Annotated in this window: 52 protein-coding genes (2 of these 52 running past the window's edge); 27 read left to right on the top strand and 25 right to left on the bottom strand. The window is 57.8% G+C overall.

Going from position 1 to position 57,671, the window contains the following annotated elements:
* Positions 1-44, bottom strand: the 5' end (the start) of a protein-coding gene (locus AC13QE_RS05045; RefSeq protein WP_488482834.1) for a nucleoside 2-deoxyribosyltransferase. It extends 541 nt beyond the left edge of the window; only the first 44 of its 585 coding nucleotides appear in the window; its start codon is at positions 42-44; its stop codon lies off the left edge, out of view.
* A gap of 222 nt (positions 45-266) precedes the next feature.
* Between AC13QE_RS05045 and AC13QE_RS05040 the strand changes: the two genes are divergently transcribed.
* The 4 genes from AC13QE_RS05040 (at position 267) to AC13QE_RS05025 (ending at position 4,803) form a co-directional block, all read left to right on the top strand.
* Positions 267-1,529 (top strand): adenylate/guanylate cyclase domain-containing protein, encoded by a 1,263-nt coding sequence (locus AC13QE_RS05040; RefSeq protein WP_132718540.1) that lies wholly within the window; start codon positions 267-269, stop codon positions 1,527-1,529.
* 237 nt (positions 1,530-1,766) lie between these two features.
* Positions 1,767-2,291, top strand: a complete 525-nt coding sequence (locus tag AC13QE_RS05035) for a DUF992 domain-containing protein (protein WP_488482833.1) — start codon at positions 1,767-1,769, stop codon at positions 2,289-2,291.
* Positions 2,292-2,475: 184 nt separating this feature from the next.
* Complete coding sequence (gene pepT, locus AC13QE_RS05030) at positions 2,476-3,708, top strand: peptidase T (RefSeq protein WP_488482832.1); 1,233 nt, start codon at positions 2,476-2,478, stop codon at positions 3,706-3,708.
* A gap of 273 nt (positions 3,709-3,981) precedes the next feature.
* Positions 3,982-4,803, top strand: coding sequence for a hypothetical protein (locus AC13QE_RS05025; RefSeq protein WP_488482831.1), 822 nt, complete (start codon positions 3,982-3,984; stop codon positions 4,801-4,803).
* Between the two features lie 100 nt (positions 4,804-4,903).
* Here AC13QE_RS05025 and AC13QE_RS05020 read toward each other — a convergent pair whose 3' ends face one another.
* A complete protein-coding gene (locus AC13QE_RS05020) occupies positions 4,904-5,671 on the bottom strand; it encodes a hypothetical protein (RefSeq protein ID WP_488482830.1) in 768 nt (255 codons plus the stop codon).
* Between the two features lie 228 nt (positions 5,672-5,899).
* Between AC13QE_RS05020 and AC13QE_RS05015 the strand changes: the two genes are divergently transcribed.
* Genes AC13QE_RS05015 through AC13QE_RS05000 form a run of 4 tightly spaced genes read left to right on the top strand, consistent with a single transcriptional unit; the run spans position 5,900 to position 10,499 of the window.
* Positions 5,900-6,397 carry a Csu type fimbrial protein gene (locus AC13QE_RS05015; protein WP_112603580.1) on the top strand — a complete coding sequence of 166 codons (498 nt, stop codon included), beginning with the start codon at positions 5,900-5,902 and terminating at the stop codon, positions 6,395-6,397.
* 25 nt (positions 6,398-6,422) lie between these two features.
* Positions 6,423-7,142 carry a fimbrial biogenesis chaperone gene (locus tag AC13QE_RS05010; RefSeq protein WP_488482829.1) on the top strand — a complete coding sequence of 240 codons (720 nt, stop codon included), beginning with the start codon at positions 6,423-6,425 and terminating at the stop codon, positions 7,140-7,142.
* 22 nt (positions 7,143-7,164) lie between these two features.
* Complete coding sequence (locus tag AC13QE_RS05005; RefSeq protein WP_488482828.1) at positions 7,165-9,525, top strand: fimbria/pilus outer membrane usher protein; 2,361 nt, start codon at positions 7,165-7,167, stop codon at positions 9,523-9,525.
* 14 nt (positions 9,526-9,539) lie between these two features.
* Complete coding sequence (locus AC13QE_RS05000; protein WP_488482827.1) at positions 9,540-10,499, top strand: Csu type fimbrial protein; 960 nt, start codon at positions 9,540-9,542, stop codon at positions 10,497-10,499.
* A 92-nt stretch (positions 10,500-10,591) separates the two neighbouring features.
* Here the strand turns inward: AC13QE_RS05000 and AC13QE_RS04995 are convergent, their stop codons facing one another.
* Entirely contained in the window at positions 10,592-10,894 is a 303-nt protein-coding gene (locus tag AC13QE_RS04995) for a hypothetical protein (RefSeq protein ID WP_488482826.1), read from the bottom strand.
* Positions 10,895-11,242: 348 nt separating this feature from the next.
* Here AC13QE_RS04995 and AC13QE_RS04990 point away from each other — a divergent pair, with 348 nt between their 5' ends.
* On the top strand, positions 11,243-12,202 hold the full coding sequence (locus tag AC13QE_RS04990) for an acetylxylan esterase (RefSeq protein ID WP_488482825.1): 960 nt from the start codon (positions 11,243-11,245) through the stop codon (positions 12,200-12,202).
* A gap of 122 nt (positions 12,203-12,324) precedes the next feature.
* On the opposite strand, the gene AC13QE_RS04985 is transcribed toward AC13QE_RS04990, so the two are convergent.
* Complete coding sequence (locus AC13QE_RS04985; protein ID WP_112603592.1) at positions 12,325-12,513, bottom strand: hypothetical protein; 189 nt, start codon at positions 12,511-12,513, stop codon at positions 12,325-12,327.
* A gap of 359 nt (positions 12,514-12,872) precedes the next feature.
* Between AC13QE_RS04985 and AC13QE_RS04980 the strand changes: the two genes are divergently transcribed.
* Positions 12,873-15,209: a glucose/quinate/shikimate family membrane-bound PQQ-dependent dehydrogenase gene (locus AC13QE_RS04980; protein ID WP_488482824.1), complete on the top strand. Its 2,337-nt coding sequence runs from the start codon at positions 12,873-12,875 to the stop codon at positions 15,207-15,209.
* 47 nt (positions 15,210-15,256) lie between these two features.
* Here AC13QE_RS04980 and AC13QE_RS04975 read toward each other — a convergent pair whose 3' ends face one another.
* From AC13QE_RS04975 to AC13QE_RS04950, 6 genes are all read right to left on the bottom strand, one after another.
* Positions 15,257-16,543: a DUF763 domain-containing protein gene (locus AC13QE_RS04975; RefSeq protein ID WP_488482823.1), complete on the bottom strand. Its 1,287-nt coding sequence runs from the start codon at positions 16,541-16,543 to the stop codon at positions 15,257-15,259.
* 108 nt (positions 16,544-16,651) lie between these two features.
* Positions 16,652-17,395, bottom strand: a complete 744-nt coding sequence (locus tag AC13QE_RS04970) for an aspartate/glutamate racemase family protein (RefSeq protein WP_488482822.1) — start codon at positions 17,393-17,395, stop codon at positions 16,652-16,654.
* A gap of 4 nt (positions 17,396-17,399) precedes the next feature.
* Positions 17,400-18,221 (bottom strand): ABC transporter permease, encoded by an 822-nt coding sequence (locus AC13QE_RS04965; protein WP_488482821.1) that lies wholly within the window; start codon positions 18,219-18,221, stop codon positions 17,400-17,402.
* Between the two features lies 1 nt (position 18,222).
* Entirely contained in the window at positions 18,223-19,134 is a 912-nt protein-coding gene (locus tag AC13QE_RS04960) for an ABC transporter permease (protein ID WP_112400364.1), read from the bottom strand.
* Between the two features lie 69 nt (positions 19,135-19,203).
* The gene (locus AC13QE_RS04955) at positions 19,204-20,502 is read right to left on the bottom strand and encodes an ABC transporter substrate-binding protein (protein ID WP_112603600.1); all 1,299 of its coding nucleotides are present in this window, start codon (positions 20,500-20,502) and stop codon (positions 19,204-19,206) included.
* A 29-nt stretch (positions 20,503-20,531) separates the two neighbouring features.
* Entirely contained in the window at positions 20,532-21,620 is a 1,089-nt protein-coding gene (locus AC13QE_RS04950) for an ABC transporter ATP-binding protein (RefSeq protein ID WP_488482820.1), read from the bottom strand.
* 266 nt (positions 21,621-21,886) lie between these two features.
* Between AC13QE_RS04950 and AC13QE_RS04945 the strand changes: the two genes are divergently transcribed.
* Together AC13QE_RS04945 and AC13QE_RS04940 are read left to right on the top strand one after the other, a co-directional pair.
* Positions 21,887-22,600: a GntR family transcriptional regulator gene (locus AC13QE_RS04945; RefSeq protein WP_488482819.1), complete on the top strand. Its 714-nt coding sequence runs from the start codon at positions 21,887-21,889 to the stop codon at positions 22,598-22,600.
* Positions 22,601-22,660: 60 nt separating this feature from the next.
* Entirely contained in the window at positions 22,661-23,863 is a 1,203-nt protein-coding gene (locus tag AC13QE_RS04940; protein ID WP_488482818.1) for an amidohydrolase family protein, read from the top strand.
* Positions 23,864-23,896: 33 nt separating this feature from the next.
* Here the strand turns inward: AC13QE_RS04940 and AC13QE_RS04935 are convergent, their stop codons facing one another.
* Both AC13QE_RS04935 and AC13QE_RS04930 read right to left on the bottom strand, forming a co-directional pair.
* Positions 23,897-24,031, bottom strand: a complete 135-nt coding sequence (locus tag AC13QE_RS04935; protein ID WP_274538728.1) for a hypothetical protein — start codon at positions 24,029-24,031, stop codon at positions 23,897-23,899.
* A gap of 373 nt (positions 24,032-24,404) precedes the next feature.
* Positions 24,405-24,659 (bottom strand): hypothetical protein, encoded by a 255-nt coding sequence (locus tag AC13QE_RS04930; RefSeq protein WP_112339266.1) that lies wholly within the window; start codon positions 24,657-24,659, stop codon positions 24,405-24,407.
* Between the two features lie 193 nt (positions 24,660-24,852).
* Here AC13QE_RS04930 and AC13QE_RS04925 point away from each other — a divergent pair, with 193 nt between their 5' ends.
* The 6 genes from AC13QE_RS04925 to AC13QE_RS04900 all read left to right on the top strand — a co-directional run bounded on the left by AC13QE_RS04925 (position 24,853) and on the right by AC13QE_RS04900 (position 30,935).
* Entirely contained in the window at positions 24,853-25,548 is a 696-nt protein-coding gene (locus AC13QE_RS04925) for a FadR/GntR family transcriptional regulator (RefSeq protein WP_015343035.1), read from the top strand.
* The gene (locus AC13QE_RS04920) at positions 25,545-26,711 is read left to right on the top strand and encodes a PLP-dependent transferase (RefSeq protein WP_488482817.1); all 1,167 of its coding nucleotides are present in this window, start codon (positions 25,545-25,547) and stop codon (positions 26,709-26,711) included. The genes AC13QE_RS04925 and AC13QE_RS04920 overlap by 4 nt, the downstream gene beginning before the upstream one ends.
* A gap of 41 nt (positions 26,712-26,752) precedes the next feature.
* On the top strand, positions 26,753-28,012 hold the full coding sequence (locus AC13QE_RS04915) for an ABC transporter substrate-binding protein (RefSeq protein ID WP_095436492.1): 1,260 nt from the start codon (positions 26,753-26,755) through the stop codon (positions 28,010-28,012).
* Between the two features lie 90 nt (positions 28,013-28,102).
* Positions 28,103-29,038 (top strand): carbohydrate ABC transporter permease, encoded by a 936-nt coding sequence (locus tag AC13QE_RS04910; protein WP_488482816.1) that lies wholly within the window; start codon positions 28,103-28,105, stop codon positions 29,036-29,038.
* A 3-nt stretch (positions 29,039-29,041) separates the two neighbouring features.
* The gene (locus tag AC13QE_RS04905) at positions 29,042-29,872 is read left to right on the top strand and encodes a carbohydrate ABC transporter permease (protein WP_488482815.1); all 831 of its coding nucleotides are present in this window, start codon (positions 29,042-29,044) and stop codon (positions 29,870-29,872) included.
* Between the two features lie 4 nt (positions 29,873-29,876).
* On the top strand, positions 29,877-30,935 hold the full coding sequence (locus tag AC13QE_RS04900) for an ABC transporter ATP-binding protein (protein WP_488482814.1): 1,059 nt from the start codon (positions 29,877-29,879) through the stop codon (positions 30,933-30,935).
* A gap of 21 nt (positions 30,936-30,956) precedes the next feature.
* Here AC13QE_RS04900 and AC13QE_RS04895 read toward each other — a convergent pair whose 3' ends face one another.
* Entirely contained in the window at positions 30,957-32,102 is a 1,146-nt protein-coding gene (locus AC13QE_RS04895) for a M24 family metallopeptidase (protein ID WP_488482813.1), read from the bottom strand.
* A 221-nt stretch (positions 32,103-32,323) separates the two neighbouring features.
* Between AC13QE_RS04895 and AC13QE_RS04890 the strand changes: the two genes are divergently transcribed.
* The 3 genes from AC13QE_RS04890 to AC13QE_RS04880 all read left to right on the top strand — a co-directional run bounded on the left by AC13QE_RS04890 (position 32,324) and on the right by AC13QE_RS04880 (position 33,717).
* On the top strand, positions 32,324-32,551 hold the full coding sequence (locus tag AC13QE_RS04890; protein WP_488482812.1) for a DUF1127 domain-containing protein: 228 nt from the start codon (positions 32,324-32,326) through the stop codon (positions 32,549-32,551).
* A 70-nt stretch (positions 32,552-32,621) separates the two neighbouring features.
* Complete coding sequence (locus tag AC13QE_RS04885) at positions 32,622-33,473, top strand: helix-turn-helix transcriptional regulator (protein WP_488482811.1); 852 nt, start codon at positions 32,622-32,624, stop codon at positions 33,471-33,473.
* An 82-nt stretch (positions 33,474-33,555) separates the two neighbouring features.
* The gene (locus tag AC13QE_RS04880; protein WP_165915251.1) at positions 33,556-33,717 is read left to right on the top strand and encodes a hypothetical protein; all 162 of its coding nucleotides are present in this window, start codon (positions 33,556-33,558) and stop codon (positions 33,715-33,717) included.
* Between the two features lie 73 nt (positions 33,718-33,790).
* On the opposite strand, the gene AC13QE_RS04875 is transcribed toward AC13QE_RS04880, so the two are convergent.
* From AC13QE_RS04875 to AC13QE_RS04835, 9 genes are all read right to left on the bottom strand, one after another.
* A complete protein-coding gene (locus AC13QE_RS04875) occupies positions 33,791-37,024 on the bottom strand; it encodes an autotransporter domain-containing protein (protein ID WP_488482810.1) in 3,234 nt (1,077 codons plus the stop codon).
* Positions 37,025-37,245: 221 nt separating this feature from the next.
* The gene (locus AC13QE_RS04870) at positions 37,246-38,295 is read right to left on the bottom strand and encodes a hypothetical protein (protein ID WP_488482809.1); all 1,050 of its coding nucleotides are present in this window, start codon (positions 38,293-38,295) and stop codon (positions 37,246-37,248) included.
* 18 nt (positions 38,296-38,313) lie between these two features.
* Positions 38,314-39,639: a glycosyltransferase family 4 protein gene (locus AC13QE_RS04865; RefSeq protein WP_488482808.1), complete on the bottom strand. Its 1,326-nt coding sequence runs from the start codon at positions 39,637-39,639 to the stop codon at positions 38,314-38,316.
* 43 nt (positions 39,640-39,682) lie between these two features.
* Positions 39,683-40,546, bottom strand: a complete 864-nt coding sequence (locus AC13QE_RS04860; RefSeq protein WP_488482807.1) for an FkbM family methyltransferase — start codon at positions 40,544-40,546, stop codon at positions 39,683-39,685.
* Between the two features lie 122 nt (positions 40,547-40,668).
* Positions 40,669-41,841, bottom strand: coding sequence for a polysaccharide biosynthesis/export family protein (locus tag AC13QE_RS04855; RefSeq protein WP_488482806.1), 1,173 nt, complete (start codon positions 41,839-41,841; stop codon positions 40,669-40,671).
* 57 nt (positions 41,842-41,898) lie between these two features.
* Positions 41,899-42,912: a helix-turn-helix domain-containing protein gene (locus AC13QE_RS04850; RefSeq protein ID WP_132718458.1), complete on the bottom strand. Its 1,014-nt coding sequence runs from the start codon at positions 42,910-42,912 to the stop codon at positions 41,899-41,901.
* A gap of 651 nt (positions 42,913-43,563) precedes the next feature.
* Positions 43,564-44,298 (bottom strand): ATP-binding cassette domain-containing protein, encoded by a 735-nt coding sequence (locus AC13QE_RS04845; protein WP_132718455.1) that lies wholly within the window; start codon positions 44,296-44,298, stop codon positions 43,564-43,566.
* Positions 44,295-45,362, bottom strand: a complete 1,068-nt coding sequence (locus AC13QE_RS04840) for a KpsE/RkpR family capsule polysaccharide export protein (RefSeq protein ID WP_488482805.1) — start codon at positions 45,360-45,362, stop codon at positions 44,295-44,297. The genes AC13QE_RS04845 and AC13QE_RS04840 overlap by 4 nt, the downstream gene beginning before the upstream one ends.
* Positions 45,363-45,750: 388 nt before the next feature.
* On the bottom strand, positions 45,751-46,020 hold the full coding sequence (locus tag AC13QE_RS04835) for a hypothetical protein (RefSeq protein ID WP_488482804.1): 270 nt from the start codon (positions 46,018-46,020) through the stop codon (positions 45,751-45,753).
* A 118-nt stretch (positions 46,021-46,138) separates the two neighbouring features.
* Between AC13QE_RS04835 and AC13QE_RS04830 the strand changes: the two genes are divergently transcribed.
* The 4 genes from AC13QE_RS04830 to AC13QE_RS04815 all read left to right on the top strand — a co-directional run bounded on the left by AC13QE_RS04830 (position 46,139) and on the right by AC13QE_RS04815 (position 51,915).
* Positions 46,139-48,259, top strand: coding sequence for a capsule polysaccharide biogenesis protein (locus AC13QE_RS04830; protein ID WP_488482803.1), 2,121 nt, complete (start codon positions 46,139-46,141; stop codon positions 48,257-48,259).
* Positions 48,256-49,623 (top strand): glycosyltransferase family 4 protein, encoded by a 1,368-nt coding sequence (locus tag AC13QE_RS04825; RefSeq protein WP_488482802.1) that lies wholly within the window; start codon positions 48,256-48,258, stop codon positions 49,621-49,623. Before AC13QE_RS04830 ends, AC13QE_RS04825 begins: the two co-directional genes overlap by 4 nt.
* A 61-nt stretch (positions 49,624-49,684) precedes the next feature.
* Positions 49,685-50,773 carry an FkbM family methyltransferase gene (locus AC13QE_RS04820; RefSeq protein ID WP_488482801.1) on the top strand — a complete coding sequence of 363 codons (1,089 nt, stop codon included), beginning with the start codon at positions 49,685-49,687 and terminating at the stop codon, positions 50,771-50,773.
* Between the two features lie 47 nt (positions 50,774-50,820).
* Positions 50,821-51,915 (top strand): DUF6270 domain-containing protein, encoded by a 1,095-nt coding sequence (locus AC13QE_RS04815; protein WP_488482800.1) that lies wholly within the window; start codon positions 50,821-50,823, stop codon positions 51,913-51,915.
* Positions 51,916-51,931: 16 nt separating this feature from the next.
* Here AC13QE_RS04815 and AC13QE_RS04810 read toward each other — a convergent pair whose 3' ends face one another.
* Positions 51,932-52,741, bottom strand: coding sequence for an ABC transporter permease (locus AC13QE_RS04810; protein WP_488482799.1), 810 nt, complete (start codon positions 52,739-52,741; stop codon positions 51,932-51,934).
* A 164-nt stretch (positions 52,742-52,905) separates the two neighbouring features.
* Here AC13QE_RS04810 and AC13QE_RS04805 point away from each other — a divergent pair, with 164 nt between their 5' ends.
* Both AC13QE_RS04805 and AC13QE_RS04800 read left to right on the top strand, forming a co-directional pair.
* Positions 52,906-54,117, top strand: coding sequence for a KpsE/RkpR family capsule polysaccharide export protein (locus AC13QE_RS04805; protein ID WP_488482798.1), 1,212 nt, complete (start codon positions 52,906-52,908; stop codon positions 54,115-54,117).
* The gene (locus AC13QE_RS04800) at positions 54,104-54,574 is read left to right on the top strand and encodes a hypothetical protein (protein WP_488482797.1); all 471 of its coding nucleotides are present in this window, start codon (positions 54,104-54,106) and stop codon (positions 54,572-54,574) included. Before AC13QE_RS04805 ends, AC13QE_RS04800 begins: the two co-directional genes overlap by 14 nt.
* On the opposite strand, the gene AC13QE_RS04795 is transcribed toward AC13QE_RS04800, so the two are convergent.
* Together AC13QE_RS04795 and AC13QE_RS04790 are read right to left on the bottom strand one after the other, a co-directional pair.
* Positions 54,552-56,510, bottom strand: coding sequence for an HAD-IIIC family phosphatase (locus AC13QE_RS04795; RefSeq protein ID WP_488482796.1), 1,959 nt, complete (start codon positions 56,508-56,510; stop codon positions 54,552-54,554). The two genes, AC13QE_RS04800 and AC13QE_RS04795, sit on opposite strands and share 23 nt — an antisense overlap.
* 66 nt (positions 56,511-56,576) lie before the next feature.
* Positions 56,577-57,671, bottom strand: partial view of a hypothetical protein gene (locus tag AC13QE_RS04790; RefSeq protein ID WP_488482795.1) — the 3' portion only. 834 nt of this gene lie beyond the right edge of the window; the window shows 1,095 of its 1,929 coding nt (coding positions 835-1,929); its start codon lies beyond the right edge, outside the window — the gene reads right to left on this strand; its stop codon occupies positions 56,577-56,579.

Genomic DNA, 57,671 nt, shown 5'->3' with positions numbered 1-57,671 from the left:
GCGTTCGGAAGGAAAACTTCCGGCCCTGCCAGATATGCTCTCAATGCTTTGCCTCTTTGACCGAATATTGCAACGCGGGAGTCGCGGAACCATATGAAGCCTATGGCCGATTCAGGGCTCTTCTGCCATACCCGGCACATAATTTACGAAGTCGCGAATTAAAAGTGATTGCCGTTCCAGGTCACTGGGGAGACGCGTATAGTTCTATTCGGATCGAATAGCGCTCACGATCCAGGACGGATGACGGAACCTGTGGGGTATAGAAAATGCAATCTTCCATTGAGGCCGTTGCCGCCTCGACCCAGGACGACCAGGGCAGCTGGCCGACAAAACAAAGCAAGATCCTCGACTGGCTTATGAATGATGTCCGCGACCAGCGGTTCATCGACAATATCCTCGTGGAACTTTGTGAGAAAATGCAGGCAATCGGAGTTCCGGTCGCAAGAGCGACGATGCACTTCCGAACGCTGCATCCGCAATGGCTAGGGGCGAGAATTCTTTGGCGTACCGGCATGAAGGAGGCCGATATTGCGACCTTCAGCTATGGGGTCGAGAATACGCCGCAATTTCTGGCAAGCCCGATCAATGAGATATTCAACGGCGCGACCGAAGTCCGGAAAAATCTCGAGGTCTGCGAGAAGGCAGAACTGAACTATCCGCTTTATAAGGAAATGTACGCGGAAGGACTGACCGACTATATCGCCTGGCCAATTTATCACACGCTCGGCAAGCGCCACATCGTGACCTTTGCCTCGGACGCGCCTGGCGGCTTCACCGATGAGCATATCACCTTCCTGAAAGACCTGCTGCCCGCTTTGACGATGGTGACCGAAATCCGTTTGAAGAACATCATGGCCCGCACGCTACTGCGGACCTATGTCGGGCCGCATGCCAGCGAGAAGATCCTGGCCGGCGCCACAACGCGCGGCAGCGGCACCACCGTCGGTGCAGCGATCCTCATTTGCGATTTGCGCGACTTCACCACCATCTCCGACATGTGGCCGCGCGACGATGTCATCGAATTGCTGAACAGTTATTTCGACGCGATGGTCGAACCCATCGAAAAACATGGCGGTGAGATCCTCAAATTCATGGGCGATGGACTGTTGGCCATTTTCCCGTTGAGTGATCCGAATGCCTGCCACAATCTTCTCGTTGCCATCACCGAGGCGCAGGCGGCCGTTGCAACGCTCAATGAGGAAAACCGCGCGCAGGGACGTGAAGTGCTGCGCTATGGCGTCGGGGTGCATGTCGGCGACGTGATGTATGGTAACATTGGCTCGCGGACCCGCCTTGACTTCACGGTCATCGGCCCGGCTGTCAATATCGCCTCACGGCTTGAATCGCTAACAAAAGAAGTAAAGCGGCCTGTGCTCCTTTCCAAGGCTTTTGTCGACATGGCTGGTTGCCAACGCGATATGGAAAGCCTGGGCTCCTTTCCTCTGAAAGGTCTCGGCGAACCCGTCGACGTCTTTGCTTTCGCCGCAAAAGACAAACTGCCGCAGAAAGCGGAGCCAACAGTCGGGTGAGGATTAGGTCCGACGGGGCGTAAATTCGGTACGGCGCGATTCAGTCGGTAGTAAAACGTGAAATGGCAAAGGGGTGTCCCGATATATAGATCTCCCTATATTGTGAGGTGGATCATGACGGTAGCTGCCTTAATTTTGGGATCGTTCTGCGCGTAGGAACATTAACTAAGGGTTGATTCTATCGGCTCGATCACGAGGGTGCCAGTCACCCATAATACTCTGACAAGGAGAAAACAGATGAGAAAAATCCTGACCCTGGCGTTTTCAGCGGCGTCGTTGATCGTTGCGGGCACCGCTGCGGCACGCGCGGCCGACATGCCGGCGACCTACAGCGAGGAGCCGGATGACCGTAACGGCGTGAAAATCGGCTATCTCGAATGCGATATCGGCGGCGGCGTCGGCTATGTCCTTGGTTCCGCCAAGGAAATGGATTGCACCTTCCATTCGACAGTCGGGCATTCGCGTCGTGTCGACCATTATACCGGCGCGATCCGGAAGATGGGCGTCGATCTCGGCTTTACGACCCGCAGCCGGCTCATTTGGCTCGTCTTCGCGCCGACAGCCGGCTACCATCGTGGTTCTCTGAGCGGCCTCTACCAGGGCGCTACCGTTGAAGCCACTGTCGGTGCCGGCGTGGGCACGAACATCCTTGTCGGTGGCACCGCCGGCTCCATCCATCTGCAGACCGTGAGCGTTACGGGTCAACTCGGCTTGAACGTTGCGGCTACCGGTACGTCGGTCACGCTGACGTCGGTCGATTGAGTATTCGGTTAAAGTCTTGACCATTGAATATGGCCGCTCCTGCCTGGCGCTGGAGCGGCCTTTTCTGTCGGGGCGGCGACAGCCAGCTTCGCAGACCGGTGCTTTCCGCGCGAAATCGGTTTATCCATGCACCCTCGCGGCGCTATAGCTATGTAAACCCTAGCGATTCTTCGGAGCCAGAATCATGACCGATACCGTCACCGATCGTTTTCTTCGTTATGTTGTCGTTGATACGCAATCGGATCCGTCTTCGGTTACGCAGCCTTCCACTGCGAAGCAGAAGAATCTGGGGCGCATCCTGGTTGGGGAATTGCTGGCGATCGGGCTTGCCGATGCCCATCTGGACGAGCACGGCTATGTCTATGCCACCATTCCATCGAATGTCGACAAGCCGGTCCCTGTCATCTGCTTCTGCTCGCATATGGACACAGCGCCTGATTTCACCGGAACGAACGTCAAGCCGCAAATCCTGCGGAACTACGCCGGCGGCGATATCCGCCTTAGCGGCGATCCGCAGCAGGTCATTCGGGTTGACGAACATCCAGCCCTGCGAGACCAGATCGGCAACGACATCATCACGTCGGATGGCACGACACTCCTTGGTGCCGACGACAAGGCCGGTCTCGCCGAAATTGTCGCAGCCGCCCAATATCTCGTCGACAATCCCGATATCCGCCACGGCACCATCAAGCTGCTGTTCACGACGGACGAAGAGATCGGGCGTGGGGTCGACAAGGTCGATCTGAAGAAGTTGGGAGCACAATTCGCCTATACGGTCGATGGCGAAACGGCGGGTCATATAGAAGACGAGACTTTCTCCGCCGATAGCGTCGAGATCGTCATCCAGGGCGTCGCCATTCATCCGGGCTTCGCCAAAGGCAAAATGGAAAACGCCATCAAGATAGCCGGCGCGATCATCGACAGGCTGCCGAAGGACATGGCGCCGGAAACGACGGACGGACGCGACGGCTTTATCCATCCCACCGGGATCAGCGGCTTGATGGAAAAGGCTTCGCTCGGTTTCATCATCCGCGATTTCGAGGAAGCCGGCCTTGCTGACAAGGAGGCTATGCTGGAAGCGATCGTCAAGGACGTCATGGCCGCCTATCCCGGCTCCTCGCATAGGTTTACCGTCAGACATCAGTACCGCAACATGAAGGTGATCCTCGATCACCATCCGGAAATCGTTGAAAACGCTGTCGAGGCTATCCGTCGTGCCGGCATGGCGCCGGTGCGAGGCAGTATTCGCGGCGGGACGGATGGTTCCAGGCTCTCTTTTATGGGCCTGCCTTGCGCCAATATCTTTGCCGGCGGTCATGCCTTTCATTCACCACTGGAATGGGTGAGCCGACAGGACATGGAAAAAGCCGTCAAGACGCTCGTAGAGTTGGCGAAGGTCTGGGAAGAACGTTCCTGAATTCTTGCCAGAATAGGCCTCGCTTCCTCTATGGAAATCAGCAACTCCGTCGTGAAATAGCGCATTTTCTCCCGCACGAAATTAATCTCGTTGTCATTATGCAAGTCATCCGTGAATTTTTATATTGAAGCATTACTAAATTAGATTATTCTATAATTTAGTCTTGGGAGGAAAGGAGAATAGGTAAGCCCCTTCATTCCAACTCTACGGTGCGCGCGCTCCGGCAATCAGAAACAGACTGTCACAAAGTCTAAGCTGAAACGGAGTTTAGTCATGAGAATACAATCTTCACGGATGGCAATTGCTGCATCCGCACTTCTTTTATTGGCCTCGACGAGCTATGCGGAACCCGGTGGCGGAACGGATCACGGCGGCAGCCAGTCCGGAAGCGGCGGACTGGGCGCTGGCGTCGGCGTATCGGTCGGAGGCATCAATGCCGGCTTGGGTGCCGGCCTCGGCGCTTCGATAGGCGGAAAGAACGGCGTCAATGCTGGGGCGGGTACTTCGGTATCCGGAACAAGTGGCGTTAACACAGGTGTCGGGGCTTCCGTTGGCGGCTCCAATGGCATCAATGCCGGAGCGGGTGCTTCCGTATCCGGAACGAGCGGCGTTAATGCCGGTGCTGGCGCCTCCGTTGGCGGCTCGAATGGCGTCAATGCCGGCTTGGGAGCGTCGGTTAACGGTTCCGGGGTCAATGCTGGCCTTGGCGCTTCGGTTGGCGGCTCGGGCGGCATTAATGCCGGTGCGGGCGTTTCCCTCGGAGGATCCGGGGCGGGTGTCGGCGTTGGCGTAGGCATTGGCGGATCTGGAGGCACAGGTTCCGGCGGCAGTGGCACCAGCAGCGGGTCCGTAGGCAAGGGCTCTGGCGGCATTGGCACGACAATCGGCGGTCTGGGCGGTACTGGACTTGGGTCGGGACGTTCCGGCACAGGATCGAGCACCCGCACACTTGCCGCCTTCCGGACCATGTCGAGTGCCGAGCAGAAACGTATGCTGATTGCCTGTCGTCAGGTGACGGCATCCGGCAATTTCGATGCGGGCCTTGTCAGCCTTTGCCGGCTGCTGCGCAGCACAGCTAGCGCCGGCGGCCTGTAGGTGGCCGGCGTCAAGGGGGCTTGACGTCCCTTTTTCGCTTCACTTCAAAGGTCCGCGCCCTGGCCGCCATATTGCCAATGGGCGCGGACGCCTGTCCAGCCTACCAATCCGCGCGGGCCACATTGTCGATCACCTGGCGGCTGCGGCGCAGCATCATGCCTGGCGCATCCACCGCTTTGCTCAAAAGGTTTCGTGCGTCTGCAAGGGGACGAAATCCGACCCTTTCTTCCGCCACGGGAGACGGAGCATCATCTGCAACAGGCAGAGCAGCCTCTGTATAGTCCGGATTGCTTGTTATCAGCGGATCCCGCGTTTCACATTGCGGCAGGCAGCGGTCGAAATGCTCCACCTCCGCGGATGACGCGACCTTCGTATTCCCCGTATCGGCGCGAACAACACGCTTTGCCGGCGCGCTGCTCTTGATCATGGCTACAAGCGGCGAAGGCTGCGGAACTGGCACCGACATCAGCGATCTTGTAGGGCTTGCGTCGACTGCCAACTGTAATCTGTTCATCGCGAATTGTTGTGCGGATGCCGCGCCATTGATCGCGATGCGGCCGCCCTCGTCGATGAACCGGATCGACTGGTCGGCAGGGCCGGTTTGGACGATCAAATAGAAGGCCCCGACAACAGTGCCGCAAACCGCGAGCCCGGAACCCAGCCTGCGAGTCGTTTCGCTTTGACCATTCCACCATCTCACGGGCTGCGTATCCATCGACCGTTCCTTTGGGAAATCTCGAATAGCCATTCTCATGAAAACTGTGGCGCCGCTTTTACCGAAACGTGGCCAATTCCAGGCTTTTCGCAAAGAAATGTTGATGAATGCGTTTCGGCGTCCTTCATATACGCCTCGCCCCGATCCGATCATGTGTCCCGATGAGTAAATCAATCCTGAAAGATAATATTAACCATGTTTCTCAAAAGTCCCGCTCATCCATAAGTATTCACTAAATAAATTGAAATTCTACTTTGGAGGTATTCTGTCGAGACTATTGCCGCCGCCGCCGCGGTTCCGACCTGCATTGCCAGCGAATCATATATGTGCTTATTTTATTATATTCTGATATTTTTGGGGCTTATGCGAAGGGGAATGTGAATGCTGAGAATGCTCCGCGGCGCCAGCCTTATCGGTATCGCAATGACCGTAGCAGCGCCATCCGCAATGGCTGCCACCACAAGCGCCAACATGACGGTTACCATTACTATCCAGGCGCAATGCACGATCCAGAGTGCCAATAATCTCAACTTCGGCACCAACGGCGTCATCACCAGCAATATCGATCAAGCAACCACCATCGGTGTGCAATGCACATCCGGGCAGACCTATAATGTCGGCCTGAGCGCCGGCGCTGGAGCAGGTGCGACAACGGCCGTCCGTGTCATGACAGGACCGGCAAGTGCGACGATCAATTATGCGATCTATACCGACTCCAATCGAACGCAGACCTGGGGCACGACCATAGGCACGGACACCGTCTCGGGAACAGGAAACGGCGCGGTCCAGAACATAAATGTTTATGGCCGGGTACCTCCGCAAACCACACCGGCTGCGGGCGTCTACACCGATACCGTAGCGGTTACCGTCACCTACTGAAAACTCACAGATCCGGGAGGCCGTCATGCAACGCATGTTGCCATGCATTGCCGCGACTATGCTTTTGCTGTTCAGTGCTTACGAGATAAACGCAGCATCTCTGCGGGTAGCACCCACAAGTCTGGAGCTTGTAGCACCGGCTGCTGCCACGGTCTTGAATCTGGCCAATGACGGAGACCATCCAATCAACGTCCAGATACGTGTCTTCAAGTGGAGCCAGGCGGGCGGGATAGAGACCTTGGAACCGACCAGGGATGTCGTTGCCAGTCCTCCCGCGACGCGGATGAATCCGAATGCACAGTATGTGGTCAGAGTGGTTCGTACGAGTAAGGCGCCCGTCAAGGCGGAGGAAACCTATCGTGTCATAGTTGATGAACTCCCCGACCCTGCCCGTGCGCGCGCCGGCACGGTCACGCTCATCATGCGCCAGTCCATTCCTGTCTTTTTCAAGCGGCCGGACATAAAGCCCGCCGATATTGTCTGGAGCCTCAAGCAGCAGGGCAACAGCCTTGCTCTTATAGCCAAGAACAATGGCGGCAGCCGCTTCCGTTTGTCGAACTTGACCCTCGCGCAGGGTGCTGCGAAGGTCGGCAGCCGCAACGGCCTGGTCGGATACGTGCTTGCCGGCGCGACGATGCAGTGGTCTGTCGGAACAGCAAAACCCCTCTCGGGTGGCGTCGTGACACTCCGTGGCCAGAGTGATCTTGGGCCGTTCGATGCCAAAGTCGCCGTTAATCAACGGTAGTGCCGGCACCGTTTTCATATGCATGCTTTTCTCAGTACCGGTACTGCGTGCTCAGGAAGTGCCCGATCTGCCGGCGAATGCGACCACGGCAGAGCAACCGGCCGCCGCGATGGACGTCTACCTCGAAGTATTCATCAACAACGCGTCGATGAAGATGATCGGCAATTTCAAACAGCGCCCGAATGGCTCGCTCGCGGCAACCGCGCAAGAATTACGCGAGGTGGGCATAAAGCCACCAGCCGGCGCTGACGATAGGCTGGTCGAACTCAGCACCTTGCCCGGCCTGTCATATCAGGTCGACATAGAGACGCAGCGTCTTTACGTGCAGACGACCGACGAAGGGCGCGCAGCTCGCGTCATCAATGTCAGGCAGCAGCAGGACAATGCAGTCCCTGCACCCCAGTCCGGCTATGGCGCCGTCCTCAACTATTCCCTCTACGCAAGTTCCAACGGTCTCTTTCAAGGCAATTCGAACATGTTCCAGGGAATATCCGGATCTTTCGATGCACGTCTCTTCAGCCCCTATGGCACGCTCAGCCAGTCCTTCCTCGCCGGATATTCCGAAGGCAGCCTTGACGGCATAACTCGCCTCAACACGACCTGGAGCTACTCCGATCCGAAGAACCTTGTTACCTATCGCGTGGGTGACCTGACCACCGGCGGCCTGTCATGGACTCGGCCAGTCTATTTCGGCGGTATTCAGTTTCAGCGCAATTTTGCGCTGCGCTCGGATCTGGTGACCGAACCGCTGCCCTCATTTACTGGGACGGCCGCCGTTCCTTCGACGCTCGATATCTATACGCAGAACGTGCGCACCTATTCGAGCGACGTCCCCGCCGGGCCTTTCCAGGTGACCAACCTTCCTGTCTTTTCCGGAGGTGGGCAAGCGACCATCGTGCTTCGCGACAGCCTCGGGCGCGAAACCACGCAGACCTTGCCGTTCTATTCCTCCAATTGGCTCCTGCGTCAGGGCCTTTTGGACTTTTCCGCCGAACTCGGCACTCCGCGCCTGAATTTCGGAACGGATTCCAGTGATTATGACGGTCGTATCATGGGCGCCGCCACTGCAAGGTATGGCCTAACCGATTGGCTGACACTGGAAGGCCACTTCGAGGGCGGCGCCGATCTTTTGAATGGCGGCGCTGGGACCGCTTTTCCGGTCGGCTCATTCGGCGTTGCTTCCATAGCGGGCGCAGCAAGCAAAAGCGGGTCGCGTTCCGGCGCGCTGATGAACGCCGCATTCGAGCTCAGCTATGACAGATGGGCCCTCTATGCTCGGGTGCAACGGACCTTTGGCGATTATGACGACATAGCCTCGGTTTCCGCGCGGCCCACAACCAGCATTGCCGGAGATGTAAGCATTCTCAGCGCCGGTGTGCCGCGCGCCATCGATCAGGTTACGCTCAGCGTACCGACGCCCCTCGATCTTTCCAGTCTCAACCTGTCTTACACGAACCTCGAAAGCGCAGACGGCACCAGGAGCAAGATCGCGGGTCTTTCCTACAGTCAGACGTTCAAGCATGCGACAGTCTATGCGAGCGCCTTCACCGACCTCGACAACCGAAGCAATTTCGGGTTCTTTGCCGGCCTTTCCATTCCCTTCGGTGGCAATATCACGGCCAATACCGGCGTACAGGGCGGGCCTAACGGCCTCGGCGTCGTCGCCGACGTTTCCAAGTCGATGCAGCAGGAGGATGGCAGTGTCGGTTGGCGACTGCGCACCTCCGAAGGCGAAGACACCAATCGCGAGGCGGCAGTCCGCTATCGGGCGCCCTTTGCCGAGGTCGAAGCTGGCCTCCAGCAGCAGGATCATCAGACCAGCGCCACCGCCCGGCTCGGTGGTGCCATTGCCGTTGCAGGCGGCGGCGTCTTTGCCACCAATCGCATCGACGATGCATTCGCCGTCGTCGATGTCGGTGCTCCCGATGTCGAGGTTCAGCAGCAGAACCGGCCGGCCGGCAAGACCAATTCGAGCGGCCGCATTCTAGTGCCCAATCTCAACTCCTATGAACCGAACACCGTGTCCATCGATCCCAAGAACCTGCCCGTCGACGCCGACGTGCCCGCGACAAAGGAAATCGTCGTGCCGGCAGACCGCAGCGGCGTGGTCGTCAAATTCGGCGTGTCCGAAGCACCGCAAGCAGCCCTGGTTACGATCAAGGACAAGAACGGGGTGCCACTGCGTGCCGGGCTCGGCGGCACCTTACAAGGATCGAACGAAGACTTCGTGGTCGGCTATGACGGTCAGACTTATATTCGCGGGTTGCATGCGAGGAATGCGATCGATGTCTCGCTGGAGGATGGAACGAAATGCCATGCCGAATTTGCCTACAAGCCGCAGCGGGGTGAGCAGGTTGTCATCGACGACGTCAGGTGCTTCTGAAGAGAGGTGAAAGGATGCTGCGTTCGATCATTATTTTGCTCGTATTGCTGCTGCCTTCGCTATGCCTGGCGCAAAGCTGCAGCTTCAGTGCCACCAATATGAACTTCGGGGCAGTTGATATCTTGTCGGCTACCCCGGTCACTTCGACATCCACGATAAGTGTAAATTGTTCCGGGGGAGTCCTGGACCTGGGCAAGCGGCTTCTTATTTGCCCGGATATCGGCGCCGGCAGCGGCGGCGCATCTTCGGCTGCGGCACGTCAGATGCTGAACGGAGCCAGTTCTTTGAACTATCAGCTTTATTCCGATAATGGCCGGAGCGTGGTGTGGGGATCGAGCAGCTGGCCCTATCCATCGCGGGCACCGGTCTATGCGCTGACAATGTCCCTATTGAATGGCTCGCTGGTGGGCGCAACCGGTAGCCTGACGGTCTATGGCACGGCGCTTGGAACACCGTCGACGGCGCTGCCCGGGTCGTATACGTCCAGCTTCGCATCCGGCACCTCATTCTATTACAGCTACAGCAGCGCAACGAACTGCAATGCCCCCACCGGAACGACAGGAACCGCGCCGTTTACCGTCAACGCGAGCGTTGCTGCCAATTGCCTGGTGAGCGTCCAAAACATCAATTTCGGAACGCAGGGTGTTCTGAGTGCGAATACGGATGCCGCCGGATCGGTGACGGCAACCTGTACGCCGGGTACGCCCTACACGATCTCGTTGAATGGTGGCACAACGAACGCAGCACCAACGGCGCGAAAGATGACGAAGGGATCGGAGACGGTGACCTACGGTCTCTACAAGGATATCAACCGGACGCAGCCTTGGGGCGATGTCAACACACCGGGCAGCACGGTTGCTGGAACGGGAACGGGCACGGCGCAGCTTTTGACGGTCTATGGCCGCGTCCCGCCACAGACGACGCCCACTCCAGGCAATTACGTGGATACGGTCGTTGTGACACTCACCTACTGACTTCGAATTTCAAGTTGCCGCTGATGCTCTGGCTGACTGGACGGCGCGTCAGACCGCCGCGTGTTTCGACCGGCGGGCCTCGCCGGGCAAATCTAATTTTGAAGGAAAAACGAGGGCACCAAGTTGGCGCGAGCAGAATAATGCGGCTGGCCGACGACATGGAATATAGCAAGCGCATAGACAAGAATGGCGCCGACTGCGATGACGATACCGTTGATTGGAAGCCCTATTTTTGACTTGGCGTCGTTCGATGTATCCGCCGGACTTGCATGAATGACTTTTGGGGCGGATTGATCCGTCTTTAAGGGAAGCTGCAACTCCCTTTCCATGCGCGCCTGAGCATCAAAGCGCTTGCCGTATCTCGTTGCGGGCCGAAACTGGATGATGTCGCCCATTTCACGCGGTCCCTTTCACCGCCTGCAGTTATTGGCCATTTTCCTGGCTGTTGTCAGCATTGGAATAGTTAATGCGCGAAATTCCCGCAGGTTTCGTTAGGATCCTGATCATGCCTTCATCATACCTCAACGAAGGTAAAGAGGCGACAGCGGTTCGCAACAAACCAAGTCTGTTTGCCTCATCTTTTCTGCTGTGCGGCAGAAATCACAGAGGCTAATATCGGCCGGTAACCGTGGACTTTCATGGCGAATTCATGGAGGGAGATACGGCGTAAGCCGCGACGAGAGCCCCGCGGATCGGCAATCTTGCTTCTTGCCTTAGGCGTGCTTTCACGCGAAAAACTTGCCATGAGCATACCGACATCCCACCCCTTCGATTTCGATCCGACCTATGACATGCAGCTCGCGCAGTTGCAGGCGATAGCAGCACCGGAAGCTCCGGCGGGCTTCGACGACTTCTGGCAGCAGCGCTACAGGGCGGCCATGGCCATTGATCCGCAACCCAAGCTTCGCCACAGCAAGCAGCGTCATGACAACTGGCACGTCTTCGATATCAGCTACATGTCGACAGGGGCGTTTCAGATCAATGGCTGGTTGCTCATTCCCCGCAACGGCCAGGTGCGGCGCGGCCTTGTCGTCGGACATGGATATGGCGGACGAGACCAACCGGAATTCGATTGGCCGGTAGAAGAGACGGCTATCCTTTTTCCCTGTTGCCGCGGGCTCTCCCTCAGTGCCAGCCCGAAAATCCCCTCGGATGCATCCGGCCATGTTCTTTGCGGTATCGAAAACCGCGACACCTATGTCATCGGCGGCTGCGTGGAAGACATCTGGCTCGCAGTCTCGGCATTGGAGACCCTATATCCATGGCTTGCCGGACATATCGGCTATAGCGGCATCAGTTTCGGAGGCGGTATTGGCGCCCTGGCAATTCCTTTCGATGCACGGATCGGGCGCGGCCACCTCATCGTTCCGACTTTCGGCCACCGGGAGCTATGGCTGACACTGCCAACCGTCGGCAGCGCGCAATCGGCACAGGCCTATCAGGAAAGACACGGCAGCGTTTTGGAGACGCTGCGCTTCTTCGATGCTGCGATCGCGGCAAGTCGTATCCGCATTCCGATGCTTGTTGCGCCCGCCCTTTTCGATCCCGCCGTTGCGCCGCCCTGTCAGTTTTCCGTCGCAAATGCGCTGCAGGAATTCAACGAAATCTTCATTCTGGATGCCGGCCATTTCGATTATGCTGGCAGCAACCAGCAGAACGCAATTCTGCGAGATAAGGTCGGGCAATTCTTCAAGGTGCTATGAACCGCGAAACTTATGCTGGTACAGCCCTCGGCTGCGTGTGTGGGGCGGACGCGCCCATCAGGCAGGGGCATGGCGTTGAATGGTGCCGCTGTATCTGACGACGGCAGTAAATTTGGGGCTGATCAGGCAAGTCCGGCTGGTATCGGTCGGAGCACCTTGTGCGTGCCGTAGTCACGCTCGTGGGATTTGCGATGCTGCCGCTCGGAGCTTGCCGAAAACTCGACCAGAATACGCTCCATCATGCCATCCGGATAGGTGCCGGTGTCGTTCGTTTCAACTTCCGACTGGGCGGTTACGATCTTCATATTCATCTCTAGTCCTCCGGCTCTGCACGGAAACCCTTGATTCCAATATCTGTTCCATTAGTATTCCAAAAAAATTGTTAAAAAAATTAACTACGTCCGTTAATCAAATCGGGCGCCACGGCATCGAACTTGAATGGCTGGCCGAATTGGAACATTCTTGCAATCCTGGCGTTCAATCTCTGATTTGATTGCGGGGCTTGATGTATCTATCCAAATCGCCGAGGGCGCGGTTCTTCTCGTTGCCGGCGAAGCAACTGATATCGATTTAGACTTTAACCTCGACGTTGAGGTCCGAAGGGATCTTAGCCGGGTTCGCATGCCTTCGATCAATCACTGTCCAATCGACGGATAGACTGGAGCAGATCATGGCCATCATCATCACATCGATCATCCTCGCACTCATCGGTCTGGCGCTCGGTGGCGGCGGCCTTTGGCTTGTGCTGCTGGGCGGAAGTCCGTTTTATCTTCTGGCCGGCATCGCCTTCCTCGTAACGGCGATCCTGCTTTATATGCGCAAGGCAGCCGCGCTCTGGCTCTATGCGATCTTCGTACTGGCAGCGCTTGGATGGGCGATATGGGAGGTCGGTTTCGACTGGTGGCAGCTCGGTCCACGCGGCGGGTTGATCATTCTGATCGGTCTATGGCTTCTGACACCCTGGATCCGGCGGCCGCTGGGCTTTCGCAGCCTCGACGGCGTTTACTATGGAGCCAATCCATGGCCGCTCGCCATACCCTTGATTATTGCCATCCTAGTCGCCGTCTATTCGATGACGACCGATCCGCACGATCTCTCCGGCGATTTGCCGACGACAATGGCTGCGAATGCCCCGACGGGCGGCGATGTGCCCGATGGTGAGTGGCATCAATATGGTCGAACCTCGTTTGGTCAGCGTTACTCGCCTCTCGACCAGATCAATGCGCGGAACGTCGCGAACCTGAAGGAAGCCTGGCGATATCAGACAGGTGATGTGAAGCGCCCCGATGACATCGGCGAGACGACTTATCAGGTTACGCCGCTCAAGATCGGCGATACGCTTTTTATCTGCACGCCCCATAGCTTGGCGATCGCCATCGGTGCGACGGACGGCAAGGAAAAATGGCGTTACGATGCCAATGCCGGCATGAATCCCAACCGACAGCATCAGACCTGCCGCGGTGTCTCCTATTATCACGACACGACCGCTGCCGCCGGTGGACCGTGTGCCGATCGCGTCTATCTGCCGACCTCGGATGCCCGGCTGATCGCGCTCGATGCTGCCAACGGCAAGGTTTGTCCGAGTTTTGCCGATCAGGGCACCCTGCATCTTGAAACTGGCATGAAATACAATCCCGCCGGTTATTATTATTCGACATCGCCGCCCGTCATCGTCGCCGACAAGATCATCATCGGCGGCGCGGTGAACGACAATTATTCCACGCAGGAGCAATCCGGCGTCATCCGCGCATTCGACGCCCGGACCGGCGCGCTGCTCTGGAACTGGGATTCGGGCAATCCGGATCAGACAGCGCCGCTGCCCGCCGGCCAGACCTATACAACCAACTCACCGAACAGCTGGTCGGTTTCCAGCGCCGACGAAAAGCTCGGCATGGTTTACGTTCCGCTTGGCAACCAGACGCCAGACCAGCTTGGCATCGGCCGCAGCGCCAATGTCGAACGCTTCTCCTCCTCTGTGGTCGCGCTCGACATCAATACCGGCCAGCTCAAATGGGTGCAGCAATTCGTCCATCACGATCTGTGGGATATGGACGTGCCGGCCCAACCCGTGCTCGTCGATCTGACAAAGGCCGACGGCAGCACGGTTCCCGCATTGGTCGCTTCCACCAAGCAGGGCGACATATACGTGCTCGATCGCCGCACCGGCGCGCCGATCATTCCCTTCAAGGAAATACCGGCGCCGGGCGACACCATTCCGGAGGATCATGCCTCGCCGACCCAGCCGATCTCCGATCTGACCTTCTCGCCGCCGCCCTTGCAGGAAAAGGACATGTGGGGCGTCTCACTGTTCGATCAGCTCGCCTGCCGTATCTCTTTTCACCAGCATCAATATGAAGGCCGCTACACGCCACCATCACTGCGCGGCTCCATCATCTTTCCCGGCAATTTCGGCACTTTCAACTGGGGCAGCGTCGCCGTCGACCCTGAGCGGCAGATCATGTTCGGCATGCCGACCTATCTCGCCTTTACCTCCCGACTGGTGCCGCGCGCCGAGATCCCCCCAAAGGGAGCCGGCGACAAGGGCAGCGAACAGGGACTCAACCGAAATGAAGGCTCACCCTATGGCGTCTATATGGGTCCATTTGTCAGCCCGCTCGGCATTCCCTGCCAGGCACCGCCTTGGGGCTATGTCGCCGGTGTCGATCTGAAGACCGGCAAGATCGCCTACAAGCACAAGAACGGTACCGTCCACGATATGACGCCCCTGCCCCTGCCCTTCAAGGTCGGCGTTCCCGGCATTGGCGGCCCGATCGTGACCAAGGGCGGAGTGGCGTTCCTGGGGGCAGCGGTGGACGATTATCTCAGGGCCTATGACGTGACGACAGGCAGGCAGCTTTGGCAGGCACGCCTGCCGGCCGGCGGTCAAGCAACGCCGATGACCTATACGGCCAGCGATAACAAGCAATATGTCGTGATGGTGGCCGGTGGTCACGGTTCCGTGGGAACGAAACCAGGCGACTATGTGATCGGCTATACGCTACCATGACCCGATGATGGAGCGGCGCTAAGCCGCTCCCTTCTGCCACACGCAGTCTAGCTCTTTGAAGAGCGGCGGTTACCCTCGGCGACGTTGCTTTCGGAATCCGTTGCCGGTTCCCAACCAAACACGCTGCGGCCGCCATAGCAGAAGGAGCGGTCGAACTCGCCGGCCACGATTTCCTTGAGATCGGGGCCGGTGACGTAGCGCTCCAGCATCCGCGATTGGTCATCCAGCCGCTTCAGCGCCGACAATTCTTCGTCACGACCGAGGCGGCCCTTCCTGACGGCGGATTTCATCACGTTGATCGTCTCGTCATAGACCTTTAGCGGTACCGGAAAAGGATGCCGGTCCTTTCCACCATGGGCGAGCGAGAAGCGCGCGGGGTCGGAGAAGCGGCAAGGTGCGCCGTGAACCACTTCGGCGACCATCGCCAAAGCCTTCACCGTGCGCGCGCCAACCCCAGGCGTCAGCAGCAGCTCCTCGAAATCCACCGGGCCACGATCGGCCGCGGCGGCTAGATTTCCATGCAGGCGCCGCATGTTCACGTCTTCCTGGCGCACATCATGATGTGCCGGCATGACGAGGTATGGCAGCATCGGCTGTGCTTCTTGTTTGTCAATTACTGGAGATTTCCCTTCCAGGATATTGAATTCACGAATGATTTTATCTGGTCCCAATGAGGCAAGCAGATCCAGCTGACCGTCGCGGGAACGCTCGGCGCGCCGATCGGCAAGATTGACGATCTCGCCCTGCTCGCGCCCTTCGATAGCCGCGTGCGGCGAATCCAGGAAGCTCGTCAAACCCTCCGATAGCCAATGATATCGGCGTGCTTGCCGGCGTTCGTCGTTCATGCCCTGCTGGATGACGACCCACTTGCCGTCGTCGGCGACGATGAAGCCATGCAGATAGAGGTCGAAGCCGTCCTGCACGGCTGCGCTGTCCACCTTCGCGATTAGCCGGCTCTTCATGGCAAGGGACGCGCCGTCGATGCCGACGCGGTCGCCGATATCAAGCAGTTCGCCCGGCGTCTTGCGCGATTGCGCGCCGCGGCCGCCGCAGACATGGATGCCAAGTTCGCCGGATAGCGGCGTCAGGCCGCGCTTCAGGGCGCCAAGGACGCTCGTCGTGATCCCCGAGGAATGCCAATCCATGCCCATGACGGCGCCAAAGGACTGGAACCAGAAGGGATTGGCGAGACGGCGAAACAGCTCGTCACGCCCGTAATGCTGCACGATCGCCTCGGTGATGACGGCGCCCAGGCGTGTCATGCGATCGCCGAGCCAGCGCGGTACGCGACCGCCATGCAGGGGAAGATCAGCTTTGCCGGCTCTCTGTGCCAAATCCACGACTCTCGTTCTTTACCGTGGCATTGTAGTCCGGGGAGCCGAGATATGCCATTCGCAAGGTGCGGCGCTCAGCCGAAGCACCAAATATGAATTGTGATGAGATTAAGCCAACGCCGACGTCGGCGCAAAATCCTGCATCGCACCTGAAAAAGACTTGGGCAATGGGGAGGCATAGGAACTGCGCTTGCTGGTGGATAGGCCCAGCGACACCAAAGCTTCGGCCTGCTTGACCGCTGCGGCGACACCATCCACGACCGGGATGCCGTAGATCGATTGCAGCTGCCTTGCGAGATCCGTCATGCCGGCGCAGCCGAGGACAATGGCCTCCGCCCCATCCTCCGCAAGCGCTCGCTCGATCTCCGCCCGCAGCTTTCCGATTGCACCCGAAGAGGCATCTTCAAGCTCGAGAACAGGGATATCGGAGGCGCGAACCTTCGCCCGCGCGCCCATGCCATAACGATGGACAAGATTGTCGATGAGGATGCGCGAGCGTTCGAGCGTCGTCACCACGCTGAAGCGCTGTGCCAGGAAGCCGGCCGTGGCTACGGCTGCTTCACACAGACCGACGACAGGTACGTCGCAGAACATGCGTGCGGCTTCCAGACCGGTGTCGTCGAAACAGCAGATGATCGCGGCGTCATAGCCTTCGGCCTGCCTCTCCTTCAATTCGCGCAGCATGCCGGGCACGGCGATAGCGCCGTCATAATAGCCCTCGATCGAAGCCGGCCCCATCTGCGAGGTGGCAGCGATGATCTCTGTGCCGGGGCCTGCTACGGCACGCGCAGCGATTGCCGCCTTCTCCGTCATGGAAACGGTCGTATTCGGATTGATAAGCAGCAGGCGCATGATCTCAACTTTTCTTGGCTTGGCGGCGGCCGAGCATGGTCATGACTGCAAGCGCCAACAGGATAATGGTGAAGGAAAAGAGCGTCGTCACCGTCCCCAACGCGTAAAGAACTGGCGTCGTGACATTCGTCGTCATGCCGTAGATCTCGAGCGGCAGAGTGTTGTAGGTGCCCGACGTCATCAGGGTGCGGGCGAACTCATCATAGGACAGCGTGAAGCCGAATAGGCCGACGCCGATCAGGCTCGGCGCTATCATCGGCAGCACTACATGGCGGAAGGTTTGCCAAGAACTGGCGCCAAGATCGCGGGCTGCCTCCTCATAGGCCGGCGAAAACCGGTTGAAGACGGCAAACATGATCAGCACGCCGAACGGCAAGGTCCAGGTCAAATGTGCGCCGAAGGCGGAAGAATACCACGCCGGCGCAATGCCACCTTGCTGAAAGACGACGCCGATTCCGAGCGAGATGATGATCGACGGCACGACGAGGCTCGCAACTGCCGCATAGAACAGGAACGTCGATCCGCGAAACCGGCGGCGAAAGGCAAGGCCCGCCAGCAGCGATACGACAACGGTCACGATCATGACCATCACGCCGAGGATCAAGGAACGCTGGAACGATGCGCCGAAGTCTCCGACCGCCTGCTTCTCGAAGAGGTTGGCGAACCAATGCAGCGAGACACCATTCAACGGGAAGGTCAGGCCGCCGTCCGGCCCCTGGAAGGACAGGATGATGACCGCCGAGAGCGGACCGTAGAGAAACAGGACGAAAATCGTGAAGAAGATTGCCAGAAGATAGAATTCCAGGCCGCGCTTTTCTCTGTTCATCTTAGAGCTCCTTGCGGATGTCGACGATGCGTAGGATCGCAGCGACCATCAGCAATACGACGATCAGAAGCACGACCGCATTGGCGGCGGCGGCGGGATATTGCAGCAGCGACATCTGGTTCTTCATCATCAGCGCAATGGATGCGCTCTGGCCACCCGACATCACCTGCACGGTGGAGAAATCCGCCATGACGAGCGTGACGACGAAGATGCTGCCGATCGCCATGCCCGGCTTGGCAAGCGGGATGACGACATTCCACAGCACCTGCCATCCGCTGGCGCCGGCATCCCGCGCGGCTTCGAACAGAGAACGGTCGATACGCATCAGCGTGTTGAAGATCGGCGTCACCATGAACAGCGTGTAGAGGTGCACCATCGCGAGTACGACGGCGAAATCGGAATAGAGCAGCCATTCTATCGGCTTTGGGATCAGGCCCATCTCGATCAGCGTTGAATTGACAAGTCCGTTGCGCCCGAGGACGGGTATCCACGAGATCATGCGAATGATGTTAGAGGTCATGAAGGGCACGGTGCAGACGAGGAAAAGGATCATCTGCGTCGAGGTGCGGCGAATATGGAAAGCCAGAAAATAGGCGACCCAGAAACCGATGAAGAGCGTCAGCGCCCAGACAATTGCTGTGAATTTCAATGTGTTGAGGTAGGTTTTCCATGTAACCCACGAACCGAGCGTATCGGTGTAATTCGCGGTCAGGAACGCCGGATAGAGGCCGGCGAAATCATAATCCCAGAAACTGACGATGCCGATCATGGCGATCGGCAACAGGAAGAAGAAGCCGAGAATGAGAAACAGCGGCGTTGCCTGCAGATAGGCGACGGCCCAGCCGGGTACGGCAAATCCACGCCCGGGCTTCTGAGTTTCCTGCTCCGCATCCGAGGAAGCGATTGTCGCCATAGTCCGGCCTCTCCATTGGTAGGATCCTCTCCCCGCTTTTGCAGGGGAGAGGAAATGATCGATCGCAGCTTAGGCAGCGATGAATTCGTTCCAGCGACGAACCATGTAGCGGTCCTCATCCATGACCGAGTTCCAGCAGGCGACGGCACCCATACGGGTTTCGAAGGAACCGCCGTCGCGAACGGCGCCTGCCTTCTCCATCACCTTGCCTTCCGGAGAGAGGATATCGCCCTGCGCCGGCTTGCCCTCGATCCAGTAGCCCCATTCGTCGGCCGACATGAAGTTCTTGGCCGTTTCCATGCAGGCGGAATAGTAGCCCTGGCGGTTGAGGTAGCCGCCGACCCAGCCGGAGGTGTACCAATTGATATACTCATAGGCCGCGTCGAGCTGCGCACCCTTGAGATGCGAGGCGAGGCCGAGACCACCGCCCCAGGCACGATAGCCTTCCTTGAGCGGCTGGAAGGTGCAGGCAATACCCTTAGAGCGGACTGCAGCAACCGCCGGCGACCACATGGACTGGATGACCACTTCGCCCGATGCCATCAGATTGACGCTCTCGTCGAAGGACTTCCAGAAAGCGCGGAATTGGCCATCCCCCTTGGTCTTGATCAGGAAGTCGATGGTCTTGTCGATTTCCGCCTTCGTCATGTTGCCCTTGTCGGCATATTTGATCTTGCCGGCAGCTTCCATGATCATCGCGGCGTCCATGATGCCGATGGACGGGATATTGAGGATCGCCGTCTTGCCCTTAAAGGCCGGATCGAGAATGTCAGCCCAGCTGTTGATCGGACGGCCCGTGAGATCGGGACGAATGCCGAGCGTATCGGCATTATAGATGGTCGGAACCATCGTCATCCACTGCGTCGGCTCCTTGGCGAATTTCTTCGAGCCCTGCCCTTCGACAAAGCCCACCGTGTGCGGCGCCGTGCCCTGCGCGATGACGCTGTCGGGCTTCAGCTTGCCGTTGATGAAGAGCGGCACGATCTTGTCGTAATATTTGAGCTTCTTGACGTCCATCGGCTGCATGACGCCGGTCGGGAAAACCTTCTTGGCGATCCAGTATTCGATGTCGGCGATATCGTAGCTGTTCGGCTGCGTCACGGCTCGCTGTGCCGCGGCATCCGAATCGGTCGCCGTCATCTCGAGCGTAATGCCGAGATCGGCCTTGCACTTCTCCGCAATGGCATTGATATTCGAAACGCCGGTACCGAACTGGCGCAGCGTGATGTTCGATTGCGCCCAGATGGTCGGAAAGCCGGTGATGGCGCCGGAGCCGGCCATGGCGCCGAGAGCGGCAGCGCCGGTCTTCAGCAGCGAGCGGCGGGAAATGCCTTTCGTCGTCTTGGTAGTCTTGGTTTCAGTCGTCATGTCAGTTCCCCTTTTTTGATAGTTTGGATTCATGCGGATACGCGGCCGAGAAGGATTGCATCCTTCTGAGCCCAACTCAGTGAGACGGCGTCGCCGACGGCGATCGATCTGGCGGCAGCATCGTCGTTGCTTGCGATGACGGTGAAATCGTCGCTACCGGCGCCGATGACGGTGATCTTCAGCGTTGCGCCGCGATATTCGACATTGGAGACGACGCCGTTGAAGCCCAGCCCTTTGTCCGATGGCTGCGACAGCCGGACGCGGTCGGTGCGCACGGCGATGTCGACGGCTTCGCCGATAGCGCGACCTGACCCTTTTACGGAGAAGCCCTGCCCTTCCGGCGCGGTCATGGTGATCACGCCATCTTCGTTCGACGTTATGCGACCCGACAAGACGTTATGGTCACCCATGAAGCGGGCAACGAAAGCCGTCGCGGGATGTTCGAAAACCTCCCGCGGCGATCCCGCCTGCTCGATCCGGCCGTCATTCATGATGACCATGATATCGGCAAGCGCCATCGCCTCTTCCTGGCTATGCGTGACATGAACGAAAGTGATGCCGAGCGACTTCTGCAGCTTTTTGAGCTCAGCGCGCATGCGGATCTTGAGGAAGGGGTCGAGCGCCGATAGTGGTTCGTCCAGCAGCAAAGCTTCCGGATCGGTGATCAGGGCGCGGGCTAGCGCGACACGCTGTTGCTGTCCGCCTGAAAGCTGTGCCGGACGGCGGGTGGCATAGGCCTCCATTTGCATGAGCTTCAGCATGTCGAGCGCCTTCGCGCGGCGCTCTTCCTTGTCGACACCCTTCATCTTGAGGCTGAAGGCGACATTGTCGATAAGGTCCAGATGCGGAAACAGCGCATAGGACTGGAACATCATCGCCGTACCGCGTCTGGCGGGCGGGAAGTCGGTGACGACGGTATTGCCAAGCCTGATATCGCCCGAGGAAATGCCCTCGTGACCCGCAATCATGCGCAAGGTCGATGTCTTGCCGCAACCGGATGGGCCGAGGAAACAGCAATATGAGCCCGCCGGTATCTTCAGACTGATCGCATGGACTGCCGTGGTCGTGCCGTAGACCTTCGAAACGGACACTATATCGATCTCTGCCGCTTTCGACATCATCTTCCCCTGTGGTTTGGGAAAGACACTGCATCAATCGTGCCAGTTTTATGGATGCAGACTAACCGACTGAATTTACTTAATTTTATCCCGGGATAGAAATTGTGCTTCTCAACAGGCAATCATGAATCTGCACAGGAAATAGGCTATTGTGCGCGATTTATGCAAAATATCGTATACAATTTTGGCCTCGTTTGCATCAGATTTCGTTTAACTTCCGCGCGAAACCTGTCTATCATTGCAGCCAGTTACTCAGGCTACCGATCATGAATTCTTCAGCAGATGCGCTTTTGCCGCCCGGCGACGCTACCGACAGTGGCGCGCAACAGATCCGCGAGGCCATTCGCGACGCGATCGTCGAGCGCCGCCTCGCACCCGGAACGAAACTGTCCGAAAGCGATGTCGGCGCTCTCTTCAGCGTCAGCCGGACTCTGGCACGTGCCGCCCTGCAGGCTCTTTCCTATGAGGGACTCGTCAGCGTCGAAAAGAACCGAGGCGCTTTCGTCGCCTATCCATCGCCCGAGGAAGCGCGACAGATATTCGCTGCGCGTCGCCTGGTCGAGCCGGGGATACTGAGATCGGCAGCCGAACGTATCACTGCGCCTCAGCTCGCACAGCTCCGACAGCTCCTCGTGGAAGAAGGCCGCTTGATGGGAGAGCGCGGTCAACCCGCGCGCCGGGCCGAGATCAAGGCCTCGGGCGACTTCCATCTCATGCTCGCGTCGATATCGGGCAATCTCATCATGCAGCGCTTTATGGAGGAGCTTGTGGCGCGCTCCTCGCTGGTAATCGCGCTCTACGGACAATCAAGCGCTTCCAGTTGCGGCCATGCCGAGCATGGCGATATCATCACGGCACTGGAGCGCCAGGATGTGGGCACGGCCTGTCACCTGATGCTGCATCATATCGCACATATCGAAGCCGATCTCGACCTACGTGAGCGCAAGAGCTTCGGTCTGAAAGAAGCGTTTGAGCGGTGAGACATCCGTCACTCAGACGGTTCGCGCTCGACCGGTAGCCAAGGATTCAAGGAGAAAAAATTGAGCACGATCGAAACGCTCTTCACCCGGGCCAAGCTTGCCGATGGCACTGTCAAGGATATCGGCGTCACGGGCGGGCGGATCGTGTCGATCATGGAGACCGGAGCGCTGATCTCTGCCTCCGAGCTTATCGATCTTGAAGGCGCCCTCGTAGTGCCGGGCTTCGTCGAAGGGCACATTCATCTCGACACCAGCTTCTACGGTGACGCTTGGATTCCGCACAAGCCCTGCACCAACGGCTTCGATGTCCACGAGCGCGTCGCCTTCCAGGCGCAAAACATGGCGCAGGCCGCACCGATGGACGAAAGGGCCAGAAACCAGCTCGACCTCTGCATCGCCAATGGCAGCACATATATGCGCAGCCATATCATGGTGGACGGTTCCGTTGGATTGAAGTCGCTGGAGACTGTGCTTGCCGTACGCGAAGAATACCGCGGATTGATCGACATCCAGCTCGTTGCCTTTCCGCAAAGCGGCATTCTGAAAAGCCCCGGCACACCTGAGCTTCTGGACCGGGCGATCGCCATGGGTGCCGATCTCGTCGGCGGGCTCGATCCTGCAAGCTTCGATCGCGATGTCGAAAAACATCTCGATGTCGTTTTCGGCGTCGCCGAGAAGCATGGCGTCGATGTCGACATCCATCTTCATGACGGCGGCATGCTCGGCCTCTTCACCATCGAGCAGATCTGCGCTCGCACCCGCGCACTCTCCATGGGCGGACATGTCGCGATCAGCCATGCCTATGGGCTCGGCGATCTTTCGGTCGAAGCGGCTAAGCGTGCTGCGGCTCTCATCGCCGAGAGCGGTGTCTCCATCATGACCAACGCACCCGGCGCCCACACCTTCCCGCCCGTCGCCCTGCTTCGGGCTACCGGTGTCACCGTTTTCAGCGGCAGCGACAATATCCGCGATTCATGGTGGCCCTATGGCGATGGCGACATGCTGGGCCGCGCCATGATGATCGGCTATCGGTCCGGCTTCTATACCGACGACGAATTGAAGACCGCCTTCGATGTCGTGACCGAGAGCGGCGCCAAAGCTCTGCGCCTGGCTGATTACGGCTTGAAGATCGGTGCCAAAGCCGATTTCGTTACCTTGAAAGCGGAGCATGTTCCCGAGGCGGTCGTTGCAGTGCCGAAAGGACGCGCTGTCTACAAGGCGGGCAAGCTCGCCGCCAAAGATGGGGCCGTCCTGCGGCGCTGATCAAGCACCGGGACTTACGAACCAGCGAGCCTGCTAGCGCTTCAACTCTCGCTCGAATTTCTCGATCTGCTGTAGAACCCATGGGTCATCGGCGGAGTGTTGGATCGTTTCCTGTTCTGGCCGCCGCTTGCGGCGAATCCAATCGATGAAGGCGCGAAGCAGCCGCATATGGGTATCCGAGGTTTTCAATATCTGCGAGGCCCGGCAGCCAGGCTCGAAAACCAATGGAAGCCGGGCCTCGACGACCGCAAGGCGTTGCGGTGATTGCCTTTTTGCCCGCGGGAAAATGAACGCTGGCTGAACATGTTGCACGGCACGATAGTTTCCTCGCCTCTTTGCAGCCACTGGGAGAGAGCCTGCAAACCAATCTCATTTCACGAATGAAGAGCTTTTTTCCTTGAGCGTACCGCTATCGCCAAATCTGACCTAGTCGGGAGAGAAGGCGACCGTTAGACAATGCCGCGTCGCTTCCGATTTCCCCGGAGCGGCACAAGCTTAGCCTCGCCTGTGCGGGGCTTTTTTCTTTTCTGGATACGCTTACTCAGCGCCGCGGCTCGCCGCCCGGTGCATAGACCGTGTCCTGCTCGAAAGGAAACACCGAGCCGCATCGGCAGCGGACCATATGCTTGCGCGGATCGGTCGACGGCCGTTCCGTGGAAAAGCCGCGCGGCATCTCGTCTATCTTGAAATCGCGGCTCATCGCCCGACGATCGTCAGTTTCGGAAACTTCAGCAAAGCCGGTGTGGTCGCATTTCGCGCATTCCAGCTTCCGTGAATATCGATCTCTAGCGGCCATTCTCTTCCAGCCCGGGACTCACAACACGTTCCTTCTATCAGCGCTGTCGGCGCTCTTGAAGGCCGCAAACAACCTTCGCTGCTGCTCGCTTTGCGTCCTTAAAAATTTAAGGGCCGGAAAAATGACCGGGCCAATAGAAAGAGATTGACCTGATGGCAGATGTCAGACCAATTTACCATCCATGACAAAACCCATGCTTACCCCTCTTCCTTCCATTGATCGGACGCAGCAAGTCATCGAGGCGCTGTCGACCTTCATTGAATCGTCGAAGCTGCAGGCCGGCGACCGGCTTCCGACCGAGCGCGAGCTGATGGCAGCGCTTTCGGTGGGACGCTCCACCATTCGCGAGGTGATCACCTACTTCCAGGCGCTCGGCGTCATGGAAACGCGCAAAGGCAGCGGCACCTACCTGCTGAAGCCGGTTTCGAAAGCGACGATCCATATGCCGCTTTCCTTCAACCCGTCACACCTGCGCGATGCGCTGTTGCAGACGCTGGAGGTCCGCCGCGGCATTGAATGTGAAGCCGGCATGGTAGCTGCGAGAAAGCGAACCGACGAAGACCTCGTTATCATCGAAGAAAAGCTCAACGAGATGGAGCGCGTGCACATGGCCAAGGGCACATCCGGGCCTGAGGACCTCGCCTTCCATCTTGCCGTCTATGATGCCACCCACAATCCGCTATTCCGGCAACTTCTCGAACAGATGCGCGAAACCTTCGAGCGCTTCTGGGAGCATCCTTTCGACCGACAGGATTTTGCCCGTCGGTCCTTCCCCTATCATCGCACGCTGTTCAACGCGATCGCCGACCAGGATCCCGAGGCTGCGCGCGCCGAAACATTGAAAATTCTCGACGTGGTCGAGGAAGACATCAAGGAAATGTCCAAATGACTGACGGGTTAGAGCCGTTCGAACTTGCCTCCCTCATTACTGCCCATGATGACGGCAACTTCGCCGATGCCGTAGTGCCGCCGATCTTCCAGACCTCGCTTTTCACCTTTTCCAGCTATGACGAGATGATCGCCTCCTATCGCGGCGAAAAGGTGCGGCCGACCTATACGCGTGGCCTCAACCCGACGGTGCGTCTGTTCGAGGAAATGGTGGCAAAGCTCGAGGGCGCCGAGGATGCGCTCGGTTTTGCCAGCGGCATGGCCGCGATATCGTCGGCCGTTTTAAGCTTTGTCGAGCCGGGCGACCGTATCGTTGCAGTCAAGCACGTCTATCCCGACGCCTTCCGCCTCTTCGGCACGGTTCTGAAACGCATGAAGGTCGAAGTGACTTATGTCGACGGCCGCGATGAGGAGGCTGTCGCCAAGGCGCTTCCCGGCGCCAAGGTTTTCTACATGGAAAGTCCGACGAGCTGGGTCATGGAAGCGCATGATGTGGGTGCACTTGCCGCGCTCGCCAAACAGCACGGCGTCGTCTCGATGATCGACAATAGCTGGGCAACCCCCTTTTTCCAGCAGCCTTTGAAACTCGGCGTCGATCTCGTCATCCATTCCGCCTCGAAATATCTCGGTGGGCACAGCGACGTGGTCGCTGGTGTCGTCGCGGGCTCGAAGGACATGATCGCGCGGCTGAAAGCCGAAGCCTATCCTTATCTCGGCGGCAAGCTTTCACCCTTCGACGCATGGCTCCTGATCCGCGGGCTTCGCACGCTGCCGATCCGCATGAAGGCACACGAGACAGCAGCCTTGACGATCGCCAAGCGGCTGCAGGAGCTCGATGTCGTCGAGCAGGTCTGTCATCCGGGTCTCGCCAATCGGTTGCCTGCGGGCCTGAACGGCACTTCGGGCCTGTTTTCATTCATCTTCCGCGAAGGCGTCGACGTGCGTGCATTCGCGGATCGCCTCACGCTCTTCAAGCTGGGTGTGAGCTGGGGCGGACATGAGAGCCTGATCGTGCCGGGCGAAGTCGTGCTGCAGCAGAAGGCGCAGCCGAGTTCAGCGCATACTTTCGGCATCAATCCGCGCTCCGTACGTCTCCATGTCGGCCTCGAAGGAACCGAGGCTCTGTGGAAGGAACTCGAGGAGGCAATCGCCGCCGCCTCGTGACATCGTCAATCTGAGAGGAAAACCTAAAAAGGGGAAGCAACATGAAAAGACTGATAACAGCAGCACTCTTTACCGCCTTGATGGGCGGCACCGCCTTTGCCGATACGACGCTGAAGCTTGTGGAAGTCATCACGAGCCCGGAGCGCACCGAGACGCTGAAGTCGATCGTCGCCAAGTTCGAAGCCGCCAACCCAGGCACCAAGGTCGATATCATCTCCCTGCCCTGGAACGAAGCCTTCCAGAAATTCGCCACCATGGTTTCGGCCGGCGATACGCCCGACGTGATGGAAATGCCTGATACCTGGCTGTCGCTCTACGGCAATAACGGCATGCTCGAAAGCCTCGAGCCCTACCTCGCGAAGTGGGAACATACGAGTGAACTGACGCCGCGCGCGCTTCAACTCGGCCGCGATGTCAAGAACACCGCCTATATGCTGCCTTACGGATTCTATCTGCGCGCCATGTTCTACAACAAGAAGATCCTGAAGGATGCCGGCATCGCCGAGCCGCCGAAGACGATGGACGAATTCGTCAAGGCATCCGAGGCCATCTCGAAGCTACCGGGCAAATACGGTTATTGCATGCGCGGCGGTCCGGGCGGTCTCAACGGCTGGATGATCTTTGCCGCCTCCATGGCCGGCGACAACAAGTACTTCAAGGACGACGGCACCTCGACGATGAACAGCCCGGGCTGGGCGAAGGGCATCGAGTGGATGGTCGATCTCTACAAGAAGGGCTATGCGCCGAAGGATAGCGTCAACTGGGGCTTCAACGAAGTCGTCGCCGGCTTCTATTCCGGCACCTGCGCCTTCCTCGACCAGGATCCGGATGCGCTGATCGCCGTTGCGGAACGCATGAAAAAGGATGATTTCGGCGTTGCACCGCTGCCGAAGGGTCCGGATGGCAAGTCCTTCCCGACCATTGGCTATGCCGGCTGGTCGATGTTCTCGACGAGCCAGAACAAGGATCTGTCCTGGAAGCTGATTGCAACCCTTGAAGGCAAGGAAGGCAATCTCGAGTGGAATAAGAAGATCGGCGCGCTTCCGGCCTATACGGCCGCTGAAAAGGACCCCTTCTACGCCGGCGATCAGTTCAAGGGCTGGTTCCAGGAACTGGCCGACAAGGACACCGTTCCCACAGTGATGCCGACCTATCTTGAGGAATTCGCCTTCTTCAAGGATTCGCTGGCGATCAAGACCTCTCAGCAGGCACTGCTCGGCGATATCTCGGCCAAGGATCTGGCCGACCAATGGGCCGATTACTTGACCAAGGCCCAGCAGAAATTCCTCGCGAAGAAATAGAACGTACATGCGGCGGCGGAGCGATCCGCCGCCGTCTCTGCCCACTTGAAACAGACGGCGTTCGAACGCCGCGAATGGGAACTCTTGCAGATGACTTCGATCACCGACACGCTCGACAGGCGTCACGACCGCAGGCCGTGGCTGAAGCGCCTCGCCGACGCCTCGGAACCGTATCTTTACAGCGCCCCTGCCCTGATCCTCATCATCGCCGTGATGCTGGTGCCGCTGGCGATCGGCATATCCTATGCGTTTCGCGATATTCAGCTGCTCAATCCATTTTCCGGTGGCTTCATCGGCCTCGAGCACTTTCGCGATCTGTCAAAGGATAAGGCCTTCTACTGGGCACTGAAGAATACGCTTTGGTGGACGGGCGCTTCCGTGGTGCTGCAGTTCATCTTTGGGCTGATCCTGGCACTTCTTTTGGACAAACCCTTCTTCGGCAGATCGATCGTTCAGGCGCTCGTATTCCTGCCCTGGGCCGTTCCCTCTTTCCTCGCCGGTCTCAACTGGTCCTGGCTGTTCAATCCGGTCATCGGCCCGATCCCGCATTGGCTTTATGCCATGGGCCTGATGAACGAGCCGAACAACATCCTATCGGACCCGAATTATGCAATGTGGGGACCGATCGTTGCCAATGTCTGGTGGGGCATTCCCTTCTTCGCGATCACGCTGCTGGCAGCTCTCCAGGCAATCCCGCGCGATCTCTATGAGGCCGCTTCGATCGACGGCGCCGGCTGGTTCGAGCGCTTCCGCTCGATTACCCTTCCCTTCCTCGCTCCGACCATCGCCATTACCGTGCTGCTGCGCACGGTCTGGGTCTCGAATTTCGCCGATCTGATCGTCGTCATGACCGGCGGCGGACCCGCGGACCGCACGCAGATCGTTGCCAGCTACATCTTCACGCAGGCTTTCAAACGGCTGGATTTCGGCTACGCCTCGGCCATCGCCTTGGTACTGCTGGTTCTCCTTCTCACCTATTCCATGCTGATCATCCTGCTGCGGCAGACCCTGCTGAACAAGGATTAAGCCATGAGACGATCCATTCTTCCCACCATCGCGCATCGCCTGGCAATTCTTTGCTACGTCGTCTTCGCGCTCTTCCCGCTCTTCTGGCTGCTGAAAGTGTCGATGACGCCGAACGATCTGCTCTATACCGAGGGCGTGCGCATGTGGCCGTCGCGCACGACCTGGGAACACTATGCCTTCGTGCTGCAGCACAGCGACTTCCCGACCTTCTTCAAGAACAGCCTGATCGTCTCGGCCTCGACGGCAATTGCCGTGACCATCTGCGCATCGCTCTCCGGCTATGCTCTCTCACGCTTTAATTTCCGCGCCAAATACTGGATCGTGGCGCTGATGCTGCTGACGCAGATGTTTCCGCTGGTCATGCTCGTCGCACCGATCTTCAAGATCCTGACGCCGCTGCGTCTGACAAACAGCCTGACCGGCCTCGTCATCGTCTACACGGCCTTCAACGTGCCCTTCGCCACCTTCCTGATGCAGTCCTTCTTCGACGGCATTCCGAAGGATCTGGAGGAGGCAGCCATGATCGACGGTGCAACGCAGTTCACGGCTTTCCGGCAGATCATCCTGCCGCTGACGCTGCCCGGTATCGCAGCCACCCTCGGCTTCGTCTTCACGGCGGCATGGAGCGAGCTTCTCTTTGCGCTGATGCTCATCAACGGCAATCAGGCAGCGACCTTCCCGGTCGGGCTTCTTACTTTCGTCTCGAAATTCTCCGTGGATTTCGGGCAGATGATGGCGGCGGGCGTCATGGCGCTCATTCCGGCAGCCCTCTTCTTCCTGCTTATCCAACGCTATCTCGTGCAGGGCCTGACGGCCGGCGCGGTCAAGGGTTAGTCATATGGCATCGATCGATATTCAAAACGTCAAGAAAGCCTACGGCCACGTGCAGGTGCTGCATGACATCGATCTCAGGATCAAGGACGGCGAATTCGTCGTTCTTGTCGGCCCTTCCGGATGCGGAAAATCCACCCTGCTCCGGATGATTGCCGGGCTTGAGGACATCAGCGGCGGCGAAATCCGCATTGCCGACAATCGCGTCAACGAATTGCATCCGAAGGACCGCGACATCGCGATGGTCTTCCAGTCCTATGCGCTTTATCCGCATATGAATGTGGCCGGCAACATGAGCTACAGCCTGCGGCTGCGGAAGGTGGCCAAGGATGGCATCGCCAAGGCTGTCGCCGGCGCCGCATCCAAGCTCGGTCTCGATCCGCTGCTCGAACGTCGACCGAAAGCCCTTTCCGGTGGCCAACGCCAGCGCGTCGCCATGGGCCGCGCCATCGTGCGGCAGCCGAAAGCCTTCCTGTTCGATGAGCCGTTGTCGAATCTCGACGCCCGCTTGCGTGAGCAGATGCGTGCCGAGATCAAGAAATTGCATGGCGACCTGAAGGCGACCTCGATCTATGTCACCCACGATCAGATCGAGGCGATGACGCTGGCGGACCGTATCGTCGCCATGCATGGCGGGGTGGTTCAGCAGGTCGGCAGCCCGCTCGAACTCTATGACCGCCCCGCCAATCTCTTCGTGGCCGGCTTCATTGGTTCACCCGGCATGAACTTCCTTGATGCGACTTACGAGGGCAATGCCGTCAAGCTCAAGGACGGCACGCTCGTGCCGCTTCCCGAGCCGCTGCAACTGGCCGCCGGCACGAAAGTGACGCTCGGCATTCGGCCGGAGCATGTCGTGCTGTCGTCCGACCCCTCCGACATGGCCGCCAATGTCGAACTGATCGAGCCCACCGGCTTCGGCATCATCCTGCATCTCTCGCTGCACGGCCTGCCGTTCAAGGTATTCACATTAGATCGCACGGCCCTCGGCGCGGGGACGCAAGTCCACGTCGGCTTCCCGGCGCAGCATCTGCATGTCTTCGATGAGGATGGAAAAAGGGTGACTTGACGGTCGCCCCGATTAAAATTCTCAGTTCGCAAATGGCTCGGTCGGCCCGCTGGACGGCTGCGTGAACCAGTGCGGCCCATCCGACGCTATGTAGATGTGGTCCTCCAGTCGGATACCGAATTTCTTCGGAAAGACGATCATCGGCTCGTTTGAGAAGCACATGCCGGCCTCAAGCACCGTCGCGTTACCGCGCACGATGTAAGGCTCCTCATGAATTTCCAGGCCAAGACCGTGACCGGCACGATGCGGCAGTCCCGGCAGCTTATAGTCGGGCCCAAGCGAGTGTCTGGCAAGCACCGCGCGAGCCGCATCGTCCAGGCTCGAGCAGGCGGCGCCCAGCTTTGCCGCCTCGAAAACGGCCTGCTGCGCCTCGCGTTCGATCGCCCAGGCATCTTCGAAGGCGCTGTCGCCGCTCTTCAGCTTGTATGTCCGCGTCAGGTCGGAATGATAGCCGTCGATGCGGGCGCCCGTATCCACTAAGATGACGTCGTCTTCGCCGAGCGTCTGGTCGCCATCGGCGCCGTGTGGCAGGGACGTGGCTTCGCCGAAGGATACGATGCAGAAGGTCGAGCCGCCATCGGCGCCCGCCTCGCGATGGCGCCGGTCGATGAATTCGACCACTTCCGACGCGAGAATCCCCGGCTTGAGCAGGGTATGCGCCTGCTTATGCACGTCTAGTGTCAGGTTCATGGCATATTGAATGAGCGCGATTTCGGCTGGGGACTTGATCCGGCGCAGGCCATTGATGATCGGCCCGCCGTTGACAAGCCTTTCAGCTCCAAGCTCGACGGCCAGCGCGTTGTAGAAGTAAAGCGGCATGTTGTCGTCGAGCGCCAAGATGCCCTTATCTCCCAGCACGCGGGCTACGAGTGCCGCGCTGCTCTCTTCCTCCTGCCATTCCAGGATATCTGCCGGCAGATGCGGCAGGGTTTCCACCCTGCTGCGCTCGAAGCCCGGTACGATGTAGTAGAGGTCTGTCGGCGTCACCAGCGCGCCGAGAAACCGCTCGCTTGCATGCCAGACGAGCCCGGTGAAGTAACGCAGGCTCTCGGTCGGCCCGAGCAACACACCGGCCCATCCCTTTGCATCGAGCAGCTTTCGAAGGCTCGAAAGGCGCTGTTGTCTTTCCCCTGCGGTAATCCGGGGTACTGGGTGTTGCCACGACATTCTTACTCTCCTCAATACTCTTCGCCCTGCATAGCTTATCCTCACGCCATGCGGAGCGGTGCCGACACTATCGCTCCTGCAACACGCATGTCGACAAGAAAAATACAAATTCACCGCTTTCACGAAGGTCGCTGCCAGGTTCGATAGCTAAATTATTTGACAGCGCGAATACGGCTCCAGTGGTTCACTGCTCTCATCGAAGCAACCGATGGAGTATCGCTATGCAAGCCACAAGCATCATCACTTCTTCCGAACAGGCCCGCGCCTTCCATAAGACTCGAGGCGCGTCTTTCTCGACCTTGCTGGACCTTGTACGTGCGCTCGTACGCAAAATGGTCGAGCGCAGAAACCGCAATGCGCTTCTGGAACTGTCGGACGATCAGTTGAAAGACATTGGCCTTTCCCGCGGTCAGAATGGAAGCGATGTCCATATTTATAGCCGCTACTAAAAAGATGACGCAGGATGTGTTAGGCTTCACTGGTATGGCGGGCGTCAACGCCGGGATGGGGAAGTTCGGCATGTCAGAAATTACGACCGCATTGCTGCTGAAGACGAAAACCGTCCTCATCCGCGATATCGTCTGCAATGGCGAATGCCGACATAAGAGCGATGAAGAGTGCGCCCACAAGACAAGCCTCGTCTATCCCTATCGTGGCGTCTTCAAGCGCCACGTCGACCAGAGTGATACCGTTGCGGAAGCAAACCAGGTATTATTCTTCAATAAGGGACAGGGATATCGGATCAGTCATCCCGTTGACGGTGGCGATTCCTGTCTCGATTTCAGTATAGATGAGAGCGTCCTTCACGAGCTCGCGCCGAAAGAGCAGGTCCAGTCCGGCGAAAGCGTCATCTTCCGTCGGCAGCGCCGACGCATAGATCCACGTGCGCAGGCACTCGTGGCGATGCTTCGCCATGGGCTCAGCCGCAATATAGCCGAGAGCCTGGAGGGCGAAACGCTGGCATTGACCCTGGTACGCCGTTCTCTCGGCGAACGGACGTCGCATGCGGCCGGCGCAAGTTCCGGCCGGCAGAAGCTTGTCGACCGGGCAAAGCTCGTTCTGTCCTCCGATCTTGCCCGCCGCTGGACGCGTGCAGAGATCGCAACAGAAGTCGGCGTCTCGCCCGTCTATCTGACGCAAGTCTTCCAACAGGTGGAAGCCATTCCGCTTTATCGCTATCAGCTACGGCTTCGGCTGGCACGCGCTCTCGACCTCCTCGGCGCCTACGACGACCTGACCATGCTCGGGCTCGATCTCGGCTTTTCCAGCCACAGCCATTTCAGTGCTGCGTTTAAACAGACTTACGGGCAGACACCGGCGGAATTTCAGCGTTCGGCGCAGCTGAAGCCGAAGCGCTACGCGGTTCGCTAAAGATTTCGACAGCGCCGATACCATCATCGATGCTCTCATGAGCCTGCCTCAGCAAGGGGATCAATCAGAAAAGGATCATGAGATGAAGAGAACCACATGTGCCGCCTGCGATTGCGAACTCGGCTCGGAGACCATCAAGGTCAACCTTGGCGGCAAATCAGTTGAGGTATGCTGCGAGGAATGTGCGGCTGCCTTGAAAGAAGCCGGGCAATCGACGTCAGCCGCTGCGAGCGGCAAGGAATAGGAAAGCCGTCGGGCCGGCCCCGCGATTAATCGAAATGGAGGCGTTGCGGCAGGAGCGCCGCAACGCCTGTCTATTAGAAGCGCAGCTTGAAGTCTGCGCGGGCCTTGTTTTCGGTTACATCCTTCGAAAACTCGCCGTGATAGGAGATTCCGAGATCCGCGTTCTCGCTGATCTTCATGCCAATCCCGAGCGAAACCTTGGCAGCGTCACGCCCGATCGGTGTTCCCGAAACCAGGAAGCTGTCACCTCCGGCGAAGGACACTCGGCTTTCGGGCGTGACATCGCCGAAAGCATGCTGCCAGCCGGCCATCGTGTTCCAGGTCATGACCTTGCCGCCAAGATCGAAATTGCCCGTAGCCCGCAGACCAACCGTGGTGAAGGTCGCCCGAGTATCGCTATCCGTTGCCGAAAGAGCCGCAGCGCCGCCTTTTTCGCTAAAGCCGTCCGTCGAGAGGATGGCATGCGACAGATTTGCGAAGGGAGACAACTCAACCTGCTGACCGAGTTGAAATGCGTAGCTCGCCTCACCGAAGAATTGCGCCAGACCCGCATCGTAGTCGGCATTCAGTGAGTCCCTGAAGCCATTCATAAAGATCGACCGGCTCGTATCGATCTGGTTGAAGCTATAGGCAGCGCCTGCCTTGAGCGACAGATGGCCGATGTCTTTTCCACCATAAACGCCGATATGATAGCTATCGATATCCGTCGAACCGCTCGTGCGGCGGCTTTCGAGCGTGGAGTGACCCCATCCGGCCATCAGGCCGAGACGCACGTCGTCCGCGACGAAGCCATCGCCACCGATGAAGACCCCTCCTCCGGACAGATCGTAAGAGCCGGCATTGCCATCGCTGCCGAAGCGGCTGCGCATGCCGTAGCCGGACGTCCACGCCCCCGTATCGCCGGAGCTCAAACGGTCGAGGATCGTTTCGGCGACAATCTGCGAATTCGTAAGCTGGGCAGACTGGGCGCTGGCGTGGTCCTCACCGGAAAGCTGATCGAATGCATTGCGCGCATTCTCTGCATTCATGAAGAGAACCGCGTTGTAGAGCGGCAGGCTATCGGAGCCGACAGATTGATCGAGCGCATCGAGAGCCGAGGCGACAGCTCGTTGGTTCGCAGTCTGCGCCGCGGTGGTAAAGGAATGGCCGCCCCAGGATGAGAGACGCAAGGTCACGTCGTTGGCCGTATAGAGGAGCTGCGAATCGATGAAGGCGGAGTCGATCAGAAGATTGCCGAACCGCCCGGTCACATTACCAGCTGTCAGGAATGTGTAGGACTGGCCTGCCGCATAGCTGACGGTCGGGTCAAGGGCGATCACATTCACGCTGGCCCCTTCGACCACAGCCGTTCCGCTGACGATCGCCCGGTCGGATTTGCCGTTACTGGCGATTTCCAGATCATAGGCGGAGCCAGGCGAGAGTGTAAGATTGCCATTGACGTTGAGCGTGCCGATGGAATTGCCAGGAGACAGATGGCTGCCGCTTTTCAGCGTTACACTTCCGGTCGTGCCATTGCCGCCGAGGATTGCACCGGCTTCCACGTCCAACGATCCGCCCCACGAACCATTGATCGAGAAGCGCCCGCCGTTGAGAAGCGTCGTTCCGGTGAACTGCGAGCCGTCGCCCGCGTAAATCAGATTGCCCGTTCCGCGTTTTTCAAACACGCCGGTCCCGGAGATGGTGTTGGCGAGCGTACTCGTCACAAGCGTGTTCACCATCAATTGGCCACCGGTGTCGATCTGGACGGGGCCAGTTCCGAAAGCACTGCCGCTGCTGCCGGCGAGCATACCACCGCTCACGCGGGTTCCGCCGGAGTAGGTATTGAATCCGGTGAGCATCAGCGTGCCAGTGCCTTCTTTCGTCAGCTTGCCGCTTCCGCCGATATCGTTGCGCCAGGCGTCGAAGGCGTTGAAGCCGTCGAGGCTTTTGTCCATATTGACGGTGACATCCTCCCGGAACGCGCCATAGCCATCGGCCGCAGCGAAGAGGTTGAGGCGGCCATAGCCTTCCGGGTCGTCCATGACCGGATAGCCGGAAGGGAGAGCCGTGGTGGCAAGAACCGCGCGGCGCTGATCCGCGGTCAGGTAAGGCATACGTGTTTCCAGCAGCACCTCCGCCCCCTTCGGTACATAGGCGGGCTTGTCCGTCGCGCCTATGGGCGCAAAGCCGTAGGTCATGCGGGCGGCGACATAGGCTGCATTGGCATCGTGGTTTGCGAAACGATCCGTTGAGAGATCGGCAGCGTGCGCCGCGACATAAAGATCGGCTGCCGTTGTCGAGTTTGTTTCCTTTTTCAGCCAAGCCTGGGTCTGCTCATAGGCTTGGGCCTTGAGGTCCTGGGCGCTCGCCTGATTGAGATTGTAGACCACCGCTGCCGTGCCCAGCATGCGCCCGCCGATGACGTCGAGCGGCGAATGCATGCCGGCAATGATGCGGTTGTCGCCCATCACCACGGCGCGCGTAACCAGCTCCTGAAAGCGCTGCGGCACGAGATAGGCCATAGTCAGCGCGTCGCGCCACGCCTCTGCGGTATGACCGCTCGGGAAACCGCCATCGGTGACGGGGGTGCCGCTCTTGGCCGGCTCCAGCGTCGGGAGGACCTTGACGTCGCTCGACCACCGCCACGGCCGCGCATATTTGAAATAGCGCTTGGCGGGTTCCGTGGATGCATCCTGACCAACACGCCCCAGAAGATCGACAGCCAGGCCAAGATCGGGATTGCTGCTGCTGCCGATGCCTGTATTGTTGCCCCCGTCGTCGTATTTGACTGTTGTCGCATCGGGCGCGACATTCAGGATGGTTGTGGTCTGCTTGGTCCCCTTGGTCCAGGCATCCTGCAGCGGGCCGAGCCCATCCAGCATGCTGATGGCCTTGCCGCGCCGGTCATCGAGATAGGCATCGACAGCCTGCTGGGCGGTACGATTGCGCGTGGCATTGATGACATATTGGATATTGTAGTCATGTACCGCCCGATTGAGGATGGTCCCATCCGTGGCGCTGCCTGGTATGCCATCCCAGTCCGTTGTCGGGACGGCGGGAAAACCATCGCGTGCGGGGGCCGAAGTGCCGGCATCCACAAAGGGCGTGCGGGGCTGCCAGATATCGAGAAAACCGCTGAGCAGCCGGACGGCTGCGTTGGTTTCCTTCGTGGCATAGCGCGCGTCACCGCGCTGGTTCGTTGCACCGGTATCCATGAAGGCCGGAACATTCTTATTCAGATAGGCTTCTTGCGCCAGCGCTATGGCCGGGCATGCGCTGAAAACCAGACAAAGCGCCGTGGATACTCGAAGTTTTGCAATTACAGACAAGACAGGTCCCCCATGAACAATATCACTGTTAAGTGAGAGGCCTGCTCTAGTTGTTTACCTTATATCCTATGTGACAAGGGTTGTTCCTTTACGACGCCGAGTTTCGCCAATCCTGAATGCCGTCGGCGAGTTCGATCATCCTCGCCTCCCCGCTCCCACGCGATAGCACTTACCCTTGGTCGACCTGCGCACACGCCGCTGTCAACGACGAGAGCCGATTGTCAGGCTGCTCGCAGCCACTCGACGCTCCAGGCGGAAAGACGTCCCTCAATGGCGCCGCTATCCATCATCAATCGAATTTCGATCGGCGCACGCGGATCGACAACATCGATCGGCACTGCCGCTTCGAATGAGCCGGTGCCTTGCGGGCACACACGCAGGCGGCCGAGCAATTCGGCAGCATGTACCTCTACGGTGAAGATCTGCCCCTGGCAGTCTTCGTCGACATCGAAAATGAATTTCGCATTCCAGCGCCCCGTCGGCAGGTGAAGATAGGGGCCATAGATGAGGCAGCGGGCGCCACCGGTGAGATCGACCAGATCGTCCAGAGCCTGCCCCAAACTATCGCCTGATAGGAACGCTTCTTGCGGCCAGAAGACGGTGCTCGGGGCTTTACGGCGGTCGAATTCGAGGGGACGGAGAACCTTCCTTGCCGTCTCGCGCAGTCCCTCGCTGACCTCCGGAACCGCCTCCTGCGGTGTCAAATAGCCCGCAATGACAGCCGCGGCGGCTTCCTCCAGTTTCGGTGCTTTATGCGGTGGTTGTCCGGCAGGCGCCATGCCGACATGCAGCAGCGCGTTGGCTATCTGCTCCAGTTTAAGATCGGTACTGAAATGCCGGTCTATGGTCCTCAGCAAAAGATCTATGCTGCCCTTTTGATCGACATCGCCGCGACGCAAGACCAGCGCTCCGGAAGCGCCCGCAAGCGGCTCGAGGCAGGCAAGGCTCGCCGAAACGGCCCTGACCAAAGCGATATCCCGCTGCCCGGTCGCACGAGCGAGGTAGGAAACAGCGTCGAGGGGATCTTCGAGAAATAACAGAAACGGCACGTTGACCCTGAGGATCAGTTCCGATAGCCGTGCTTCAGGAAACTGCGAGACGAGAACGGCATGCGCGCCCGATCGCGCGAGGACATGCTGCTTGAGATCCTCCACAGTATCGGTGGCAATGACCGCATAATCGCCGAAGGCTTCGCGGGCCAGGGCGTGAACCGCTGCAACGCCCCAGGAAGACATGACCCCCGGCATTCCGAATGCAAAGAGGATGGTCACGACGCACTCCTCGTTTGATTATCCGTTGAAGAGGCTGTCATAAAGCGAGCCAACCTTCTGTTGATATCGATCCGGCGAAAAACGCGCGGCCTGTCTGGGGCCGGACTTGGCAAAGGAGGCGCATAGCCCGTCATCCTGGTCCAGGCTGACGATCGCCTTGCGCATCTCCTCCGTATCATAGGGGTCGACCAGCAGCGCTGCATTCCCGGCTATCTCGGGAATCGATCCCTCCGTGGAGCTCAGAACAGGTGTCCCAAGCTGCATGGATTCCAGCACTGGCAGGCCAAAGCCTTCGTAGAGCGACGGAAATAGTACTGCGCGCGCTCCCCTGATCAGGCTGATCAGCAAGGGATAGGATACGAAGTCGAAGCGCCGGATTTGCCGCTGCGGCAGGATGCGATCCTCCGCGCGAAGATAGAAGCGGAAACGGTCGTCATCGATCAGCTGTTGCGTCTCCGCCCCCTTCCATCCGGGAGCGCCGACAATGATGAGCGGCTTGTCCGTCTTTGCAGCAAGGTAAGCTTCGATCAGCCGGGAGATGTTCTTTTTCGGCTCGAAAGCGCCGAAGAAAAGGAAATAGCCCTTCCAATCGAGATGGAAGATGCCGGCAACCTCATTGGCGACAACATCGTCCGGTTTCTCGCGAAGTCGCTCCGGCACCTGAACGGCCTGGTAGGTATTGCTGACCCGTGCCTCGTCGACGCCGAGAACCTTGATGATATCGGCCCGTGACGTTTCCGATACCGTTACGATGTGATCCGCTCGCCGAACCAGAGAGCGCAGCATCTTGTAGTGATAGCGCTTGTTGTCCTCGGTCAGATAAGGCAGCCGCAAGGGAACCAAGTCGTGGATCGTGTAGACATTCAACGCCCTTTTTGCTGCGATCGGCATCGGATAGGTGCAATGGAGAAGATCGGGCTGCGTCTCGAACTTCATGGTCAGGTTGTTGCCGTAACGCTTGAAATGATGGCGCGCGAGTTGAAACAGATCGTTGGCGGCATAAATCGCATCGGCCGCACCAAGTTGCGATTGAAGCGATTTCACAATGACGGTGCCGCTCAATGAGATCGGAACCGGAGCGATGCCGAACGGCGCGGCGATGCGCCGCCGCAGCCAACGCTTGGCGACCGAAATCGCTCCGGGCACTTGAGCGCTGGCTTCATCGAAGAGGAGCACTTCCCGCAAAACAGGATCCTTCGGAACGTTTCCGGGAATTCCATGGACCACGCCCGTCCGATAGCCGAGGGACTGGGCCGTCGCCATCAGGCCGCGGGTATAGGTCGCAACCCCGGTGCCCTTCTTGAGGGAAAGATTGAGACCGTCGTAAAGGATCGTCTGGCTCATTCCTATCTCTCCCTCAGTATTTGGGAACTCTCACCGCTCTCGATCAAGCTGGCTTATCGCGCGAAAGAACGAGCAGCGAATCGTCGGCCCCGTATTTCGAAAGCAGGTCTTCGCTGGTGATGGGAACTGCCTCGCCGCTGAAATCGAGACGCCGCATTGCTCCGTAGATGCCGGCAAGCCGTTCGAGAAAACCGGATGCGTCGGCATAGCGGGCAGGATTGAATTCGACCACGAGCATCGGCTTATGGCGGGCAATGGTCTCGGCCATTCCTTCGAGTATCACCTCCTCTGCTCCCTCCGCATCGATCTTGATGAAATCGACGCGCGAGCAGGCGGCGCTCATCCCGTCGAGGGTTGTCACGGGGACCTTGATGACAACGCCGTCCTGTGGGCGAGGTTGAAACATTTCCGAAACGATCTGGGCATTCTTCGGCTCGCTATGGGGAACATATAGAGAGGCGTCTCCCGATATCGTTGCACCGAGCGCCGATGTTTCGATCCGCGTCCGTCCGAGCAGCCCGTTGAGCTCGACGCTGCGACGCAGGAAATCGGCGGCATGGGGATTGGGCTCGACGGCGATCAATTCGCCCCTTGCGCCGACGAGTTCGGCAAGCAGAAGGGAGTAATAGCCAAAATTCGCCCCGACATCGATCGCGGTCATGCCGCGCTTGACGTTGCGCGCGCAGAACAGCGTCAGCCAGATTTCCCAAAAGCCGTCCAGAAGAACATGAGATCCGAAGCCTCTGTCTCGGGTGTCCACATAAAGCTTGTAGCGACCGAGTACACGCACCAAAGCCGCGTGGTTTCCAAGGTAGGCGCTGTTCACGCGCTGCAAGATGGCCGTTTCGGCCTGATGCCGATCGAACGCCATCAATTCATGAAGATGTAGCAGTGCCGAAGAACTCATCGTACCTCTCTCGTTCCAGCATGCCCGTAACGCATTCCGCAGGCCAGGCAGCATCGGGAAACTCCCTCGATCGCAGCGAGATCATCCGCCTCCGGCCGTTCCAGGCACTTGCTCCGTCGTCTTCAGTTTGCTGCCGACGCGGAGATGCCGACCGATGCCGCCGACAGAGCCGTCCCGGTAACCCCCTGGAAGAGGCCCATGAACTTCTGAATATCGACCGACGAGGCATTCGAAATATAAATTATATCTCGCGGCTGAACCTCGAAGTTCTGCATTGCAAGCAGCGTCGAGCCGTTCTTCAGGTTGAACCGGTAGACGATCGGGACAGGTCCACCACGGCGCAGCAACGGATTGCTCGGCGCAACGATGCGGCGGGCAACCTCAAGCGGCTCGTAGCGGAAAAGGAAGACGCCCGAAGCATCGGCGCGGCTGTCCTGCAAGCCTCCTGCACGTGCAACGGCGTTTGCCATGGTCAAATGCTGAACGCTGAAGGGGACTTCGCCATTCTGGCCTGATGCGCCGAGAATCGTGTAGGTAACCGGCTCGCGCACCACTGTAACGACGTCTTCGGGCCGCAATCTCACGTTTTCGCGCGGATTTTGAACAATCGCGGTAAAAGGCAGGTGCATGGTTCGTCCGCCGCGCGTCAAGTAGACGACGCTGTCGTTGACGCCGGCGCGCAATCCTCCCGCTGCGGCAATAGCATCGAGCACCCGGCTGCCGGCGGGCGAAAGTGCGACGCGTGCACCGCCGGCCACCTCGCCGGTAACCGTGACGGTGTTCGATGAGCTTTGCTGGACGGTCACCAATGCCTGTGGCTGCACCGCCTTGCCCGTCAGGCCGGAAACCACCGCCTTTTCCACCGAAGCCGGCGTGCGGCCGGCAGCCGTGATCCGACCCACATAGGGAATACTGATCGTGCCATCGCTGTTGATGGTTTGCGGCGGGATCGTCACCGAACTGCCGGTCGCCTGTTGCTGACCCGAAGCGCTCGAGGCCATCCCGAACAAGCTTCCAGGTGGTGCTTCCCAGAGGCTGACGGAGACAACGTCCCCCACCGCGATCCTTAAGCCAGGATCACGTGCGCCCTGGCCGAAATAGGTGGCAAAGCTGGCTTCAGGTCGCGCAACGCTCTTGACCATCGCCGTCGAAGTCACATCGACCACCGCGAATGGTGGCATGGCGCGCGCAGCCGCCTCCTCCAATATGCGGGAGGCCTTGGGGCCGGCCTCCGGTAATCCACAGCCCGTAAGAACGCAGGCAAGAACGCACAATAATCCAAACTTCAACGGCATCGATGATCCTGATTGGCATGGAGGCAGTTTTGACGAGGCAACATCGTGCCAAGCAGGCTAGGCCGTTCCGGCATTGTCGCTGCGCTCCCGGGAAAAGCGAAGGATCGACGATGGGCTGGAGCCGTAGGCATGCTTGTAGAGAACGGAAAAACGCCCGGGGTTGGAGAATTGCAGGCTCATGGCAAGATCGGTGATGCTTTCGGCCTGGCCGCCCTTGATGGCGCCATGTGCCGCGGCCAGCCGGTAATTGCAAAGGATTCCCATCGGCGTATCGCCGCGATAGGTCTTGAACATGCGTTGCAGCGCTCGCGGGCTGCAGCTCGCGGCGTGCGCGAGATCCTCCAGCATGATGGCATTATGCAGATTGTCGCGCATGAACGCCTCTGCCCTCAGGAGCTGTCGCGGCGCGTTATCCAAGGTGCCGCGATTGAAGGCATCGGACAGATTGTGCGGCAGCTTGGCAAACAGCTTCACCAGCAGGAGCTCGCCGTAGGCTTTGGCGAGCATCATTCGCTCCGTCTGGCGCGCAGTCGTCAGATCCTTTTCGGCCTGGCGTAACGTCTGATAGAGCCCCTGCGCACCACCTTGGCGGAAGCTTACCGGTGCTAGCGCGAATTCCTGCACGTAGGGCTTGCCGGTCAGCTCTTCAAAGTGCTGCCGAATAACCGCTTCCGGGATCTGAAACAGCAGCCAGGAGCTGCGCGGCTTGATTTCGATGCGCTTGCCGGCACGATCACTGATGCTGGCGACATTGTTGGCGGGAATCCGGAGGGATTTCTGCATTCGCCGATGATTGATCTCTATTTCTCCGGCGAGAACGAAGACGATGCTGACGCGCGGCAAATCCTGTTTGGCGATACCTTCCAGGCCCGCCGAATGCTCGGCGCTTATGATCGATGCTGACTGAAGGGGTTGCTTGCTGAATTTGAAGGAATAGTCGCCAGAAGTTTCCGAGGGAACAGACCACTTCCAGTTTGGCTCAAGCATGTCGAGATTACGAATGATTGCATCACGGGAATACACCTCGAAAGTACCCACGCATTGCTCGACAACTCTTTCCAACATCGCCATCCGCTATTCCTACTCAAAATCCCAAGTTGTATATTAGCAATTGCTAACACGTGATTTCTATCTAGGCTACACTTTTTTCAGCGTTCGTTATGACGACTCCATCATCCCGTTCCCGCGGCTACGAAGTTGCGGGATCGTTTAGCGCAAGTTGCATTATCTGTCTTTAAATTAGCACGATGAATTTTAGCACAACAGTACAGATAGTGACGATGTTATACAGAATCCTACCAGTTCACAGCTCGACTGAACGTTGAATTCCCAAAGCGACGAGATCGGACAAAATACAGCCCTACGGGACAATATAATCGGAGCCCTACGGGTTTAGGTTGCAGAGGTAGCCAGCTGTTTCTGCGAATAGACTTGCCGGAAGGCAGTTAACCCGGCCCGATCCTTCGGATTGCAGGCGGCGACGGAACTTGATGGCGCCGTGGCCGATGGGTCGATTGCTTGACCACGGTATTTTCAATTATCCTAATTTATCTGGGGGTTTAGATGTGCAAGCCTCTGACGACACGCGAAGCTCTCGCCCCTCCTTTGGCGGAGCGCGCAAAGGTAGCGAAATGTCGCCGGCTGCCGTCCGTTATTGTTTCAATTTGCAATGGCCGCGTGCACTATTGTTGCCGATCAAGACAACCAAGACGCCGATCCGGCCTACAATGTGGAGTAGATACGAAACGCCGCCTCGATATCGTTGAACACGCGACCGCGGCCGTTCTTCAACACAAGCGCCGACGTGCATAAATCGCCGATCACGTTGAGATTATGTCCCACAATGATCATCGAGCGATCCTTGCGCTTGACGAAAAGCTCCTCGAAGCTACGCGTTTGGAAGCGTTTGTCCCCAACGGCCAGCACCTCATCGATGAGATAGCAATCAAAATCGATGGCAAGCGACATTCCAAACGCCAGCCGGGCCCGCATGCCAGAGGAATAGGTTCTGAGAGGCATGCGCAGATAGCGGCCAAGTTCGCTGAAATCCTCTACCAGATCACGAATTTCGTTGAATGGCTTATCATAGATGCGTGACAGGAAGCGCATGCAGTCGAATCCGGTCATCGAACCACCGAAGCCACCGCTCAGGGCGATTGGCCACGACATCGACATGTTGCGCACGACCTTACCCGAGGTCGGCTCCTCTATCCCCGCAATCATGCGCACCAAGGTCGATTTGCCGGCGCCATTATGCCCAAGCACGGCGATTTTCTCGCCTCGGCCGATCTTGAATGACACGCCGTCAACTACGCGGCGCATCCGGCCATTCACTTCATACTCTTTGACGAGATCGAACACCCCGACGATGCCATCTTCATGCCAGGGAATTTCCGCCTTCGACCCCGGCGCCTCCGACGGCGCGATTCGCGCGAGATTGGAAGGAGAAATGGTCATTGCTGGGCCGCGTGCTCGTAGACCTGGATCACGAAAAAGCGGACGATCCAGAAGGTTGCAAAGCAAACCGCAACCAGAATCAGAAACGAGATCAGCCGTTTTGGGTACAATGCATGGTCAGGCAAATTCGGGTCGGCGATTCGTTCGAGATACAGTTGCTGGCGTTGCGCATCGATCCTGGCGTTTTCCAGGGAGGTGGTCGCCGATGTCAGCATCTTCGCAGCCATTTCCCGCTCCAGCAGCAACTGCTCATATTGTGCGATGCGCGGCGCCATTGATCCGTCGCTGCCGACGATCCTTGTTCGTTCATCGCTGATCTGCCGCTCCATCGCCGCCACCCGCGCCCTCAGCGCCTCACCCTGCGGGCTTTGCGGCGCTTGCTCCTCAAGCGCTGAAAGCCGTGCCTTGTTGTCGGCGAGACCGTCCGAGAGTCTGGCGATCATATCCAGGGCGGCCGCTGATTGCTTGTTCGGGTCGACGAGCGCCTCGCGATTGCGAAAATCGGTCAGGCTTGTCTGCATCTTGGACAGTCTCGTTTGGCTGTCATTTACCTCGATCTGAGCATAGCGAATGGCATCCTCACGGGCGCGATCGTTGAGCCTGTTGATGAGCTCTTCCGCATGCTGCACCAGGGCATTGGCCAGGCGATAAGCATCGTCGGCGCGAAATGCACGCACATCCAGCGTGGTCACGCCGCTGCCGCTGTCGGTGTGCACATTGATGAAACGAAGATAATGCTGATACAGCTCCTCATTATTGGCTTCAGCCCAGGGTAGCGGATAGCGGCTGAGGAAGTCGCCTTCCGGGCGTGAAAGAATCGCTTTCAGGTCGTCCCTGCTCGCCAGCGCGTCGACGGCTGCGCGCGACTTGATGAACTCGGTGACGATGTAGCTATCGTCCTGTGCGCGAACGAACCCGGTGCTCTGAAGGAACCCGCTGAGCAGGCCGGCAGCATTTCTATTGGGGCTGCGCACGACAAATTGCGTTTCCGAGGCATATTGATCGGCGCAGATGAAACCATAATAGATCGCCCCGAACACGCCGGGGACGACGACGATCAGCAATAGCAGCAGCTGCGATCGAACCCACCGCACAAGGGAATAGGGCCAGGAAACCGGTTGGCCTATGACGACGCCGGACGAACGAGCATCCACCAGTGTAATGAAATCGGTAAATTCCTTATTATTCTCGATGCGGCTCATCTGGGACCATCAAATCTCTCTCGGAATTGCCACGACCATTCCACTGGCTGCCTCTCCGAAATATTGCATCGGCTTCGTGAATCTCGCGGCTTCCACCGTTCAGCATCGGCTTCTGCGGCAATGCGCGGGGACGATTTAGGCGGAAATTTACTCGCAACAGATTCCCATATATCCTCCGAAAGTCAAATATAATTCCGACGTTTGAAAATTTTTACATGGGTATATAAGAATAATTTCCCTTCTGTCGCAATTAATACTTTGACGACGCGATCCGTATGGCGAGGCGAGATTGCGACGGCAATAACTGCCATTCGATTAGCTGTTTTTCCCTCATTGCTGGTTCAAGGAATTCGGAATGGGAAAGCTCGGAGGCACCTTGAGGCAAGTCGGCAGTAACGTTGCGACGGATGGTCATGAAGACCTGCTGTTCGGCCGGCTTCAGCGAAGCCTCCTGAAATTTCTCGCCCGCCGGCGGCGCAAACCAGCAAGCGGAATATTTGAGGATGTTATCCGGCTGCAACTGCTTTTCGTGCCCCCGAAAGCGGTTCCGCTCATGCAGCCGGCCGTGGCCCGATATCGCAGGCCCCGCCGTTCAGGCACGGGTGATTGCTCCTAGCGGGCATCTTGGGGGGACTTATATGTACAGGGATTCGATGGTCTTTCCCGAGGGAGCGCAATCTTCGGTCGCAAAACCAAGTGAGCAGCCGTCCTGGTTACCGCCAATCAACGCGCGGCTGCTTGCTTTTCTTCCGACGCGTCAGCGCTTTCCCCTTATCGGTCCCGCTTTCTCCGCGTCCCTCAGGCCGATCGAATTGACGATGGGTGCTGCCGATGGCGTCGTCAGCTGGGGAAACGGTCCGCTTTCCCGCCTGGCACGCCTCTATGCGCAGGTGCTGCGCCTGCCTTTCTGGACGGTGGAAGGTGGCTTCCTGCAGTCGACCGGCCCGGACGCTGCTTCACCAATCTCCGTTATCGCCGACGACCTCGGCATTCATTTTTCCGCACGCCAACCTTCACGGCTCGAGGCACTGCTTCAAGACGCGTCCTCCGGTGCGGATGTTCGGCGAGCGCGGGACCTGCGGCGCTGGATCAACCGCGAGAGACTTTCCCAAGACGGCCACGTCTCCGAAGGAACGTTTCGTCTTCGCCGAAGCCGTCGCAGGCGCATCCTGCTCGTCGACGAAGTGGTCGGAGATACCGCCGTCGAAAGCGCCGGCGCCGATGCAGAGACCTTCGCGAGAATGTGGACGTCGGCTCTCGCGGAGGCAAATGCCGACATCATCATAAAATGCCATCCCGACGTCGTCGCTGGCCGCGCGCGAGGTTTTCTTCAGCCTCTTGCGCAAACCTTGGATGTGCAATTCGTGGACAAGGCGATTTCGACGCACTCCCTTCTGGATATGGTGGATGAGGTCTGGACGGTATCGAGCCAGATCGGCCTCGAAGCACTCCTGCGGGAAATACCCGTCGTTACCTTTGGCATGCCCGCCTATGCCGGCTGGGGACTGACCGCAGACCGTGCCGAGGGCACGGTAGCGGCTACGGCACGCTCCCGTCGGGGGCGCCATGTCAGCATAGACGAGTTTGCCGCGGCTTCATTTTTTCAATATTCGCGCTATGTTGATCCTGTCTCACGCAGTCCGATCACGGCCGAGCAGGCGGTGGAACGGCTCCTTGAATGGCGCGCTCGCGCCCGCTCGCTCACGGGCCGTTACCTTTGCGTCAATTTCTCGCTTCATAAACGCGCGGTCATGCGCCGATACCTGAGCAGCCCTCGGTCGCAAGTTCATTTCGCCAACAATCCGAGCGCTTCCGAAATCCAGAGCGCCGACACGATCGTTCTTTGGGGCAATGCTCCCGCTCCCGAGGAAGGAGTTTTATGGAAGCATGGCAAGAGATTGCCGGTCATGCGGGTTGAAGACGGGTTCATCCGCTCTTCCGGCCTTGGCAGCTCGCTCGTGCCGCCATCCTCGCTCTGCTTCGATGAGGAAGGCATCTATTTTGATGCCTCCGCGCCGAGCCAGCTCGAAACAATCCTGAACAGGACGAATTTCGATGATGCGCTTCTCGAGCGGGCGCAACGCTTGCGGCAAGCCATCGTTTCCATGGGCATCACCAAATACAATCTGCCGCCGCAGCCTGCACCGGATTATCGTTCACTGGCCGAAGGCCGCACCATCGTTTTGGTGGCCGGCCAAGTTCCGAACGACGCCTCATTGCGCTTCGGCATGGCAAGCCATTCCTCCGATATCGAACTGCTGAGTGCTGTCCGACGCGCCAGGCCCAAGGCGTTCATCGTCTATAAGCAGCATCCGGATCTTCTAGCGAAGGCGACCGGCCGTCACCCAACTCCATCCCCGCCAGCGGAGGCCGCCGATCTGGTGATCGGCAATGTCGATCTGGGCAATCTTCTGAGTGTGGTCGACGAAGTTCATGTCGCCACCTCGCAGATCGGATTCGAGGCGCTGCTGCGCGAAAGACCGGTATGGTGCCATGGCCTCCCCTTTTACGCGGGCTGGGGTCTTACGCATGATGCGGTCGTCTCCTTGCGGCGAAAGCGGGTGCTAACGCTCGATGCACTGGTTGCAGGCACGCTCATCCTCTATCCCCGATACTGGTCGAATATCACCAATCTTCCATGCGAGGCGGAAGACGTCGTCGCCGAACTCTATCGCTCCCGCCAGGGCATTGCTCCAAATCCATCGCGGCGGCGCTGGCTGGCGCAGGCTATCCATATGCTCGAGGCTAGAAAATTATGACCAAGCCCGTCGTCATGGATATTTCTCGATTGATGGAACGTGCGCATTGCCCGACGCCCACCGGTATCGATCGCTATGAGCTTCATTACGCCAACTGGCTGAACGAACGCCGCAAACGGGCTGCCTTGACAGATTTCGATGCGTTTTCGCAGCCGTCCTGGTTTGTCGAGACTGGTCGCAACAGCGCCGTTGCTATTCCGTCCGAACGGGCGGACAAGCTGGTCTCCATCCTCAACAGCCGCTGGTCGGCGACAGATATATCGCCGACGCAGGCTGCTCTTCTCGAACGGATTTTCGCCGCTATCGACGGCAAGATCAGGTGGCGGGCCGCAGCGGAAGTAAGGGCAGGCGAAGCTCATACGCAAAAGCTGCGCAAGATCGCGCATGCTGTCGCCAGCCGTTTCACGCATGGCCTCATGCTGCCGCCCAGGGCTTCCTTTGTCCACGTGTCGCACAGCCGGCTGGATCGAACATCCGCCTTCTCCTGGCTTGGAGAAACAGGCCGCAACGGCGTCTTTTACGTCCACGATCTCATCCCGCTATCGCATCCGGAATTCGTTCGACCGGAGGAACCTGAGCGGCATCGCCGCAGGATGGAGACGGTGCTGAAACATGCATCGCTAGTGCTTTGCAATTCGCAGGTAACCGCCCGTGCACTGCGCACGTTTGCTCAGCAGAGCGACAGGACACCCCCCTCGATCGCAGTCCTGCCTCCAGGCATCGAGCGCTGCTTCCTCTCTGCGCCAAACGACATGCCGCGTCCGCGAACGCCTTACTTCGTGACACTCGGAACGATCGAACCGCGCAAGAACCACATGCTATTGCTGCAGCTATGGCAATATCTGGCCGACCGTGATGGGGCGATGGCCCCGCGGCTGGTAATTGTCGGCAAGAGAGGGTGGGAAAACAGTCACATCCTAGCAATGCTGGAGCGATGCCCTGCCTTGCCCGGACTCGTCATCGAAGTGCCGGGGCTCGAGGATGCGGCTTTGGCGCGGCTGGTCGCTGGCGCAGCTGGTCTTTTGGCCCCATCCTTTACCGAGGGTTACGGCATGCCTGTCGCCGAGGCGATCGCGCTCGGCACACCTGTCATCGCCTCCAACATCAGTGCCCATCGTGAAGCGGCCGCCGGACAGCCCGCCATCTTCCTCGACCCGCTTGATGGGCTGAGTTGGAGAGCCGCGCTCGACATGATTGCCGCCTCGCCACAACGCCGAATGAAACCCGCCCCATCGAGCGGGTGGGACACGCATTTCGATGATTTGGAGACGCTGATCGAAGCCGATTTTTCTGCGCGACGCCATGCTGCCCAACGGGCTCCGCGGCGCATCGAGAGAATATCGACCTCGCCGGTTTTACAGTGAGAGGCAACAGTGCAGGCGCAACAAATAACTAAGTTCGTCAGCAGGACGTGGGAGCAGCGACGTGACAAGCTTTTACGACATCGAGAATTGCTACAAATTCATTCTCGGCCGTCCCATCAACGATGATGAGCGAAATGTCATTGGCCACCATCTCCTGCAAATCACCGACCTTCCGCTGGACGACCACCGCAGACGTTTTCTGACTTCCAACGAATTTCACCAACGTCATAGCGAATTGCTGTTTCACAATTTCGTGCCGAAGTCGATCGTCGTGCTTTTTGAAACCGCATACAATTTCAAATTGTATCTGGACCTTCGCCAATATCATATTTCTTTTGGCATCATGAACGGTGAGTATGAGAAGTTCGACATCGAGCTCGTGAAAGCCATCGTGCCCGATAACGGGCAATTCATCGATGTCGGCGGCAATGTGGGGTACTATTCCCTCTCTGTCGCAGCCCATCATTCCCCATTTAGAGGAACGGTTCTCGCCTTCGAGCCTTTGCCGAAGCTCTGCGAGCTGTTCAACCGATCGATCGTGGAGAACGGATTTGGAGACCGAGTCAGCGTTCACGAGCTCGCCCTTGCCGATGCTCCGGGAGAATTACCGCTTAATGACGCGGGCGAAACGGTCAACGCGGGAGCCACGAGACTGATTACTACCCGCGCCGAAGCCAAGGTCGATCGCATGACCAAAGTCGAAACACTGGATCGTGTTATCGGCAATCTGCGGCCCGATGTCATGAAAGTGGACATACAGGGAGCGGAAGGCTTGTTCCTGAAGGGGGCGCAAAGAACCATCGCCAGATGTAAGCCTTCTCTAATGATGGAGATCAATCATGATATGCTCTCCATTGTCTCCAAAACCGCTCCAGGCGCGATCCACCGCCAGCTCGCAGATTTCGGTTACCACATCTGGACAAGTACCAAGCATCGGCTGACGCCAATGGCGACATCCGAAGAATTCAACTCGAACTTCTCGGCCGGCACCGTGGCGAACATATTTGCAGTTCATGAAGATCGTGCCGAGGAGGTCAACCGGCGGCTTCAGCACCTGGAGTTGCCGCCGATTCCAGCCAGACGAAAAAGGCAATGCCGGAAGGAGGCCTCCGCTCAAGCTGCCGCACTTGATTTGCGGCTTCCGACCTGAGCGGAGATCGAGAATGAAGATCTTGTTGAGCAAAAAGGGGCAATTATATGGGTGGTATCGCCTATTATGGCTCATGCCCTAGCGAGGAGTTTGTCCGATACGTATTTGCGGACGGCAGGATCGTCTTCTTCTGCTACGGCATCAACGTCGCCAGCTTCATGAACGACAGGCAGGCGTCCATCACCGCCCTCGAGGGGTGGCCCGAACCGATCCAAAAGAAGCTGCAGTTCGAAGCCGACAAAGGCTTCTGTGATCGATTGAGGTCGTCAGCGCCGATGACACTGGTGATCGATTTCAGCCGCGCCACGCGCACCTCGCTCCTAGACTACGAGGGCACCTTGCTCACCGCCCCGTACGAACTTTTGGAAGCCAGGCCCGATTTGCAGCGCGAAGCCTTCAACATCTTCAAGATCATTCCATTCGGTAGCCGCGACTTCTGGACACTGGTGATCGAGGCGGCGCAAAGATTCTGCGAGTTTCTGAATGCGAACCTGCCGGATACAAAGGTGATATTGCTCGATATGCCCCCTACAGCCGACTATCGAGGCACGCTTATCGACCGCAATACCTATATGACCGACTTTTGCCGCTGGCAGATACGGTATCCGATTTCTCGCATGCTTATCGACTTTTGCCGGGAGCGTATTGAAAACAGCAGGATACTTGCACCGCCGTCAGACCTCTATTCCGACGACACCGCACTCTACGGACCCGCACCGATGCACTATTCCGTGGAGGTCTGGAGGGAGATAGCTGTTCGCTTTCATGCGAATGCCGGCTTCGAAGGATTGCCGCGTGCGAGCGATACGGTTTCCACACTCACGAATTATTCCGGCCTTATGGACGCCTTCACCAAGACGGCGTTGACCAACCCGAACCTTCATCGGTTCGGCCTCGATATTCTGCTTGGTGCGCTGCCCTATCTCTTCGCAAAAATCAGCAGCCCCGCCCATAGCCACTTTGGCGAGCCCATCGATTCCTATGATGTCGTCGCAGCCTTTCGCTGGATTCTCGGTCGCGAGCCCGAATCCGTCGAAACCTTTCTCAGCCACTATGCGCTACCCAGCCGATGGGAGTTGCGCGAAACGCTGCTACGTTCCTTGGAATTCCAGCACCAGGTGACGAACTATGCCAAACGTTAGCACGCCCGTCGCAGCGTCATTCGAACTTGATGTGATTGCGTGCGACGTTGATCAGGAAGAGCCCGACAGCTGTCGTAAACAGGCAGCACTTCGCAAGGTAATCAATATCATAGAAGGTTTGCACGGAATCGCCGAAGACACCGGCACGAAAAAGCTCGAAGCAATGAACGAGAGGGACATAAAGCGCGAGCTTCTGGGCGCCACTGGGAAGCCAGGCCACCATGAAGAACATGCCGCAGATCGGCAGCGTCAGATATTGGAACGGCGGAATGAATTTCTCGATGAACTCGAACCGTTCCGTACCGGCGGCAAAGATGAGCGCCACCCCGAAAGAGAGCCAGGCCATGAACAGCCAGCCCGCCAACAGCAGACCGAGATTCTGATAGGGTGGGATGATGTTTGCCAAACGCGCAACCGTATAGACGACGATGAGCGCAGCAGTCGTGCCGGCAGTCTCCAGAAGCGTCCGGGCGATTATGGCGTCAGCCAGGCGGATCTGGCGATGATACATCAAGGGCATATTCTGGCGCAGACAAGAAACTGCGTGACCGGTTATGTGGCGCCAGAGCGTCAGCGGCATGTAGCCGCTCAAAACGAAGGCCGCGACCGTCAATCCGTGCGCCTCGTGATTGAGCAGCGTCCACATGATCATGACACCCGTGGTCAGGATCATCGGTTCCAGCGCAAGCCACAGGAAGCCGATGTTTTCCCGCCCGTAGCGTATGAGCATTTCGCGCATGATCAGCGCACCGAGGACGCGGCCCTGAATCTTCAATCCGGTAATGAACTGCGAACCCCCGCGCGCGTTTGCCGATACCTGATGCACCCGAAGCCCTCCTGGTCGCTATCCCATCTCCATCGGACGGTCGGTCAACGATACCGGCGAAGGGCAACCGCTCAATCTTCATTGCGCCGGGCTTGGACAATTAGCGTCCGTGACGTCCGCTCGCAGATCTGCAACGACAGAAAATCACCAGAAAGGGCATGATCATGGCTCTGATTAACTCCGAGACCCAAAACAAGAAAGTCGATGCAGATCAGCGCCGGCAGCCTTTTCACCGCATGATTGCAACTTCGATTACCGGCCCTGCAAAAGCCCGAAAGCGTCGCAAGCGTCACAGTCGTCTAAGTGTTTATCTGCTGGCGGTTATTGCCCCTACCCTGGCAGTCAGCGCCTATTACGCATTCATCGCCGCTCCAATCTATGTGTCCGAATCCTCCTTCGTAGTCCGCATGGCCGCGCCACCATCCTCCAATGTTTTCGGCTCTCTGTTGCAGAACAGCGGGATAACGCGCTCGCAGGACGATACTTTTTCCGTGCAAGAATATATCCGCTCCCGTCAGGCGCTGAAGGAACTTGCCGAGCGGCTTCCCATACGTGCTATTTTCGGCAGCCCGCAGGCGGACTGGCTGACGCGCTTTCCTCGCTTCTGGGAAACCAATAGCGAGGAGCAGCTCTATAATTATTATTCGAACCGGGTGTCCGTCATTCACAACGACACCACGGGTATCACCGTCCTGCGGACGACAGCCTTTCACGCGCAAGATGCCGCGGACATGAACACATCATTGCTGGCGCTCGGCGGCGATCTTCTCGACCGGCTCAACAACCGCGCCCGCGGCGATGCGGTTCGCTTTGCCGATGGCGAGGTGCAGCAGGGGCAGCAGCGGGTCATTGACGCGCAGAGAAACATAACGAACTTCAGAAACAAGGAGCTGATGATCGACCCGAATGCCAGCTCCATGTCGATGATCGATCTCGTCAGCAATCTGACGTCGGCTCTCGCCAACACGCGGGCACGCCTTGCAGAAACACGCAAGACTGCGCCGGACAGTAACTCCATCCCGTTTCTGACGAGCCAGATCGCTGCACTGGAGCAGCAAATCGAGAGTGAACGAGCCAAAATGGTCGGATCGGATAAATCCGTCGCGCCCAGAATTGCGGATTACGAAAGTCTCGTCCTGATGCGGGAGTTTGCCAACAAGGCGCTCGTTGCCTCACTCGATGCACTCGAAGCAGCCAGGGCTGATGCGCGCCGCCAGCAGCTGTATCTCGAGGTCGTCGTTCCACCGCAGATGCCCGACGAGGCAGAGATGCCTTATGCGCTCAAGAACGTTACAGTCGTTTTCCTGTCCTTGAGCCTTTGCTATCTGCTGGGCTGGCTCATGGTCACCGCCATCAGAGATCATGAAAGCGGCTGACCTTGCCGGAGTCATGATCGACCTCAACATGTGGGCCTATATCTTTGTTGCGATTTGCCCGAAGAACGGCAAGCTCACACCGTCATTGAGCTTTATTCCACTCGACGTCGAACTGAATTTGGGAACTCGCAGTAAAATTGGTATCAGTGAGCACGGCTTGACCGGTCGGCTCAAACTGAGTCAGCGTAACGGTGCTGTCGGAAAGCATCTTATGCGACAATGCCGCTCGTCAGTCCTGGTCATTGTCGACGTGCGCTCCAGTGGCGATCAGCAGAAATGCAATCGCCCGCAAAATGCATTTATAAACGTGGTTTGGCGTTTTACAGTTCTCACGATCATACGTCGGCCATTCGCCGCAACAATTTCGATCAGACGCGCGTCGGACTTGCCCGCCACCGGCTCCGGAGGTGCACAGATCACAGTAGGGGCCTCCATCACTGCACTACCGAAATACTGAGGCTGTGCTGATAGTTCTGCGTCCATTCGTTGTAACGGGTATGTATTTCTTCAAAAAGCCTACGATATACAGCACGATCAAAATGCAAATAGTGATCAACAACCTCATCAATCGTGTTGAGTAACGTTGACATCTTAAGAAGACTAACATTACTAAATTCGGCAGCAGATCTTTCAAAGGCATCGTTCAAATCCCGTTGAATCCTCAGTTCGAAAGGAGTTCCTCCATGATTTGCAAACTCATTTGGAAGAAGAATTATGACAAACGCTTCTTTTGGCAAATTAGATAATATACCGTGATATGCGTGCTCATACCGCTCTAGGCTGTCTTGTGACTGCTGAATAAATTTTTCCGAAAGAAATCCGGCTATCCTTTCATATTCAAATTCATCTTCTCTCGTTCTTTGAGGATTGTCAGGTAGCACTGGCTCGCGGAACCAGACTGGCACCTCAAACCCATTATTCACATGCTGCCAAGGGGCAAGCATAGCGTCGCCAGTAGGACTGTATAGTATTAACGTCCCGGGAGCACATGGCTCAAACATTTTAGTTGTGTAAAATGTTTCATCCATTCCCAATTCGGCTATAATTCGGCTCTCTACATCCGACAGAGATCGCATAGAAGCATTTAATAGGAGACTGTTTTGGCAGGGAACGTATAGGCATCCATGAGGTCTGATAAATTCAGTCACTATCCTTCCGGCGGAGGCTCTAAAAAAATGTTCTATTACTTCGAGTTCACAGCCACCGCGAATCCTGATCTCAGGAATATGAAATCTTTGCTGTCCCATTTCGTCTGTAGGCGTATCGCCAACAACATTAATCCAATCTACCGGAGTGGACAGGTCTGAGAGCACATCGCCCACGATCGTCACCTCCGGGCGATCAAGAAGAGCGTACAACCACTGCTCAACTCCCATCCCCAATAGACGGCATGAAAATGCAAAATATTTAAGTTGGGGTCTTCCATGGGCTCTCATCCCGGAAACTAGGAAAAATCCACATATTCCATAGTCACCGTATTTGTCTTTCACGGAAACCAGCCCTGCCTTACAATGGAAAGGGGACATTTCCGATATTAATTGTTTTTCTGCCTCAGAACGTTCGGCAGGCAGGCGTTTTTTCGTAAAATTCAATTGATTTGTTCTATTTATTATTTCAATTGCACGATCCATATGCTTCTCAACATCATAGATAATAGAAACTGTAATTCCACTCTTTCTCAAAAAATCAATGCTACCACCCCCAGAGGCGCTAATCTCCAGCTGCTTCTGCTCCAATAGCTTATATTGTTGAAGTCGACTTAATTCCGGATCTTCTTTTCCCTGAAAAGCCTCATGTGTTAGGAAGTTAGGGATTTCCGTTTCGGCAGCAACTTGAATCCCCGGAATTGCGGCTTGAACTTCCGCGCGATTGTGAGGATTGTCGTCCACGAATAAGATCGTTTCAGCGCGAAGCTGTGAAGATTGCACAATCTGCGCAATCCTGTGAGCCTTGGAAGACCAGTCAATGCTTGGGAAAACAAAGTATTGCCAAATGGCGTACTCTTGCAATTTGCTTTTTGCGCTCTCGAAATCGTTCTTCGAACATATGGAACTTAAAATCCCTCGCCTCGCGAGTTCAACAACAATATTATGATTACGCTGACTATAACGAACCCCGTCTTCTGTCAGCGTGCCCTGCCAAAAGGTTTCATCTAGGTCCCATATGACTAATCGAACATCGTTGTACATGCGTTGCATTTCCACTGGTGGCGATCTCAGAGTGACCGCCACCGGATTCTTAAATTTATACTCGGGAGATTCCATCAGATGCTGGCGGAATAATTCAACGTCTTCGAATGCCTGGCAATAAAGTTCTATAACATCGTTGTTCTCTGGCAACCTGCCTAAGAGATAGCGATAGCCGTAGCTCACGTCGTCTTTAGAAATTGGCATTTTTACAGTCCTTAAGCTGATGTTTCTTCGCGCACAAGCGACGACCGCCGTTGTTCGTTGTTCCTCTTATTCTCCTGATGCGAACGTACATGATCCTTGGAGTACGAAGGCGCCGGAACCGCCTGTCACAATCGTCGTCGGTGCCGGTAGTGTCGACAGGCCGCTGCCGCTTTCGACAAGCAATATTTGATTTGAACCAGGGGATATAATCCCGGATAGCATAGTAAACGAGGGACTGAGCGTAATTCCCGCCATAGCGGAAATGGTGCAGAATGCGTTCTGGTTTGATAGCGCATTGCTCGTAAGCGGCAGACCATTGATAAAGAGAGAACCTGAGAGGCCGCTGGAGGTAGTACCGCTTATGTTAAAGGTAGCCGTCACCTGAGAGCCATCATACCAGAACGTCCCGACACGCCAGCTATACGTTACCGTGCCGCTCGCGCCGTCCCCGACCACCGCCGGAGTCCAATACTGTCTCACGCCGCGTACCGCATAAACGCCACCGGCGGATGTTGTGGGAATCACAGGTGCTGGATATGTGAAATTGACGATGCTTGGTGGATTTGCGCCTAAAATGATGCCGGAAGTTCCGGCATTCATAGACGCTGACCCATTATTGTCGTTGTTGTAGTTCCAAAGCAATCCATTACCAAATTGCAGGTATCCGCTGCCCAATACGGCGATGCAACTACCGCCGGCATAAAAGCAATCTATATTTCCGATCGATACCTGCGTACTTGTCCCAGAATCCCGATAGGTTCCTGAACCAGGCTGACTTCCGGTTCCGGGAAATGACTGGCCCGACCCGCGAAGATTGGCGATCTGTAATTGCACGCCTGTCGCGCCGGGCTGAATCCAAATACCGTATCGCGTGGCGTCAGCGGACACAGAACCGATCTGGGCGCCCGTCGTGACGCCGTAGCTCGACTGGGTAAAGGCTAGGGCACTATGATAAGAGAGGATAAAAATGTCGTCTATAAAAGGTGAATCGGATCGCGCGTAGACAATCGGATCAACAGTCTGGTCAAACGCAGCGACAACGGAAGCCCCTGACCAGAAGGGCCAAAACTGGATATGTCCAAGCGTCGAAATATCAGATATGGCATCAAAGGAAAGACACGTTCCCTGAGGCTGGCCATAAATATTCGTGATATGCTGCCG

The sequence above is a fragment of the Martinezella sp. CNPSo 3957 genome (genome assembly GCF_057784395.1).
The sequence above is the reverse complement of the archived record's forward strand: the minus strand, read 5'-3'. Positions and strand labels throughout refer to the sequence as shown.

What these genes read in the sequence shown, in the direction of transcription:
- AC13QE_RS05040 (WP_132718540.1), top strand. Translation starts at nt 267, where the DNA reads ATGCAATCTTCCATTGAGGCCGTTGCCGCCTCGACCCAGGACGACCAG.
- AC13QE_RS05035 (WP_488482833.1), top strand. Translation starts at nt 1,767, where the DNA reads ATGAGAAAAATCCTGACCCTGGCGTTTTCAGCGGCGTCGTTGATCGTT.
- pepT (WP_488482832.1), top strand. Translation starts at nt 2,476, where the DNA reads ATGACCGATACCGTCACCGATCGTTTTCTTCGTTATGTTGTCGTTGAT.
- AC13QE_RS05025 (WP_488482831.1), top strand. Translation starts at nt 3,982, where the DNA reads ATGAGAATACAATCTTCACGGATGGCAATTGCTGCATCCGCACTTCTT.
- AC13QE_RS05020 (WP_488482830.1), bottom strand. Translation starts at nt 5,671, where the DNA reads ATGATCGGATCGGGGCGAGGCGTATATGAAGGACGCCGAAACGCATTC.
- AC13QE_RS05015 (WP_112603580.1), top strand. Translation starts at nt 5,900, where the DNA reads ATGCTGAGAATGCTCCGCGGCGCCAGCCTTATCGGTATCGCAATGACC.
- AC13QE_RS05010 (WP_488482829.1), top strand. Translation starts at nt 6,423, where the DNA reads ATGCAACGCATGTTGCCATGCATTGCCGCGACTATGCTTTTGCTGTTC.
- AC13QE_RS05005 (WP_488482828.1), top strand. Translation starts at nt 7,165, where the DNA reads ATGCTTTTCTCAGTACCGGTACTGCGTGCTCAGGAAGTGCCCGATCTG.
- AC13QE_RS05000 (WP_488482827.1), top strand. Translation starts at nt 9,540, where the DNA reads ATGCTGCGTTCGATCATTATTTTGCTCGTATTGCTGCTGCCTTCGCTA.
- AC13QE_RS04995 (WP_488482826.1), bottom strand. Translation starts at nt 10,894, where the DNA reads ATGGGCGACATCATCCAGTTTCGGCCCGCAACGAGATACGGCAAGCGC.
- AC13QE_RS04990 (WP_488482825.1), top strand. Translation starts at nt 11,243, where the DNA reads ATGAGCATACCGACATCCCACCCCTTCGATTTCGATCCGACCTATGAC.
- AC13QE_RS04985 (WP_112603592.1), bottom strand. Translation starts at nt 12,513, where the DNA reads ATGAATATGAAGATCGTAACCGCCCAGTCGGAAGTTGAAACGAACGAC.
- AC13QE_RS04980 (WP_488482824.1), top strand. Translation starts at nt 12,873, where the DNA reads ATGGCCATCATCATCACATCGATCATCCTCGCACTCATCGGTCTGGCG.
- AC13QE_RS04970 (WP_488482822.1), bottom strand. Translation starts at nt 17,395, where the DNA reads ATGCGCCTGCTGCTTATCAATCCGAATACGACCGTTTCCATGACGGAG.
- AC13QE_RS04965 (WP_488482821.1), bottom strand. Translation starts at nt 18,221, where the DNA reads ATGAACAGAGAAAAGCGCGGCCTGGAATTCTATCTTCTGGCAATCTTC.
- AC13QE_RS04960 (WP_112400364.1), bottom strand. Translation starts at nt 19,134, where the DNA reads ATGGCGACAATCGCTTCCTCGGATGCGGAGCAGGAAACTCAGAAGCCC.
- AC13QE_RS04955 (WP_112603600.1), bottom strand. Translation starts at nt 20,502, where the DNA reads ATGACGACTGAAACCAAGACTACCAAGACGACGAAAGGCATTTCCCGC.
- AC13QE_RS04950 (WP_488482820.1), bottom strand. Translation starts at nt 21,620, where the DNA reads ATGTCGAAAGCGGCAGAGATCGATATAGTGTCCGTTTCGAAGGTCTAC.
- AC13QE_RS04945 (WP_488482819.1), top strand. Translation starts at nt 21,887, where the DNA reads ATGAATTCTTCAGCAGATGCGCTTTTGCCGCCCGGCGACGCTACCGAC.
- AC13QE_RS04935 (WP_274538728.1), bottom strand. Translation starts at nt 24,031, where the DNA reads ATGCGGCTGCTTCGCGCCTTCATCGATTGGATTCGCCGCAAGCGGCGG.
- AC13QE_RS04930 (WP_112339266.1), bottom strand. Translation starts at nt 24,659, where the DNA reads ATGGCCGCTAGAGATCGATATTCACGGAAGCTGGAATGCGCGAAATGC.
- AC13QE_RS04925 (WP_015343035.1), top strand. Translation starts at nt 24,853, where the DNA reads ATGCTTACCCCTCTTCCTTCCATTGATCGGACGCAGCAAGTCATCGAG.
- AC13QE_RS04920 (WP_488482817.1), top strand. Translation starts at nt 25,545, where the DNA reads ATGACTGACGGGTTAGAGCCGTTCGAACTTGCCTCCCTCATTACTGCC.
- AC13QE_RS04915 (WP_095436492.1), top strand. Translation starts at nt 26,753, where the DNA reads ATGAAAAGACTGATAACAGCAGCACTCTTTACCGCCTTGATGGGCGGC.
- AC13QE_RS04910 (WP_488482816.1), top strand. Translation starts at nt 28,103, where the DNA reads ATGACTTCGATCACCGACACGCTCGACAGGCGTCACGACCGCAGGCCG.
- AC13QE_RS04905 (WP_488482815.1), top strand. Translation starts at nt 29,042, where the DNA reads ATGAGACGATCCATTCTTCCCACCATCGCGCATCGCCTGGCAATTCTT.
- AC13QE_RS04900 (WP_488482814.1), top strand. Translation starts at nt 29,877, where the DNA reads ATGGCATCGATCGATATTCAAAACGTCAAGAAAGCCTACGGCCACGTG.
- AC13QE_RS04895 (WP_488482813.1), bottom strand. Translation starts at nt 32,102, where the DNA reads ATGTCGTGGCAACACCCAGTACCCCGGATTACCGCAGGGGAAAGACAA.
- AC13QE_RS04890 (WP_488482812.1), top strand. Translation starts at nt 32,324, where the DNA reads ATGCAAGCCACAAGCATCATCACTTCTTCCGAACAGGCCCGCGCCTTC.
- AC13QE_RS04885 (WP_488482811.1), top strand. Translation starts at nt 32,622, where the DNA reads ATGTCAGAAATTACGACCGCATTGCTGCTGAAGACGAAAACCGTCCTC.
- AC13QE_RS04880 (WP_165915251.1), top strand. Translation starts at nt 33,556, where the DNA reads ATGAAGAGAACCACATGTGCCGCCTGCGATTGCGAACTCGGCTCGGAG.
- AC13QE_RS04865 (WP_488482808.1), bottom strand. Translation starts at nt 39,639, where the DNA reads ATGAGCCAGACGATCCTTTACGACGGTCTCAATCTTTCCCTCAAGAAG.
- AC13QE_RS04860 (WP_488482807.1), bottom strand. Translation starts at nt 40,546, where the DNA reads ATGAGTTCTTCGGCACTGCTACATCTTCATGAATTGATGGCGTTCGAT.
- AC13QE_RS04855 (WP_488482806.1), bottom strand. Translation starts at nt 41,841, where the DNA reads ATGCCGTTGAAGTTTGGATTATTGTGCGTTCTTGCCTGCGTTCTTACG.
- AC13QE_RS04850 (WP_132718458.1), bottom strand. Translation starts at nt 42,912, where the DNA reads ATGGCGATGTTGGAAAGAGTTGTCGAGCAATGCGTGGGTACTTTCGAG.
- AC13QE_RS04845 (WP_132718455.1), bottom strand. Translation starts at nt 44,298, where the DNA reads ATGACCATTTCTCCTTCCAATCTCGCGCGAATCGCGCCGTCGGAGGCG.
- AC13QE_RS04830 (WP_488482803.1), top strand. Translation starts at nt 46,139, where the DNA reads ATGTACAGGGATTCGATGGTCTTTCCCGAGGGAGCGCAATCTTCGGTC.
- AC13QE_RS04825 (WP_488482802.1), top strand. Translation starts at nt 48,256, where the DNA reads ATGACCAAGCCCGTCGTCATGGATATTTCTCGATTGATGGAACGTGCG.
- AC13QE_RS04815 (WP_488482800.1), top strand. Translation starts at nt 50,821, where the DNA reads ATGGGTGGTATCGCCTATTATGGCTCATGCCCTAGCGAGGAGTTTGTC.
- AC13QE_RS04805 (WP_488482798.1), top strand. Translation starts at nt 52,906, where the DNA reads ATGGCTCTGATTAACTCCGAGACCCAAAACAAGAAAGTCGATGCAGAT.
- AC13QE_RS04800 (WP_488482797.1), top strand. Translation starts at nt 54,104, where the DNA reads ATGAAAGCGGCTGACCTTGCCGGAGTCATGATCGACCTCAACATGTGG.
- AC13QE_RS04795 (WP_488482796.1), bottom strand. Translation starts at nt 56,510, where the DNA reads ATGCCAATTTCTAAAGACGACGTGAGCTACGGCTATCGCTATCTCTTA.